The 56,231-nt window shown below is 64.1% G+C and carries 53 protein-coding genes and 1 pseudogene (1 of these 54 running past the window's edge); 29 read left to right on the top strand and 25 right to left on the bottom strand.

Going from position 1 to position 56,231, the window contains the following annotated elements:
• Together AC1ECK_RS25105 and ugpQ are read right to left on the bottom strand one after the other, a co-directional pair.
• A protein-coding gene (locus AC1ECK_RS25105) for an ABC transporter substrate-binding protein (protein WP_480323901.1) crosses the window boundary here: on the bottom strand, positions 1-1,057 show its 5' portion. 56 nt of this gene lie to the left of the window's left edge; 1,057 of the gene's 1,113 nt are visible here — the first part of the coding sequence; the start codon lies at positions 1,055-1,057; the stop codon falls past the left edge of the window.
• 93 nt (positions 1,058-1,150) lie between these two features.
• Positions 1,151-1,933 carry a glycerophosphodiester phosphodiesterase gene (gene ugpQ / locus AC1ECK_RS25100; RefSeq protein ID WP_480323899.1) on the bottom strand — a complete coding sequence of 261 codons (783 nt, stop codon included), beginning with the start codon at positions 1,931-1,933 and terminating at the stop codon, positions 1,151-1,153.
• 643 nt (positions 1,934-2,576) lie between these two features.
• On the opposite strand from ugpQ, the gene AC1ECK_RS25095 reads away from it, so the two are divergent.
• Together AC1ECK_RS25095 and AC1ECK_RS25090 are read left to right on the top strand one after the other, a co-directional pair.
• Entirely contained in the window at positions 2,577-3,350 is a 774-nt protein-coding gene (locus AC1ECK_RS25095) for a DeoR/GlpR family DNA-binding transcription regulator (RefSeq protein WP_480323897.1), read from the top strand.
• 356 nt (positions 3,351-3,706) lie between these two features.
• A complete protein-coding gene (locus AC1ECK_RS25090) occupies positions 3,707-4,390 on the top strand; it encodes a histidinol-phosphatase (protein ID WP_480323895.1) in 684 nt (227 codons plus the stop codon).
• Between the two features lie 76 nt (positions 4,391-4,466).
• Here AC1ECK_RS25090 and AC1ECK_RS25085 read toward each other — a convergent pair whose 3' ends face one another.
• The 6 genes from AC1ECK_RS25085 to AC1ECK_RS25060 form a co-directional block, all read right to left on the bottom strand.
• Positions 4,467-5,282: an ABC transporter permease subunit gene (locus tag AC1ECK_RS25085; protein WP_480324140.1), complete on the bottom strand. Its 816-nt coding sequence runs from the start codon at positions 5,280-5,282 to the stop codon at positions 4,467-4,469.
• A gap of 101 nt (positions 5,283-5,383) precedes the next feature.
• Positions 5,384-6,181: a taurine ABC transporter ATP-binding protein gene (locus AC1ECK_RS25080; protein WP_480323893.1), complete on the bottom strand. Its 798-nt coding sequence runs from the start codon at positions 6,179-6,181 to the stop codon at positions 5,384-5,386.
• Between the two features lie 36 nt (positions 6,182-6,217).
• Positions 6,218-7,243, bottom strand: a complete 1,026-nt coding sequence (tauA, locus tag AC1ECK_RS25075; RefSeq protein ID WP_480323891.1) for a taurine ABC transporter substrate-binding protein — start codon at positions 7,241-7,243, stop codon at positions 6,218-6,220.
• Between the two features lie 309 nt (positions 7,244-7,552).
• Positions 7,553-8,557, bottom strand: coding sequence for a lipoyl synthase (gene lipA / locus AC1ECK_RS25070; protein ID WP_480323889.1), 1,005 nt, complete (start codon positions 8,555-8,557; stop codon positions 7,553-7,555).
• Positions 8,558-8,570: 13 nt separating this feature from the next.
• Complete coding sequence (gene lipB, locus AC1ECK_RS25065; RefSeq protein WP_480324138.1) at positions 8,571-9,290, bottom strand: lipoyl(octanoyl) transferase LipB; 720 nt, start codon at positions 9,288-9,290, stop codon at positions 8,571-8,573.
• Positions 9,291-9,383: 93 nt separating this feature from the next.
• Entirely contained in the window at positions 9,384-9,710 is a 327-nt protein-coding gene (locus AC1ECK_RS25060) for a DUF2917 domain-containing protein (protein ID WP_480323887.1), read from the bottom strand.
• Between the two features lie 98 nt (positions 9,711-9,808).
• Here AC1ECK_RS25060 and AC1ECK_RS25055 point away from each other — a divergent pair, with 98 nt between their 5' ends.
• Positions 9,809-10,765, top strand: a complete 957-nt coding sequence (locus tag AC1ECK_RS25055) for a transcriptional regulator GcvA (RefSeq protein WP_480323885.1) — start codon at positions 9,809-9,811, stop codon at positions 10,763-10,765.
• Positions 10,766-10,823: 58 nt separating this feature from the next.
• Here AC1ECK_RS25055 and AC1ECK_RS25050 read toward each other — a convergent pair whose 3' ends face one another.
• The 8 genes from AC1ECK_RS25050 to AC1ECK_RS25015 form a co-directional block, all read right to left on the bottom strand.
• Complete coding sequence (locus tag AC1ECK_RS25050; RefSeq protein WP_480323883.1) at positions 10,824-11,093, bottom strand: DUF493 family protein; 270 nt, start codon at positions 11,091-11,093, stop codon at positions 10,824-10,826.
• A 63-nt stretch (positions 11,094-11,156) separates the two neighbouring features.
• Entirely contained in the window at positions 11,157-12,380 is a 1,224-nt protein-coding gene (locus AC1ECK_RS25045; RefSeq protein WP_480323881.1) for a D-alanyl-D-alanine carboxypeptidase family protein, read from the bottom strand.
• Between the two features lie 325 nt (positions 12,381-12,705).
• A complete protein-coding gene (locus tag AC1ECK_RS25040) occupies positions 12,706-13,350 on the bottom strand; it encodes an alpha/beta hydrolase (RefSeq protein WP_480323879.1) in 645 nt (214 codons plus the stop codon).
• A gap of 8 nt (positions 13,351-13,358) precedes the next feature.
• Positions 13,359-13,682 carry a (2Fe-2S) ferredoxin domain-containing protein gene (locus tag AC1ECK_RS25035; protein WP_090680399.1) on the bottom strand — a complete coding sequence of 108 codons (324 nt, stop codon included), beginning with the start codon at positions 13,680-13,682 and terminating at the stop codon, positions 13,359-13,361.
• A 167-nt stretch (positions 13,683-13,849) separates the two neighbouring features.
• Positions 13,850-14,473, bottom strand: coding sequence for an ABC-type transport auxiliary lipoprotein family protein (locus AC1ECK_RS25030; RefSeq protein WP_480324136.1), 624 nt, complete (start codon positions 14,471-14,473; stop codon positions 13,850-13,852).
• Between the two features lie 54 nt (positions 14,474-14,527).
• Positions 14,528-15,490 (bottom strand): MlaD family protein, encoded by a 963-nt coding sequence (locus tag AC1ECK_RS25025; protein ID WP_480323877.1) that lies wholly within the window; start codon positions 15,488-15,490, stop codon positions 14,528-14,530.
• A 16-nt stretch (positions 15,491-15,506) separates the two neighbouring features.
• Positions 15,507-16,385 (bottom strand): ABC transporter ATP-binding protein, encoded by an 879-nt coding sequence (locus tag AC1ECK_RS25020; protein ID WP_480323875.1) that lies wholly within the window; start codon positions 16,383-16,385, stop codon positions 15,507-15,509.
• A complete protein-coding gene (locus AC1ECK_RS25015) occupies positions 16,382-17,515 on the bottom strand; it encodes an MlaE family ABC transporter permease (protein ID WP_480323873.1) in 1,134 nt (377 codons plus the stop codon). The genes AC1ECK_RS25020 and AC1ECK_RS25015 overlap by 4 nt, the downstream gene beginning before the upstream one ends.
• A gap of 117 nt (positions 17,516-17,632) precedes the next feature.
• Here AC1ECK_RS25015 and AC1ECK_RS25010 point away from each other — a divergent pair, with 117 nt between their 5' ends.
• Genes AC1ECK_RS25010 through AC1ECK_RS25000 form a run of 3 tightly spaced genes read left to right on the top strand, consistent with a single transcriptional unit; the run spans position 17,633 to position 19,663 of the window.
• Complete coding sequence (locus AC1ECK_RS25010; RefSeq protein ID WP_480323871.1) at positions 17,633-18,538, top strand: biotin--[acetyl-CoA-carboxylase] ligase; 906 nt, start codon at positions 17,633-17,635, stop codon at positions 18,536-18,538.
• The gene (locus tag AC1ECK_RS25005; protein WP_480323869.1) at positions 18,535-19,377 is read left to right on the top strand and encodes a type III pantothenate kinase; all 843 of its coding nucleotides are present in this window, start codon (positions 18,535-18,537) and stop codon (positions 19,375-19,377) included. Before AC1ECK_RS25010 ends, AC1ECK_RS25005 begins: the two co-directional genes overlap by 4 nt.
• 46 nt (positions 19,378-19,423) lie before the next feature.
• Entirely contained in the window at positions 19,424-19,663 is a 240-nt protein-coding gene (locus AC1ECK_RS25000; RefSeq protein ID WP_480323867.1) for a hypothetical protein, read from the top strand.
• A gap of 56 nt (positions 19,664-19,719) precedes the next feature.
• Here the strand turns inward: AC1ECK_RS25000 and rfaE2 are convergent, their stop codons facing one another.
• The 6 genes from rfaE2 to AC1ECK_RS24970 all read right to left on the bottom strand — a co-directional run bounded on the left by rfaE2 (position 19,720) and on the right by AC1ECK_RS24970 (position 25,995).
• The gene (gene rfaE2, locus AC1ECK_RS24995; protein WP_480323865.1) at positions 19,720-20,202 is read right to left on the bottom strand and encodes a D-glycero-beta-D-manno-heptose 1-phosphate adenylyltransferase; all 483 of its coding nucleotides are present in this window, start codon (positions 20,200-20,202) and stop codon (positions 19,720-19,722) included.
• Positions 20,203-20,495: 293 nt separating this feature from the next.
• Entirely contained in the window at positions 20,496-21,368 is an 873-nt protein-coding gene (locus tag AC1ECK_RS24990; RefSeq protein WP_480323863.1) for a ferritin family protein, read from the bottom strand.
• 464 nt (positions 21,369-21,832) lie between these two features.
• Positions 21,833-23,077, bottom strand: coding sequence for a patatin-like phospholipase family protein (locus tag AC1ECK_RS24985; protein ID WP_480323861.1), 1,245 nt, complete (start codon positions 23,075-23,077; stop codon positions 21,833-21,835).
• Between the two features lie 34 nt (positions 23,078-23,111).
• Complete coding sequence (locus tag AC1ECK_RS24980; RefSeq protein ID WP_480323859.1) at positions 23,112-23,876, bottom strand: PhaM family polyhydroxyalkanoate granule multifunctional regulatory protein; 765 nt, start codon at positions 23,874-23,876, stop codon at positions 23,112-23,114.
• 118 nt (positions 23,877-23,994) lie between these two features.
• A complete protein-coding gene (locus AC1ECK_RS24975; RefSeq protein WP_480323857.1) occupies positions 23,995-24,885 on the bottom strand; it encodes an enoyl-CoA hydratase/isomerase family protein in 891 nt (296 codons plus the stop codon).
• 117 nt (positions 24,886-25,002) lie between these two features.
• The gene (locus tag AC1ECK_RS24970) at positions 25,003-25,995 is read right to left on the bottom strand and encodes a fumarylacetoacetate hydrolase family protein (RefSeq protein ID WP_480323855.1); all 993 of its coding nucleotides are present in this window, start codon (positions 25,993-25,995) and stop codon (positions 25,003-25,005) included.
• A gap of 244 nt (positions 25,996-26,239) precedes the next feature.
• Here AC1ECK_RS24970 and AC1ECK_RS24965 point away from each other — a divergent pair, with 244 nt between their 5' ends.
• The 7 genes and pseudogenes from AC1ECK_RS24965 (at position 26,240) to AC1ECK_RS24935 (ending at position 34,374) form a co-directional block, all read left to right on the top strand.
• Positions 26,240-27,148, top strand: coding sequence for an IclR family transcriptional regulator (locus AC1ECK_RS24965; RefSeq protein ID WP_480323853.1), 909 nt, complete (start codon positions 26,240-26,242; stop codon positions 27,146-27,148).
• A 197-nt stretch (positions 27,149-27,345) separates the two neighbouring features.
• Complete coding sequence (locus AC1ECK_RS24960; protein ID WP_480323851.1) at positions 27,346-28,608, top strand: DUF3108 domain-containing protein; 1,263 nt, start codon at positions 27,346-27,348, stop codon at positions 28,606-28,608.
• A 10-nt stretch (positions 28,609-28,618) separates the two neighbouring features.
• Positions 28,619-29,407: a 3-oxoadipate enol-lactonase gene (pcaD, locus tag AC1ECK_RS24955; RefSeq protein ID WP_480323849.1), complete on the top strand. Its 789-nt coding sequence runs from the start codon at positions 28,619-28,621 to the stop codon at positions 29,405-29,407.
• Between the two features lie 118 nt (positions 29,408-29,525).
• The gene (locus AC1ECK_RS24950; RefSeq protein WP_074263200.1) at positions 29,526-29,783 is read left to right on the top strand and encodes a BTH_I0359 family protein; all 258 of its coding nucleotides are present in this window, start codon (positions 29,526-29,528) and stop codon (positions 29,781-29,783) included.
• Positions 29,784-30,066: 283 nt separating this feature from the next.
• Entirely contained in the window at positions 30,067-31,131 is a 1,065-nt protein-coding gene (locus AC1ECK_RS24945; protein ID WP_480323847.1) for a homocysteine S-methyltransferase family protein, read from the top strand.
• A 46-nt stretch (positions 31,132-31,177) separates the two neighbouring features.
• Positions 31,178-33,907 (top strand): annotated as a pseudogene (gene metH / locus AC1ECK_RS24940) (methionine synthase); the annotation flags it as partial.
• 260 nt (positions 33,908-34,167) lie between these two features.
• A complete protein-coding gene (locus AC1ECK_RS24935; RefSeq protein WP_480323845.1) occupies positions 34,168-34,374 on the top strand; it encodes an acid-shock protein in 207 nt (68 codons plus the stop codon).
• A gap of 308 nt (positions 34,375-34,682) precedes the next feature.
• On the opposite strand, the gene AC1ECK_RS24930 is transcribed toward AC1ECK_RS24935, so the two are convergent.
• A complete protein-coding gene (locus tag AC1ECK_RS24930) occupies positions 34,683-35,009 on the bottom strand; it encodes a DUF1840 domain-containing protein (RefSeq protein WP_480323843.1) in 327 nt (108 codons plus the stop codon).
• 338 nt (positions 35,010-35,347) lie between these two features.
• Here AC1ECK_RS24930 and argS point away from each other — a divergent pair, with 338 nt between their 5' ends.
• The 6 genes from argS (at position 35,348) to AC1ECK_RS24900 (ending at position 42,172) form a co-directional block, all read left to right on the top strand.
• Complete coding sequence (argS, locus tag AC1ECK_RS24925; protein WP_480323841.1) at positions 35,348-37,138, top strand: arginine--tRNA ligase; 1,791 nt, start codon at positions 35,348-35,350, stop codon at positions 37,136-37,138.
• Between the two features lie 79 nt (positions 37,139-37,217).
• On the top strand, positions 37,218-37,985 hold the full coding sequence (locus tag AC1ECK_RS24920; RefSeq protein WP_480323839.1) for an SPOR domain-containing protein: 768 nt from the start codon (positions 37,218-37,220) through the stop codon (positions 37,983-37,985).
• A 151-nt stretch (positions 37,986-38,136) separates the two neighbouring features.
• Complete coding sequence (locus tag AC1ECK_RS24915) at positions 38,137-38,775, top strand: thiol:disulfide interchange protein DsbA/DsbL (protein ID WP_480323837.1); 639 nt, start codon at positions 38,137-38,139, stop codon at positions 38,773-38,775.
• 16 nt (positions 38,776-38,791) lie between these two features.
• Entirely contained in the window at positions 38,792-39,562 is a 771-nt protein-coding gene (locus AC1ECK_RS24910) for an SDR family oxidoreductase (protein WP_480323835.1), read from the top strand.
• A 3-nt stretch (positions 39,563-39,565) separates the two neighbouring features.
• Positions 39,566-40,396, top strand: a complete 831-nt coding sequence (locus AC1ECK_RS24905) for a cobalamin-binding protein (RefSeq protein ID WP_480323833.1) — start codon at positions 39,566-39,568, stop codon at positions 40,394-40,396.
• A gap of 180 nt (positions 40,397-40,576) precedes the next feature.
• Positions 40,577-42,172 (top strand): ABC transporter substrate-binding protein, encoded by a 1,596-nt coding sequence (locus AC1ECK_RS24900; RefSeq protein ID WP_480323830.1) that lies wholly within the window; start codon positions 40,577-40,579, stop codon positions 42,170-42,172.
• 6 nt (positions 42,173-42,178) lie between these two features.
• Here the strand turns inward: AC1ECK_RS24900 and AC1ECK_RS24895 are convergent, their stop codons facing one another.
• Positions 42,179-43,075, bottom strand: coding sequence for a LysR family transcriptional regulator (locus AC1ECK_RS24895; RefSeq protein WP_480323828.1), 897 nt, complete (start codon positions 43,073-43,075; stop codon positions 42,179-42,181).
• A 164-nt stretch (positions 43,076-43,239) separates the two neighbouring features.
• Between AC1ECK_RS24895 and AC1ECK_RS24890 the strand changes: the two genes are divergently transcribed.
• Positions 43,240-44,619 carry an NAD(P)H-dependent oxidoreductase gene (locus tag AC1ECK_RS24890; RefSeq protein WP_480323826.1) on the top strand — a complete coding sequence of 460 codons (1,380 nt, stop codon included), beginning with the start codon at positions 43,240-43,242 and terminating at the stop codon, positions 44,617-44,619.
• Positions 44,620-44,711: 92 nt separating this feature from the next.
• Complete coding sequence (locus AC1ECK_RS24885) at positions 44,712-46,016, top strand: MFS transporter (protein ID WP_480323824.1); 1,305 nt, start codon at positions 44,712-44,714, stop codon at positions 46,014-46,016.
• Here the strand turns inward: AC1ECK_RS24885 and AC1ECK_RS24880 are convergent.
• Positions 46,002-47,087 carry an MBL fold metallo-hydrolase gene (locus AC1ECK_RS24880; RefSeq protein ID WP_480323822.1) on the bottom strand — a complete coding sequence of 362 codons (1,086 nt, stop codon included), beginning with the start codon at positions 47,085-47,087 and terminating at the stop codon, positions 46,002-46,004. The two genes, AC1ECK_RS24885 and AC1ECK_RS24880, sit on opposite strands and share 15 nt — an antisense overlap.
• 146 nt (positions 47,088-47,233) lie before the next feature.
• Between AC1ECK_RS24880 and AC1ECK_RS24875 the strand changes: the two genes are divergently transcribed.
• From AC1ECK_RS24875 to AC1ECK_RS24840, 8 genes are all read left to right on the top strand, one after another.
• Positions 47,234-47,659, top strand: a complete 426-nt coding sequence (locus AC1ECK_RS24875) for a MerR family transcriptional regulator (protein WP_480323820.1) — start codon at positions 47,234-47,236, stop codon at positions 47,657-47,659.
• Positions 47,656-49,434 (top strand): bifunctional isocitrate dehydrogenase kinase/phosphatase, encoded by a 1,779-nt coding sequence (gene aceK / locus AC1ECK_RS24870; protein ID WP_480323818.1) that lies wholly within the window; start codon positions 47,656-47,658, stop codon positions 49,432-49,434. The genes AC1ECK_RS24875 and aceK overlap by 4 nt, the downstream gene beginning before the upstream one ends.
• Positions 49,435-49,449: 15 nt before the next feature.
• Complete coding sequence (gene can / locus AC1ECK_RS24865) at positions 49,450-50,226, top strand: carbonate dehydratase (RefSeq protein WP_480323816.1); 777 nt, start codon at positions 49,450-49,452, stop codon at positions 50,224-50,226.
• Positions 50,219-51,424 (top strand): acetyl-CoA C-acetyltransferase, encoded by a 1,206-nt coding sequence (locus AC1ECK_RS24860; RefSeq protein WP_480323814.1) that lies wholly within the window; start codon positions 50,219-50,221, stop codon positions 51,422-51,424. The genes can and AC1ECK_RS24860 overlap by 8 nt, the downstream gene beginning before the upstream one ends.
• Before the next feature lie 89 nt (positions 51,425-51,513).
• Positions 51,514-52,191, top strand: a complete 678-nt coding sequence (locus tag AC1ECK_RS24855; protein WP_480323812.1) for an SDR family oxidoreductase — start codon at positions 51,514-51,516, stop codon at positions 52,189-52,191.
• 12 nt (positions 52,192-52,203) lie between these two features.
• The gene (locus AC1ECK_RS24850) at positions 52,204-53,334 is read left to right on the top strand and encodes an acyl-CoA dehydrogenase family protein (RefSeq protein WP_480323810.1); all 1,131 of its coding nucleotides are present in this window, start codon (positions 52,204-52,206) and stop codon (positions 53,332-53,334) included.
• 7 nt (positions 53,335-53,341) lie between these two features.
• Positions 53,342-53,803 (top strand): YchJ family protein, encoded by a 462-nt coding sequence (locus tag AC1ECK_RS24845; RefSeq protein ID WP_480323808.1) that lies wholly within the window; start codon positions 53,342-53,344, stop codon positions 53,801-53,803.
• A 621-nt stretch (positions 53,804-54,424) separates the two neighbouring features.
• Positions 54,425-55,720, top strand: coding sequence for a dienelactone hydrolase family protein (locus AC1ECK_RS24840; RefSeq protein ID WP_480323806.1), 1,296 nt, complete (start codon positions 54,425-54,427; stop codon positions 55,718-55,720).
• The last annotated feature ends 511 nt before the right edge of the window (positions 55,721-56,231 follow it).

Raw genomic sequence — 56,231 nt, 5'->3', positions numbered from 1 at the left:
ACGCGTCCTGCTGCTGCAGCGTCGGGAACACCGCATTCTTGTAGGCCGATGCCGGCGGCAGCTTGTCGAGCAGCGTCTGCGGCACCTTCTTTGCGGCAACCAGTTGGCTGTAGCGCATCGGGTGGCAGTAGCCGGCCAGCCAGCCGATCTGGCCTTCGTCCGAATACAGGTATTCCATCCACAGCTTCGCAGCGTTCGGGTGCGGTGCGTAGGCGCTGATTGCCTGCACGTAGACACCGGCGACGACGCCCGTCTTCGGCACCACGACCTGGACCTTCGGGTTGCCCTTGAGCGTGTCTCGGTCAGCCAGCGCGTTGTAGTCCCAACGCACGATGATCGGCGTCGTGCCTTGCGCGAGCGAAGCGGCCTTGCCGATCACCGGCACGAAGTTGCCGTTCTTGTTCAGGTCGGCAAAGTACTTCAGGCCGGCGTCGGCCGACTTGGCGGTGTCGTTCTTGCTCGACGACAGACCGGCTGCATAGACCGCCTGGATGGCCTGGTTGGCCGAGCGCGGATCGCCTGCCAGCGACACGGCGTTCTTGTAGTCGGACTTGAGCAGATCGCTCCAGTCAGCCGGCGCCTTGTCGATCATGTCCGCGTTCACTTCGAACGACAGCACGCCGTAATAGTCGCCGTACCAGTAGCCGTCAGCATCCTTGGCCGAATCCGGAATTTCCTTCCAGGTCGACACCTTGTACGGCTGCAGCAGACCATCGGCCTTGGCGGTCGGGCCAAACGACAGACCCACGTCGATCACGTCCGGCGCTTGCGGACCCTTGTTGCCCTTGTTGGCCTTGATGGCTTCGACTTCGTCGCCCGAACCGGCGTCCGGATTCAGCTCGTTGACCTTGATGCCGTACTTCTTTTCGAAGGCCGCGATCATCGGGCCGTAGCCGCACCAGTCGTGCGGCAAGGCGATCACGGTCAGTTGTCCTTCCTGTTTGGCTGCGGCGACCAGCGCATCGAGCGGCGCCGCAGACGCGCTGCCTGCGCCTGCTGCGGCGACGCCCGCAACCGCTGACATCGAGATAACACGGCTTAGCCACGTGCGGTTCATAGTAGTTCCCATCCTTTGCCCAAAGTTGCTACGTTAGGAAAACTGCATTTGACGGTTGTGTCCGGTGCCCACTCCCGGGGCGCCTGCCATGCGTTACGCCGGATCTCGAGGCGTCGACAGCATGTCGTGCGCAAGCATATCGATGCGATCGGTACAAATCATGTCAACGCCCCATTGGGCGAGCAACGTTGCGCGTTCAGGGTCGTTCACCGTATAGACGAGCACGCGCAAACCCGCGGCGTGAATCTCGGCGACGCGTTCGGCGGTGAGATGCTTATGGCTCGCATGCAGCGAGACGCAATCGAGTTCGCGCACGATGCGCAGCCAGTCGTCCGGTACCGCTTCGAACAGCATGCCGCGCGGCAGCGAAGGCGCCGCGTCGCGAGCGGCTGCGAGCGCTTCGAATGAGAACGACGACAGCAGCGGTTGCGTCTGCCCCTGCCAGAGTTCGAGCGCGGCAGCGGCGACGAGCCGGCCGGTGATGACATCGCGGCCGGGGCAAGGCTTGATTTCGAGGTTGGCGGCAATGCCGTCCTGCGCGCAGCGGGCAGCGGCGGCGGCGAGAGTCGGCAGGCGCTCGCCGGCGAACTCGGGGCCGCGCCACGAGCCGGCATCGAGTTGCGCCAGTTTTTCCCACGTATGCTCGGCAGCGGGACCATGGCCATTGGTCGTACGATCGAGCGTGTCGTCGTGCAGCAAAAAGAGGTGATCGTCCGCCGAGAGCTTGGCGTCGAATTCGACCATGCGATAGCCATAGCGCTTGCAGGCGTCGAATCCTGCGAGCGTATTTTCCGGCGCGAGCGTTCCGCCACAGCGATGCGCAACCAGCCGCGGATACGGCCAGTCAGCGACAGTACGATCAATTCCAGTTCCCACGTCTGTGTACCTTCGAAATAGACCGGGGCAACGCCTCCAACCCACCCACCTACGCCCCCGCAAACCGCATGACTGGTCCGGCTGGCGGCGCCTCGCGCCGGCGCATATCTTCGCATCAATGCATCGGCGCGTCCGGCGCCCACGGCGTCGGCCAGTTCAAATGGAGTTGCTGTTCGGCGATGGTCCGGTCATTGTTATGGTTTTGTCCTGCAGCGCCTCTTCCAGCCATACAGCGGCGAATGGCGGTGTGCTCTTCGTTCGCCTGCCATCGTCAGGATGACGAACCGAGCGGTGTTATTTTGTCAGCCAATTGTTATGTTCCAGGCACGGCATCGAAACAGACGGCAAAATAGCCGGCCGAGCCCAGTATGGAGCCAGCGTAAGGCAGTCTACGTGCCAAATGCGACAGCCAGTTTTCGAAATTGGACATTTGAATTCCTTTCCGAACATTCCGTGTTCGGATTCGTTACCCAGCGCCCAATGTGCGAAGGCTAAATTTAAATACACAAATTTGCAAGGGACCAAAAAAATACAACACGAAACCGCTAAAGTCGCGCCAATGACATGTGCGCGACACAAATTCGTGTCAGTGGTGTAATGGGCCCAAAGCCGTTCAGACCGACTCACCTTAAAAGGAAACCGCATGTGGCAGGAAGACCGTCATCAAAGAATTCGCGCGCTGCTATCGACACTGCAACGGGTGTCGACCGAACGGATCATGGCGGATCTCGGGGTATCGCGCGAAACGGTGCGGCGCGATCTGCTCGATCTGGAGGCGCTTGGTGAATTGCGGCGGGTTCACGGCGGCGCCATCAAACCCGACGACGAAGCGCCCATCGCGGAGCGCGCCCATACCCGGGTCAAAGCCAAGACGGCGATCGCCAAGGCCGCGATGGGCGTGATCTCCAGCGGCCAGACGCTGTTTATCGATGCCGGCACCACCACTTCGGCGCTGGCCGAAGAGCTGGCGAAGCTCGCCAATCTCACCGTGGTGACCAACTCGATCGATGTCGCGCTGAAGATGCGCGGTGCGGCGGACCAGCAGATGGAGGCGCGCAACGAGGTCATTCTGCTGGGTGGCTCGATCAGCGATCGGGCCATGGCAACGGGCGGCAGCACGACGATCCTCGACATTCATCGCTACCGGGCAGACATGGCTTTGCTATCGCCGGTCGGCATCGACCAGCGGCATGGCGCCACCAATTACGACCGCGAGGAGACGGAGGTGGCGCGCGCAATGGTCGCCAATGCGCAGCGCGTAGTCATTCTTGCCGACTACAGCAAGATCGGCCAGCGCAGCCGGATCTCGTACTGCTTAGCCGATCAGGTCGACGTGCTGATCACCAACAAGAAAGCGGCCGAGTCCGCCGAGTTTGCACCGCTGAAAAAGAAAGTGGCGCGCATCATCCTCGCGTAGACCGACCAATCCTCCGGCGCCCAGCGGCCTCTCACGTGGGAGCGAGCTGCTGGGCGGTCCCTTTGCTTCGATCTCCCTGGCAATACCTTTGACGATGCCGTTTGCATGGTCAGGATGCCTGCCATACGTATTACCTGACGCGAATCGCTCATACCCGGCGAGGCCGGAAGTCATGACGACGCCACGCGATGGCCACCAACGGTCGCCGGATGGGCGCATCGATACGGCAGCCCATGTTGCATAATTTTGCCTTATTGTATTTCTGTGTATTTAAATATACGATCGGCCAACATGCGCAAAAGCGCGCCTTACCGGCAGCGAGCCGGTTTCGGAGAGTAGATGCAAGGAACCCATAGATGAGTCGTAACCTCGCGCTGTTCGATCTGGACCACACCTTGATCCCCCTCGACAGCGATCAGGCGTGGGCGCACTTCATAGCAAAGCTCGGTGTGGAAGGCGCCGAGCGCCACGCCGAAGAAATCGATGCGTACTACCGCCAATACGTGGCCGGCACGCTCGACATGACCGATTACCTGAACTACACGCTCGCGCCGCTGGCACGCCATTCGCGCGCGCAGCTCGACGCCTGGCATGCCGCGTTCATGCAGGAAGTGATCGTCCCGGCGATCCGCCCGGCCGCGCGCGAGCTGATCCAGCGGCACCTCGATGCGGGCGACCTGTGCTGCATCGTGACCGCCACGAACGTGTTCGTGACGGCGCCGATCGGCAAGGCGCTGGGGTTCGAGCATCTGCTCGGCATCGAACTGGGTACCGAAGGGGGCGATCCCCTCGCCCGCTACACCGGCACCGCAGTCGGCGTGCCGACCTTCCGCGAAGGCAAGATCGTGCGTACGGAAAGCTGGCTTGCGTCGTTGGGTTACGCGTTGCAGGACTTTCCGAAGAGCTACTTCTATAGCGATTCGATCAACGACGTACCCTTGCTCGAGCGCGTCACGAATCCGGTGGCGACCAATCCGGATGAGCGGTTGCGGGCGATTGCACGCGAGCGGAACTGGCCGGTTATTGAACTGTTTGCCTGAGTACCTGCCCTTTCCTTGAGCGGCTGGGCGCGCGTGCAGCGCATGCCGCTCAGGGCAAGGGCAGCGCCAGTCTCGTCTATACCCGCCCCTTCCACGGCACCAGGCGCCGCTCCAGCGCCCGCATCCCCAAGTCGAAGATCCACGCGATCAGGCCAATCAGTACGATCCCCATCACCACCACGTCGGTGCGCAGAAAGCTCGACGCGTTCAGCACCATCTGACCCAGGCCCGCCGTGGCCGCGACCATCTCAGCGGCGACGAGCGTGGTCCAGCCGAAACCGATTGCAATTCGCAGTCCGGTGAGAATCTCCGGCAACGCCGCGGGCAGCACGACATGACGCACGATCTGCGTGAACGAGCCGCCCAGCGAATACGCTGCGTGTATCTGCTCGACAGTCGCGCTGCGTGCCCCGGCACGCGCCGCCATCGCGATTGGCGCAAAACAGGCGAGGTAGATGACGACGATTTTCGCCGTCTCGTCGATACCGAACCAGATCACGACCAGCGGCAGATACGCGAGCGGCGGCAATGGCCGGTAGAACTCCAGCGGCGGGTCGAGCAGCCCGCGCGCCACGCGGCTCACCCCCATCAGGAGGCCGACGGGCACCGCCGTCACCGCGGCCAGCGCGAAGGCGCCGAACACGCGCAGCGCGCTCCAGGCGAGATGCTGCGATAAAGGCAAACCACCCTGGATGCGTCCGTGGCACGCGTCGATAAAGGCGGCCCAGACGGCTTCCGGAGTCGGCAGGAAAAGCGGCGGCAGCCAGTGCAGATGTGTGGCGACCCACCACAGTGCAGCCAGCACGCCCACTGAAGCCAGGCTCAGCGCGGCGGTCGGTCCTTCGCCTGGCATACGCCATGCGCGCACGGTCCTCGGCCGCTTTTTACGCAGCGCCGCCTCCGATGAGGCAAGCGGGGCCTCCGTCGAATTAGCCCCGGCCGGCGTCAACGGCGCCGGGTTAAAGGAATCACCAAGCGAATCACGCGAAACAGTCACGACAGCACCTCTTCCGGCGCACGCTGATGCAGACGCCGCACCAGCCGTTCACGCCACTCGATAAACTCCGCCGAGGACTTCACCGCCCGCGCATCGCGCGTCTCAAGAAAGCGCCGCGCGAACGGCAAATCGTAGCTCTCGGCGATACGCCCTGGTCCCGATGTCATGACGACGAGGCGGGTCGCCAGAAACAAGGCTTCTTCGACGCTGTGGGTAATGAAAAACACCGTCTTGCGGGTGCGGCCCCAGACGTCCAGCACGAGCTCCTGCATCGACTCGCGCGTCATCGCATCGAGCGCGCCCATCGGCTCGTCCATCAGCAGCACCTGCGGGTCGCTCGCCAGCGCGCGTGCGATCCCGACGCGTTGCTGCATCCCGCCGGACAACGCGTAGACCCGCGCGTACGCATGCTGCTCCAAGCCCACCAGCGCGAGCATTTGCAGCGCAATGCGCTCGCGCTCGGCTTTCGGCACGCGCTGAAAGCGCAGGCCGAGCGCGACGTTGTCGAGCACATCGAGCCATGGCATCAGCGCGTACTTCTGAAACACCACGCCACGATCGGCGCCGGGGCCGTTGACCGGCTCGCCGTTCAGACGAACCTCCCCGCCGCTCGGCTGAATGAAACCGGCAATGCAATTGAGCAAGGTCGTCTTGCCGCAACCCGATGCGCCGAGCGCCACGACGAACTCGCCCGACTCGATGCGCAGCTCGACATCGGCCAGCGCCACATGCGGGGCCGCGCCACGCGCACCTTCATACGCGACGTGCAGCCCGCGGATCTCTAAAGCGCTCATGTGAAGTCCTGCTGATTCCAGATACGATGCACCGCCTCACTCATGCGCCGCCTGCTGCACGAAGCGCGGATCGACACCCGCCGAATAGTCCGGCAGCACGGTTTGAATCGTCCCTTGGGTCTTCAGGAAGGCCGCCGTCGCAGCCAGCGATTTCGCCGCCCCGGATTGCGCGCCGCCGCCGAGCCACGTACTGGAAGCCTGCTGGGCCGCCGACGGGAACGCATACAGCGCGAGACTGGCCGGCACGTCCTCGGCATTTGCTCCGGACTCCTTGGCGACTGCCGCCACTTGCGGCGAATTCGCGCTCCATGCGGCGGTGTGATCGCGATAGTTCGCATCGCTTGCGGCCAGCACCTTGACGAAGCGTGCGACGAACTCGGGGTTTTGCTGGGCGAACTTGCGGTCGACCACGAAGCCGTCGAAGGTTGCCTTGCCCGTCTCCTGCGCGACCTGGCCCGAGGTAATCAGCACCTTGCCGTTCTTCTTCACCTTGGCGAGAACCGGGTCCCAGATGTAGGTGGCGTCGATGTCGCCGCGCTGCCAGGCGGCCGCGACTTCTTGCGGCCGCAGATTGACGATCTTCACGTCAGCCGGATTCACGCCCGCGTTTTGCAGCGCGACCAGCGTATGGAAATGCGAGGTCGAGACAAACGGCACGCCGATGGTTTTGCCCTTCAAACCGGCAAGGCTCGTCACACCGGATCCATCGCGCGCAACGAGCGCCTCGGCATTGTTGATGTTATCGAGAATCCAGAACAGCGAAATATCGACGCCCTGCGACAGCCCCGCCGCGATCGGACTCGAACCGGCTTCGCCGAGCTGCACCGAACCCGATGCCAGTGCGCGGACCACCTCCGCGCCGCTGCCGAGTTGACGGTAGACCACCTTGTAACCAGTCTCTTTCTCGACTTCGCCGGTGGCCTGCGCATAACGCCACGGCACGACCATGTCCTGATATGCGATCACGACTTCCTTGGTATCGGCATGAGCGGCGCTCGCAAAAGGAGCGGACACGGCAAGCAGCGTCACGAGCGCGGCGAGCGGGCGAAGGAATCGGTTCATCGAGAAGCCCCGTTTTAATAAGGTGTTTGGGAGGCTTTCGACTATAGGGAGTTTGGGCGTGGCCGGTTCTAACGAATTCTCGATTGCTAATCAGGCTGTTCGGGCATTGCTTTTTACGCTGGGTTGGATGCGTGTGCCGGGGTAACGGGCGCCAGGGGGTTGGTAGCGGAGGATGGGCGAGGCTGACCGCCCGGCTCTTCTTCTGGAACTAGCGAGCGCAGGAAGCAACGCACCAGCTCGCAGGCGTAAAAAAGCCCGCAACAAGTGCGGGCTCTCTGTATCGAAGCAAACTACCGGACAACAAGGGGCTCAAACCACGCCGGCTCCATGTGCCTGCAGGTCCGCGTGATAGCTCGAACGCACCATCGCGCCCACTGCCGCGTGCGTGAAGCCCATCTTGTAGGCCTCTTCCTCGTACATCTTGAACGTATCCGGGTGCACGTACGAGCGAACCGGCAGGTGATGCTCGGAAGGTTGCAGGTACTGGCCGATCGTCAGCATGTCGACGTCGTGCTCGCGCAGATCGCGCATCACCTGCAGAATTTCCTCTTCCGTCTCGCCAAGACCGACCATCAGGCCCGACTTGGTGGCGACGTCCGGATGCAGCGCCTTGAAGTCCTTCAGGAGCTTCAGCGAATGCGCATAGTCCGAGCCGGGGCGCGCTTCCTTGTACAGACGCGGCACCGTTTCGAGGTTGTGGTTCATCACATCGGGCGGAGCGGCATTCAGAATGCCGAGCGCGCGATCCAGACGGCCGCGGAAATCCGGCGTGAGGATTTCGATGCGCGTTTCCGGCGACAGCTCGCGCGTCTGACGGATGCATTCCACGAAGTGGGCGGCGCCGCCGTCACGCAGATCGTCACGGTCCACGCTGGTGATCACCACGTACTTGAGCTTGAGCGCCGCGATCGTGCGGGCCAGATTGCCCGGTTCGTCGACATCCAGCGGATCGGGACGGCCATGGCCGACGTCGCAGAACGGGCAACGGCGCGTGCATTTGTCGCCCATGATCATGAAGGTGGCGGTCCCCTTGCCGAAGCACTCGCCGATGTTCGGGCAGCTCGCTTCTTCGCAGACCGTATGCAGGTTGTGCTCGCGCAAAATCTGCTTGATCTCGTAGAAGCGCGAATTGCCGGTGGCCGCCTTCACGCGAATCCAGTCCGGCTTCTTCAGCTTTTCGATCGGGACGATCTTGATCGGAATGCGCGCAGTCTTGGCTTGCGCCTTCTGTTTCGCCGTAGCGTCATAGGCGGCGGGCGCGGCTGCGGCTTCAGGGGCGGCAGTGCCGGTGAGATTCGCGGTAACGTCAGTCATTCGTTCGATCCAGTCAGGCGGTCACGACACCGGCCTGTGGTTGGGCGACGGCCGCGGGCGTGCCGTCGATGTTTGCGGTGAGGCATGCGGCAAAGGTCCGGGCGACCTCGTCCCAGCCGGCAGCGACGCCGAGCGTCGCCATATCGATGGTTTCGAGCCCCGCGTACCCGCATGGGTTGATGGCCAGAAACGGCTGCAGATCCATCTTCACGTTCAGGCTGACACCGTGATAGCTGCAGCCATTGCGGATTTTCAGGCCCAGTGCGCCGATCTTGGCGCCGGCATGCAGCCCCACATCCGGACCGGGCGCCACGTAGATGCCGGGGGCGCCCGCCTTGCGTTCTCCGGCGAGATTATACGCCGCGAGCGTGTCGATCACGGCCTGCTCGATCCGCGTGACCAGCTCGCGCACCATCAGCTTGCGGCGGCGCAGGTCGAGCAGCAGGTAGGCGACCACCTGTCCGGGTCCGTGATAGGTGATCTGCCCGCCGCGGTCCACCTTGACGAGCGGAATGCCGCTTTCGGCAGACAGCAGATGCGCCGGATTGCCGGCCTGGCCAAGGGTGAAGACGGGAGGATGTTCGACCAGCCAGATTTCGTCTGCGGTATCGGCGTTGCGGGCGTCCGTGAAGGCGCGCATCGCCTCGAAGCTGGTTTCGTAAGATTCGAGACCGCGCCAGCGCACCGCTAGCGGGGGGGAAAGTGAAGGCGGGGAAGCCGGCGTAGCACACATAATGCCCACAGTTTACCGAAATACTGAGATGCCCGCCGGCCCCCTTGCAACGCCAGGCATCCCGTTCCGGGCGGCAGCCGCCCAGACAACGCGTCAGACGGTGCGCCAGCCGTCCCGCAGGCGCAAGCCCAAGCGGTCGCCGAGCCGCACCAGCCAGTCGAGCGCCCGGACATCCGCGCGAGCCGGAACAGCGAACGCTACCTGCGCCTGAGGACCGCCTTCGACGCTCAGCCAGAGCCTCTCGCCGCGCCGCAGCCGCAGCGTGTGGCCGGGTTCCAGCCAATAGTCCTCGGTGTCGTCGCTGCGCGTCACCCACACCGCACCGCAGCTCACCTTCAGCCGCGTGCTGCGCGCAATCTTCATCGGAACCGTTTCACCCGCCTTGATTTCAAACGTAATACTAGAGGAAATTTCTCGCATGATGACCTCTCCAAAAAGCGTTTCCTGGCTACAATCGTAGGCGTAACAAGGGTTTACGCAAAACGATCAATTTTCACCTCTATGTGAGAAAAATTGCGATGGACCTTCGACAACTCCCTGCCCTCAATGCGATCAAGGCCTTCGAAGCCGCCGCCCGTCACGAGAGCTTCTCGCGCGCGGCGGACGAACTGTTCGTGACCCACGGCGCGGTCAGCCACCAGATCCGGGGGCTCGAGGCAGAATTGGGGGCCAAGCTCTTCGCCCGCGACGGCAAGCGGGTGCGCCTGACGGAAGCCGGCCGCCGTTACGCCACGCAGGTACGCAGCGCGCTCACAGCACTCGCCGAAGCCACCCGTGAAATCCGCGCCGGCGACCGCGAGCGCCGCCTGGTGGTGTCGATGCTGTCGTCGTTCGCGGCGCGCTGGGTGACGCCGCGCATCGGCAGTTTTATCGAAGCCCATCCGCAATGGGATCTCGAGCTGCTGTCCACCAATTCGTTGACCGACTTCGCTCGCGACGACGTCGACGCGGCGATTCGCTTCGGCTTCGGCAAATATCCGGGCCTGCACGCCGAGCTGCTGCTCGAAGAGATCTTCTTCCCTGCCTGCTCGCCCAATTTCAACGGCGGCAAGCTGCCGAAAGTCCCGGCCGACCTCGCCAAAGTCCCGCTCCTTCGCTCCGACGACGAACTGTGGCGCCCGTGGTTCGACGCCGCCGGCCTCGCCGACTGGCCCGAGCCGAAACGCGGCGTGCTGTATCAGGATTCGTCGAACCTGCTGCAGGCGGCGATCGACGGCCAGGGCATCGCACTCACGCGCCGCTCGCTCGCCATGCACGAGATCGCCGCGGGGCGCCTCGTGCGGCTATTCGACGTGGATGGTCCAAGCCCGTGGCAGTACTACTTCATCTGCCCGCCGCAAAGCATGCAGGCGGAAAGAGTGCGGGCGTTCCGGGATTGGGTGTTCGAGGAGGTGGGACAGTTCAAGCAGCTCTTCGACCTGGCTTGTGCAGCCGGGCCGCAAACCGCAGCGGACGCTTTACACGTCGCGCCGTAATCCGGTCGCAGAGGCAAACTAAAAGCAGACTGGGGGGCGCAAGGCGCCCCGCCATCGTTCACAGCACGACTTTCACCATCGGATGCCCAGTGAGGGCACGATAGATATCGTCGAGATGCGCGCGGCTGGTGGCCCGCACCGTCACCGTCAGGCCCGTGTAATTGCCGCCGCTCGACGGCCGGGTTTCGACGCGCGAAGCATCGACATCCGCGTCGAACTGCTTGACCACCGTCACGATCGTCTCGGCAAAGTCGGGGTGCGACTTGCCCATCACCTTGATCGGAAAATCGCAGGGAAACTCAAACAACGAGTCATTATCGGGTTGCATCTTTCACTCCTCGGCAACGGCTCCCGCAGCATCTCTGCCGGAGCCGCCATCAGCCACCTGCGCTTACTTCTTCTTGTTGAACATCAGCATCAGCGAATCCCACACGCGGCCCACCACGCCGGCCTGCGGTACAGCCTGCAGCGCGACGATCGGGAACTGCGAGATCACCTTGCCATCGGACACCAGCTTCACCGTGCCGACCTGCTGGCCTTCGGCAATCGGCGCAATCAGCGGATCGATATGCTCGACCTGCGGCTTGGCCTTGTCGGCGACACCCTTCGGCACCGTGACGTACTGATCGGCCTTCACGCCGATCTTGACCGAGTCTGCCGCACCCTTGTAGACACGCGGCGTCTCGATCACCTGGCCGGCCTTGTACAGACGCACCGTGTCGTACGCGCTGTAACCGTAGTTCAGCATCTTCATGCTGTCTTCGACACGGTCGTGCTCTTTGACTTCACCCATCATCACCGAGACGAGGCGGCGCGAGACGTCCGACGAACCCGGCAGCGGGCGCTTCGTGCTCGCAATCAGGCAATAGCCGGCTGCTTGCGTGTGGCCGGTCTTCAGGCCGTCGACCGTCGGGTCGATCCACAGCAGGCGGTTGCGGTTCGGCTGCTTGATCTTGTTGTAGGTGAATTCCTTGACCGAAAAGATGTTGTAGTAGTCAGGGTAGTCGCGAATCAGGCGCGCCGACAGGATCGCCAGGTCGCCCGCGCTCGTGTAGTGCTGCGGGTCGGGCATGCCGTTCACGTCGGCGAAATGCGTGTGAGTCATGCCGAGACGCTGCGCCTCGGTATTCATCATGTTGACGAACTGCGCCTCGCTGCCGCCGACCAGTTCAGCCAGCGCGATTGCGGCGTCGTTGCCCGACTGGATGATCATGCCGTAGACGAGATCGTGCACGGACACCGGCTTGTTCGCCTCGATGAACATGCGCGATTCGTCCGTCTTGACGCGGCGCACCGCTTCGCTCGGGTTGACGATCTGCTCCATCGTAATCTTCTTCGTCTGCAGCGCTTCGAAGACCAGATAGGCGGTCATCAGCTTGGTGAGCGAGGCCGGCTCGACGCGCTCATCGGCATTGCCGGAAGCGAGCACCTGATTGCTGGTCGCGTCGACCAGCACCCACGAGCGTGCGTTCACCGCCGGCGGCGGGACCTGCGCGAAAGCAGCGGTGCTCGCCAGCAGCGAGGCCGGCAGCAACACGCCGAGCGTCACCGCGCGGCTGATGCTATGGGGAACGAAGGACGGGAGTGACGAAAAACCGGAGGTGGAAAAACGCATAGGATCGATTCGGGCAGAAATATGCATCGCGCCCTAAAGGGGCGCAGTTTGGAAGAGCCGGTCGGCGAGCGCTGGCCGCGTAAAAGCAGCGCGGCGCCCGTTGGACTTCCGGCCACACGATCGGTTCGCGCAGCGCGCCCGCCATCCGGCGCTGCGATCATGCAGCGGCGCTCAACCAGGCGCCAGTCAGCCGGATGGGCCGCGCTGCGCCCAAAAAAGAGCGCTCATTATACGCGCGCTGCGGAGGCAACTTTGCGGTTAGCGTGCCGATAAATTTTCATTTGACGCGTACCTGTACCCCGGAAAACGCGCGCCGAGCCGCCGCTTACCGCCAGGCGTCGACGATGATGCGCTTGAGGACGTGCAGTTTGCGATGCAGAAAATGCTCGGCGCCGGGGATCACCACGACCGGCAATTCCTGCGGCCGGGCCCAGTCGTAAACCGACTGAATGGGCACCGTATCATCGGTTTCGCCGTGAACAACGAGCGTGTTTTCCGGCACCGGCGCCACTTCCCAGCGGCTCGCCGCGGTGCCGACGAACACCATTCGCTCGATCGCCTGCCCTTCTTCGAGCAGCCGCGCGGCCACGTGCGAGAGCACGAACGTGCCGAACGAGAAGCCCGCGAGTACCAGGGGCAGATCGGCCTGGCCCGGCTGCGTCCGCATGTAATCGAGCACGGCGCGCAAGTCGTCGCGCTCGCCGATGCCTGCGTCGTGTTCACCCTCGGTCTTCCCCACGCCGCGGAAATTCGAACGATAGGTAACGTAATTCAACTGCACGAGTGTGCGGACCAAGGTCACCGCGACCTTGTTGTCCATCGTGCCGCCGAACAGCGGATGCGGATGCGCCACCAGCGCAATGCCACGCGGCGCGGCGCCGTTTTCGCGCGTCTCGTCGGGCAGATCGAGGGCGACCTCGATCTTGCCGACTGGTCCGTCGATCAGGAACTGTTTTGTATGAACATTCATGGCGGCGCTTACTGATCGATTTTCAGACGCTCGACCACTTTGCCGTTCGCAAGATGCGATTCGACGATCTCGTCGATGTCGCTCTCGTCGACATACGTGTACCACGTGCCTTCCGGATAAATGACGATGGCCGGACCTTCCTCGCAGCGGTCGAGACAACCGGCCTTGTTGATGCGCACCTGGCCCGGACCCGCGAGGCCCAGTTGCTTGACGCGCTTTTTCGCATGTTCCTGCATGGCCTGCGCGTTGCAGTTCGCGCAGCACGGGCGCTCCGCACCCGGCTCGCGCTGGTTGAGACAGAAGAAGACGTGGTACTTGTAGAAAGAATCCATGGTGTCCGCAGCAAGACTGAAAGGGGGAGCGGGATGGACGCCAGCGGGTTCAAGCACCGCGGCGCGCCTGTAGTGCGACGATTATAGCGATGGGGGCATACGGGCGCTCAGACATGCCGGACCAGCCGCGCCGGTTGCCCGCCGCCGCACCCGCCTCACTGCGCCGCTCACTGCGCGGCGACGAGCGCCTGCACGCCGAGCCACGCGGAAATCTGCGCGACCAGATCGTCGCTTGCAGCAGCAAGCGCTTGCGCCCCGCCCGCCGCGTCGGACGAACTGGCCGGCGCGCGGGCAATGAAGGTGCGTTGCGCGAGCACCTTGCCCCCTTGCGTCAGCGTGGCGCGCGCGGTGACCGCGCCGTGACTTTGCGTCTGGCTGTCGAAAACCTGCTCGAACTCGCTCAGATCCACCTTCAGTACGGGCGCGCTCACGCCGTCGGCGCCGGTCAGCACCGTGCCGCGCTGCGACAGCGCGTTGCGCAGGCGCTGGGTCAACAACGCGGCCGGCGCCATGGTCCAGTGGCTGTTCGCATAGGAGGCGGTCTGCTGCGCGTCGGCGTAGCTGAGCCGGTAGATCAGCTTGTCGGAGGCGAGCGTCTCGGGAGCGGTCACGTCCAGCAACTTGACGGCCGGCATCGGTCCGGAGGTAGCCGTCTGCGGCGCAGGGCCGAGGTCGTAGCGGATGTCGGCGAGCGCCGCCGGCGTGCCCGCACAGCCGGCCAGCACGCCGAAGGCAAGCGCGACAGCCAATGCGGCGCCGGTGGATCGCAAACTGCGAAGCTGGGCGTGCATCGGATTTTGAAGCGGGCGATGAAGCAAGCGAGTCATGACAATCGTCCTTTCAGATCATTTTGCCGCGTGGGCTGCGGGCCACGTAAAACCAGGCTCGCCCGGACCGGGCGAAGCCGGCGGGGCGCCGAACAGCACACTGCGCGGACTGGTGCTGAACACGTCAGCCGCGCGGTCCACCGAACGCATGGTGGAACGTACGTCGTCGGCCAGTGAATTGACACGCGGCAACGTGTCGTAGCCCACTCGCGCCGACAAATCCTGCAGCGAGGCGTTCATCGAGGTCAGCGCGTCGCCTGCCTGCTGCGCGGCTGTGCCGACCTTGTTCAGGTTGCTCTCAAACGGACCATCCGGCCGGTTCAGGCCGGTGATCAACTGGTTGGTCGACGCCAGCGTGCGATCGAGCTGGTCCAGCGTCTGCGGCAGCTTGCCGGCCGCCGGCGCCATCTGCTTCGTCAACGTCGTGACGCCGTCGGCGGCATGCTGCAGACTCGCCGCGGTGTCCAGCAACTGGTCGCGCATTTGCGGCGAGAGCGTGTCGTTCACGTCGTCCGCGATCCGCTCCAGCTTGCGCAGCAGGACATCGCCGCGTTGTTGCAACTGATCGAGCAGGCCCGGATGCATCGGCAGTTGCGCCACCTCTTTCTGCGACGACGGCAGCGGCGTCATATCGCGCCCCGTATCGTCGAGCTGGATGAAGGCAATGCCCGTTACGCCCTGAAAGCCGAGGCTGCCGAACGTGGAATGCGTAATCGGCGCGTGAGTGTCGACCAGAATGCGGATCAGGATCTGCCCGGGGTGTTCGCGATCGAACTTGATCGACTGCACCTTGCCCACGTCGAGACCGCGATAACGCACCGCAGCGTCGGTATAGAGCCCAGTGACATTGGTGCGGGCAATCAGATCGTACGGCACACGCACCGAACGGTCGACATTGAACAAAAAGGCCGCCGCGGCAATTGCCACCAGCAGCACCACCGTGAAGAGCCCAGCCCAGAAGGCATGCGATTTGTTTTCCATTGTCAGGTTCCCTGGTTCACAGCGGCAGTTCAGACGACGCCGGTTCGAGCGCCGCGGCCGGCAGCCTGGCGCGGCGCTCCGGCGGCAGCGCCTGCAGCGCGCGGCGGCCGCGCAGGCCGAGGAAATACTCGCGAATAAACGGATGGTCGACGCCGGCGGCCTCCTCCACCGGCGCGGCCACCAGCACCTTGCGGTCGGCCAGCACGGCGACGCGGGTGGACAACGCGACCATGGTGTCGAGATCGTGCGTCACCATCACGACGGTCAAACCGAGCGCGCGATGCAACGTGCCGACCAGTTCGACGAATTCGTCCGAGGCTTGCGGATCGAGCCCCGCGGTCGGTTCGTCCAGAAACAGCAGCTCCGGTTCGAGGGCGATCGCGCGGGCGATGCCGACCCGCTTGATCATCCCCCCGGAGAGCGCCGACGGCATCTTCGACGCATGCTTGCACGGCAGGCCGACCATCTCGAGCTTCAGCATGACGATGTCGCGCAGCAGGTCCTCGGGAATCTTGCCGAGCTCACGCAACGGCTGCGCGACGTTGTCGAACACCGACAGCGAAGAGAACAGCGCACCGCGCTGGAACAGCATGCCGGAGCGGCTGCGCATCAGCAGCGCGGTGTCCGGCGAGATGGTCGAGAGATTCTCACCGAACAGCTTGATGGTGCCCGACGAGGGTTTTTCGAGGCCGAGAATCTGCCGCACCAGCGTGGTCTTGCCCGAGCCGGAGCCACCGACAATCGAGACGATTTCGCCGCGCAGCACTTCGAAGTTCAGGTGCTGATGGACGATATTGCGGCCGTAGCGCTTGGTCAGATCGCGCACCTCGATCACCGGCTCGGCGATCGAAGGCAAGGGCTGGCCGCGGACGGATTGAGTGAGCGGCGCAGTCATCCGAGCCCCACGTTCTGGAACAGGATGGCGAACACCGCGTCGGCGAGAATCACGATCGTGATCGACGACACCACCGAGGTGGTCGTGCCTTCACCGAGGCTTTGCGAATTCGCCTTTATGCGAAAGCCGAAGTGGCAGCCGACAATGGCGATCAGCATGCCGAAAGCGACGCCCTTGCCAAGACCGATCCACAGGTTGGCGACCGGCACCACGCCCGGCAGCGCCCGGAAGAAATAGCTCATGTCGATGCCAAGCACGACTTTGGCGGCGAGCGCGCCGCCGCTGAGCGCGACGATATTGGTCCACATGACGAGCAGCGGCATGGCCACGCCAAGCGCGACGACACGCGGCAGGATCAGCCGCAAGCCGTGCGGAATGCCCATCACGCGCATCGCATCGAGTTCTTCGGTGACGCGCATCACGCCGATCTGCGCGGTGATCGCCGAGCCGGAGCGACCGGCCACGAGAATCGCCGAGAGCACCGGTCCCAGCTCGCGGATCACCGCCAGGCCGAGGATGTTGACGATGTACTGATTCGCGCCGAACAGGCGCAACTGCTGCGCCGACAGATAGCTCAGCACAATGCCGATCAGGAACGCCACCAGCGCGGTGATCGGCAGCGCCTTGGTGCCGGCGTTATAGACGTTCGCAGAGATTTCGGTCCACGGCGTGATCTTCGGATTGCGTACGATAGCCAGCAGGTCGAGCACGACGCGCCCGAACATCGCGATGCCGCCATAAAGATGCTCGAAGAACGAGAACAGCCCTAGGCCGAGACGGGTGAACGGGTCGAGGCGCACCACCGCCTCGGGCGCTTCGCGCGCGGAATCGAGCAAGGCGATGCGATCGAAGATATCGCGCTGGGTGGAGTTCAGTTCGATCAGTTGCGACGGCAGCTTGTGGCCCCAGACGCGCCACAGCGCCTGGCCGCCCACATGGTCCAGCCGCTCGATGCGCGACAGATCCCATTGCAGGCCCTCGGCGCCGATCAGCGAACGCAGACGGGGCACCACCTTGCCGGTGGCGCGGTCGCGCGCGAGCGCAAGCGCCGTCCATTGCCCGGAGAGCCGGACGATCTTGCCTTGGCTGCCTGCCGCGACTTCTAGGCCGGGCGGAGTGTCGTAGTTCAAGGATCGCTGGATTCTGGTTATCGGATCAAGGGCCATTGTAACGAACGCGGCACGATGCAAGCGTGCTCCTTCACGCCGGATAGGTCAGGCGCGCGCCCTGTCGCTACAATAGGCGGCATGAACGCCTCCAAGACCCCACCCCACGCCGGTCCGGCGAGCGACTGGCGCATCGACCGCGAACGCGCCGTCGCGCTGTTCGGTGCTCACGCGCACGATTGGCCGATCGAAATCGTCGAGGAAACCGGCTCCACCAACGCCGACCTGATGGCACGCGTCAAGGCGCTGCCGCGCCGCTCGAATGCGCTGCCGAGGCCGATCGTGCGCGTGGCGTATCTGCAAACCGCCGGCCGCGGGCGGCGCGGTCGCACGTGGTACGCCGAGCCGGGCAACGCGCTGCTGTTTTCGGTGGCCTGCGTGCTGCCGCGACCGCTCGAAGAACTCGCCGGCCTGAGCCTCGCGGTGGGCGTGGCGCTGGTGGACGGCCTGCGCTCGCTGCCGGTCGCAGGACCTGGCCAGATCGCCTTGAAATGGCCCAACGATGTGCTGCTGGAAGGCGACAAGCTGGCCGGCATCCTGATCGAAACGGCCTGGAGCACGGACTATGCGAGCGCGGTAGTGATCGGCATCGGCACCAACGTGAAGGGCGCCGACGATCTCGCCGCCAAGGTCGGCGCGCTCAACGCCGACGCGCCGCCGCAGGCGCGCGGCACCGTACCGACCGCACTGTCGCGGGTACTCCCCAATGCCAATCTGACCGATACGCTCGCCGCCGAGCTGAACGCGCTCGAAGCGGCGCTCAAACGTTTCGGCGAGGACGGCTTCGAGCCGTTCCAGCCGCGCTGGAACGCCTGTCACGCCTACGCGGGCCGTGAAGTGGTGCTGCTCGAACAGGGTGTCGAAGTCGCGCGCGGCGTGGCGGCAGGCGTGGACGAAACCGGGCAATTGCTGCTCGATACGCCCTCGGGACGCCAGGCGATCGCCACCGGCGACGTCTCGCTGCGTCTGGCCGACAGCCCGGCATGAGCGGCGCGCCTTTCCTGCTGATCGACGCCGGTAACAGCCGCATCAAGTGGGCGCTGGTGCAGGCCGAGGGCACGCAGAGTCATGCGGGCACGTTTGGGCATGGGGATGTGGACGAACCGGACTGGTCCACCTTGCCGCGCCCCGCCGGCGCATGGATTTCCAATGTGGCGGGCGCGAAGGTCGAGCAACGCCTCGCGGGCCTGCTCGACGCACAGTGGCCCGGCCTGCCGCGCACAACCATCCGCGCCTGCGAGCGGCAATGCGGCGTAACCAACGGCTATACGACGCCTGACGCGCTGGGCAGCGACCGCTGGGCCGGCCTGATCGGCGCGCACGCCACATTTCCGGGCGAGCCGCTGCTGATCGCGACGTTCGGCACCGCCACCACGCTGGAGGCGCTGCGGGCCGACGGGACGTTTATCGGCGGACTGATCGCGCCAGGCTGGTCGCTGATGATGCGCTCGCTCGGCGAGCATACGGCGCAACTGCCCACGCTCGACACCAATGCGGCGCGCGGCCTGCTCGCCCCCGGCGACGCGACAGGCTCGGCCGGCAGCGGCCAGGCGTCGAGCGACGCCAAACCCCGCGGCCCGTTCTTCGCCACCGACACGCCGCGCTCGCTCTCCGCAGGTTGCGCACTGGCGCAGGCCGGCTTGATCGAGCGGATGTGGCACGACCTGCAGGAAGCATGGGGCGTGCCGGTGCGGCTCGTCGTAGGCGGCGGCGCCGCGAACGAAGTGACAGCCGCACTCAAAGTACCGCATACTCGCCACGATTCGCTCGTGCTGTCGGGTCTCGCGCTGATTGCCGCCGCCGGCGCGCCAGCCGGGCACCGCTGAGCATCGCTATAGACGCACGCGCACCCTTTAGACGGAGACTCCAACGATGTTGCGCTGGCTGATCGCTATTCTGTTTCTTGCCAACATGCTCGCGTTCGTGACGGTGCGCGGCGTCTTCGGACCGACACCCATCGCGGGCGCGCGCGAGCCGAATCATCTGAATCGCCAGATTCATCCGGAAATACTGAAGGTACAGCCGGTTTCGGCGGCCGAGGCGGCCGACCTCGCGGTGGTCGGCGGACCGGCTCCGGCGCCGGCAATTTCGGCGTCGGAACTGACGCAGTAACTTTCCGGCCGCGCATCGAGGCGCTGATGTTTCGAGGCGCCGAGGTATTTAGACCCTCACCCCTGAGCACGGACCTTCTTCAGGAGCGCGGTCGTCGAGCGGTCGTGCTCGAACGGAATCGCTAGCGCACGGCCGCCCCAGCCGCGCACCAACGCCGACTCGGGCAGCTTGTCCATATCGTAGTCGCCGCCTTTGACCAGCACGTCGGGGTGCAGCGCTTCAATCAGCGAAACCGGCGTCTGCTCCTCGAAGCACACCACCCAGTCGACGCTTTCCAGCGCCGCAAGCAGCGCCATGCGGTCGGCTTCGCTATTGATGGGCCGGTCGTCGCCCTTGCCGAGCCGGCGCACCGACGCATCGCTGTTCACCCCGACAATCAGGCACGCGCCCAAGGCCTTCGCATCGGCCAGATACGTGACGTGACCGCGGTGCAGGATGTCGAACACCCCGTTCGTGAACACCACCGGCCCGGTAAGCGAGGGGCGCAGTTGAGCAAGGGCGTCGCGGGTCGTGAGCTTGCGTTCGAAAATGGCTGACATGGGGAAAATCGAAGAAAAGAGGAAAAATAGGACGGACGCTGCCGCCACGATACACGTTCATCGGGCGCCGTGCGAAAGCTCGACGGTGAGAGACAGCGGCCGGTACTGGAAGACGAAAGGTGAAAGCGGAAAGCACAGTGCGAATCATCAGCACGCGTGCGGCTGCCGCCTCATGCAAACGGCCCGCCAGGCTTGCACCTGTCGGGCCGTTTTTCACATGCTATATCACGCCTTTTCCGCCATCCGGCGCCGCCTGCGCTCTACCTGAAGCTCCGCGCCGGCGCGCGAAACCGTCAGGCCGGCTGTTCAGCCGACTTCTGGTCGGCCTGCAAACGCGCCACGACTTCCTTGCGATAGCGATTCAGTTCCTGAGCCGTATTGAAAGTGCGCTCGAACAGGATGGACAGGTTGTGCAGGATACGTTCGACCACCTTCTTTTCCCAACCGTCGTCGAAACGGATCTGCTCGTCGAGCCAGCGTTCGAGCCATTCCGGATCCGGCAGGCGCGACTGGATCGTGTCGCGCGGGAACAGCGCCTGATTCACGTGCAGGTTGGTCGGGTGCAGCGGCTTTTCCGTGCGGCGCGCCGACGCCATCAGCACGCCGATCTTGGCGAATGCAGCACGCGCCACGTCGCCGCAATTGTTCATGGCCTTTTTCATGTAGCGCAGATAGGCGCCGCCATGACGCGCTTCGTCACGCGAGATGGTTTCGTAGATGGCCTTGATGACCGGTTCCGTGTGCCATTCGGCAGCGCGGCGATACCAGTGGTTCAGACGGATTTCGCCGCAGAAGTGCAGCATCAGCGTTTCGAGCGGCGGCGCCGGATCGAATTCGAAGCGCACCGCGTGCAGTTCTTCTTCGGTCGGGCACATTTCCGGCTTGAAGCGGCGCAGATACTCCATCAGCACCAGCGAGTGCTTTTGTTCTTCGAAGAACCACACGCTCATGAAGGCCGAAAAATCGCTGTCGTGATGATTGTCGCGCAGGAACATTTCCGTTGCGGGCAACGCGGACCATTCGGTGATCGCGTTCATCTTGATCGTCTTGGCCTGTTCATCGGTCAGGAGCGATGCATCGAACTTGTCCCAGGGAATGTCTTTCTCCATGTCCCATCGAACGGATTCGAGCGATTTATAAAGTTCCGGATAAAGCATGGTGTTCATAGTCCCACCCCTGTTCTGCGCATTGCGACGTCTGTGTCTGTTTGTGTCTATTGCTACTGTTGCTACCGGCGAACGAAACACACGCGTTCGCGGGCCAAGCATTCAATTTTACGCGGGAATCGGCCGCTCAGATGCACTTTACGGCAAAGAAGTCCTTCGGCATTCGTGGGTTCGCGACAACAGAACCTTCGCACCGAGCCGCTCTAACCGGCGGCGCTGCCGACAGCAAAGGCGGCGGCAAACGCCCGCCCACCGGGCAACAACGGGCGGCGGACTGGTTGTTTTCGGGCACGCCCAAGAGCCAAACAAAGCTTTCACCATCATAGCATGCTGCCCTCGCGCCCTTACCTTACATAGGGTCACAAGAACCCGGCGCCTTGACCGATCTCAATGACTAACTCAATAAGATAGCGGTCCTTCATGATTTGCTTGTGACGAATCGTTAATCGCAAGGCGCGTGCCTTCTAGCGTGCGTGCTGCGCAGGCCCGGCGCCGTTGCCGTTGTTGATGCCGCTACCGCCGCCGTTGTTGCCGCCCTTGCCGTTACCGCCGTCGTCGCTCCCCGCCCGGCCGATCCATGCAGCGATCTCGTCGCGCTGCGCAAACACGTCACGGCGTCCCAAGTCGATCAACTCACGGGTGAACTCGCTTTCGAACAGCAAATAGCTGGCAAACGATGCCCCGGACGCCCGGTTGCCGCCCACCGCGCCCAGCAGGCCGCGCACCGTCAGCGGCAGGCGCTGCAGATGGCGCGCCGCAATCAGTTCGATGCGCTCGCTCGGCGCGATGGTCAGCACGTCGATATGGCGCCAGCCGCTCTCCGGCTCCACCACGTGCGGCAGGTGCAACACCATCCGGTTGACGTGCTCGATGCGCTCGATATCGGCGCCGAGCGCATCGAGGAACACGCTCGCCAGCACCTGCTGGCCGATCTGCGCAAGCGACGGATAAGCGTTGTCGCGCCCGGTCGCCGGCACCTCAGGGCGAGGCGCCCCGGCGCCGATCACGACGATGCGGTCCGCGCCGAAATGAATCGCCGGGCTAAGCGGCGCGATCTGGCGGATCGAGCCGTCGCCGAAATACTCGTGGCGGCCATCCAGTTCCAGCGGCACAGCGGGAAACACGTAGGGAATCGCCGAGGACGCGAGCAGATGCGCCGGTGTCAGTTCGACCATCCGCGCCGTGCGTTGCGCACGCCGCCACGCCTGAATCGGCTCGCTCGCCTGATAAAAGGTCAGATGCTGTCCTGACGAATAGCTGAGCGCAGTAATGGACAGCGCGTGCAGCGCCCGCTTGTCGAGCATCTGATCGATGCGATGGAAACTGAGCGCCTCGCGCAGCAGCCGCGCGAGCGGGGCGTTGTCGAGCAGCGCGCGCGGCGAGCGGCGCGCAGCCCAGCCGAAGCTCATCGCGGCCAGCCAGCGCGCACCGGCTCCGATTATCCCGGGCCAATCGGTGCGGTACACGTGATGCGCGTGCATTGCCGACCAGACCTTCACGAGCCGCTCGGCGCCGCGCGAGAAATCGTCGGCATGACTCGCAATGGAAGTGGCGTTGATCGCGCCCGCGGAGGTGCCGCAAATCACGCTGAAGGGCGACGCGCGGGAGGCCGGCGCGACCTCGCGGGCAATGTCGGCGAGCGCCTGCAGCGCGCCCGCCTGATAGGCGGCGCGGGCGCCGCCGCCCATTAAGACCAGCGCGAGCCGCATGCCGAAAATACGCGTTGCATCACGCCGCGCCGCTTCACTCGGGTTGCGAAGGCGCCTTCCTGGCAGCGCGCGGCCGGCTCGCCGCAGCACCCGGCGACCTGGCCGCAGGCGCGCGCCTGGCCGCCGGCTCCCTGGCCGAATGCTTGTCAGCGGCAGGCTTGCCGGCGGCGGCCGGTTCCGGTGCAGCGGCATCGGCCGGCGCGTCGGCGCCCGCCGCCGTGGCTGCTGCCGCCGCGGGTTGCGCCATGGCGAACTGCGCGATCTGGTTGAACTGCGATTGCAGCAGGTTCCACCAGCCCGAGGCATCGAAGCCGGGTACATCGGCGCTACCGCTCGCCTCCGGCTCAGCAGGGTCTGCCGCCTCGGAACGCGGCGCAGCCGCTGGTTCCGGACGCGGTGGTTCGGCTGCGGCTGCTGCGGCGGCGGCCGCAGCCGGTTGCGCCATCGACTGCTGCGCGAACGCACCAAACGCCCGCAGCGTCGCCAGAGTGGCACGCTGCACTTCGAGCGCCTGAATGGCCGACTGCAGCATGTTCAGATTCAGCTTGAGCCATTGCTCGACCGCGCGCATGTCGGTGATGCGCTTGTCGAGTTCTTCGACGTTGGTGAGCGGCGCCATCATGTCGGACATCATCGACAGCGACGGCCCGAGGCCATGAGCCGCTCCCGCCTGTGCCGCAGGAAAGGCCGACCCGAACGGCGTGAGACGCATCATGTCCCACATGCGGTCCATCATCTCGCCAGGCGGAAAACCCGGGAAACCAGGAAAGGGCAGCGTGGAGCCAGGTGTATCGGTCATATCGTTCTCCTCGCAGCAGACAGGAATGGAATAGGCGCAGTGCCCCGCGCGCTTCATCCGATCATACCGCGCGAAAAGAGGTTGTCACGCAAGGTTGGCGGATGAAGCCAAGGTACCTTCAGGCGGAATGTCCGCCCGGCCCGCCACGGCCCGGTGGATTGTTCTTCGCGGCTTCGGCGCCGCGGAAATCCGGCGCGCGCCGCTCGCGCAGCGAGGTCACGCCTTCGCGCACATCCGGGCCCGCGAAACCCATGAACTCGAGCGCCAGCGAGGTATCGAAGGCCGGCCCCGCCGAGCGCAGCCAGTTGTTCAACGCGTACTTGGTCCAGCGAATCGCCGTTTGCGATCCGTGCGCGAGCTTATCGGCCACTTCGAATGCTTTGGGCAACAGATCATGTTCGTCGACGGCCAGCGACACCAGGCCGATCCGCTCCGCTTCTTCGCCGCTCACGGGTTCGCACAGCAGCAGGTAGTACTTCGCCTTCGCCATGCCGCACAACAGCGGCCAGACGATCGCCGCGTGGTCGCCCGCGGCAACGCCGAGCCGCGTATGACCGTCGATGATGCGCGCACTCTTCGTGGCAATCGAGATGTCGGCGAGCAGCCCCGCCACCAGCCCCGCGCCGACCGCCGGTCCATGCATGGCGGAGACGATCGGCTTGCTGCAGTTGATCACGTTGTAGACGAGGTCGCGCGCCTCGCGCCAGACGCGTGTGCGGACCTCGAAGTCGGTCGCCATCTGCTCGACCAGTTGCAGATCGCCACCCGCCGAAAAACCCTTGCCCTCGCCGCGAATCACCGCGACCCGCGTGTCCGGGTCGCGGTCGATATCGCGCCAGATTTCGGCCAGCTCGTAATGCATCCGCTCGTCCGCCGTCGCGAGTCCGCTCCGGTTCGCGCCCTCCCCGCTCATGATGACTTCGAGGATGCCGTGCGGATGCCGCCGCATGCGCAGCGAGCGGTAATGCGAGTAGAACGCGGGGTCGTTGATCGGTGATTCGTGAGACATGTTGGTCAGTCCGGTAGAGGCGGCGCGTCAGCCGGTGACCGCTGCGCGTCAGCCAGTGTAGCGGCGCCCGGGCGCGCCGGTATCGGGCGAAACCCTCTCGACTCCGCTGAAGGCGCTTTAGCGCGCGCCGTCCGGCGGCGCAATGCCCTGCTCGATAGAACCGAAGATCGACTTGCCCGCTTCGTCGAACATCTCGATCTTCACCGTATCGCCGTATTTCATGAACTCGGTCTGCGGCGCGCCATGCTCGATGGTTTCGAGGCAGCGCTTCTCGGCGATGCAGCAGTAGCCGCGTTTGGAATCCTTGTTAGACACCGTGCCCGAGCCGACGATCGATCCCGCGCGCAGGTTGCGCGTCTTCGCCGCATGGGCGATCAACTGGCCGAAGTGGAACACCATGTCGGTGCCGGCGTCCGGCTGGCCGACTTTCTTGCCGTTCCAGTGGACGATCATCGGTCGGTGCACGCGGCCCTCGCGCCAATGCTCGCCGAGTTCGTCCGGCGTCACGGCGACCGGCGCGAACGCGGTGGCGGGCTTGCTCTGGAAGAAGCCGAAGCCCTTGGCCAGCTCGGCCGGAATCAGGTTGCGCAGGGAAACGTCGTTGACCAGCGTGATCAGCCGCACGCCCTTGAGCGCCTGCTCGGGCGTCGCGCCCATCGGCACGTCGGTGGTGATCACCGCGACTTCGGCTTCGAAGTCGATGCCGAACGCTTCCGAGGCGCACACCACGTCGTCTTTCGGGCCGATGAAGTCGTCGCTGCCGCCTTGATACATCAACGGATCGGTCCAGAACTCAGGCGGCATTTCCGCCCCGCGCGCGCGGCGCACCAGTTCGACGTGGTTCACATACGACGAGCCGTCGGCCCACTGGAACGCGCGCGGCAGCGGCGCCATGCATTCCCTGGCCTCGAAGGCAAAGCTGTTGCGCGCCCGGCCCTGATTGAGCGAGTCATACAGATCCTGCAGTTGCGGCGCGTAGAAGGTCCAATCGTCCAGCACGCGCTGCAGCGTCGGCGCGATCGCGTCGGCGATGGCGGCGGTTTGCAGGTCGCGGGACACGACGATCAGTTGGCCGTCGCGCGTGCCGTCCTTCAGCGTAGCAAGTTTCATAAGGGGAATGAGCCGTGTTAGTGACGATAGAGGGAATCTATTCTACGATGGTGAATCGCCGCAGCCCAGATGGGCCGGTCCAAACGGGCCGGCCCAAACCGGCTGTCAATGAGTTGGCCCATTTGGGCTGGCCCAAATGGGCCGCCACCGAGCCGGTTCCGGCGGCGTACCGGCGGCGGGATTCGCCGCGCCGGCGCCAGCCCCTCTCCAACCGATTACTGTCCGCGCCACGTGCGCCTTGCTTATGCCTTCAGCAGCCCGCTCCGGCACGATTCCCGCCGACGCCGAAACCACCGCAGCGACCACGGCCGCCGACCCAACAGAGCCGCTCGATACGTCCGAGGACGACACCGCCGAGCCCGGCGAGGAAAAGCTGCGCTCGGGCATCCAGTCGATCGAGGTCGGTTTTCGTCTGCTCGACGTGCTGACCCACGAGCCGCGCGCCATGATGCTGCGCGATCTCGCGCAACGGGCCGGCATGAGCCCTGCCAAAGCACACCGCTACCTGGTGAGTTTCCTGCGCCTCGGCGTCGTCGCGCAGGATCCGTTGTCGGGGCGCTACGAACTGGGCGGCTTCGCGCTGCAACTGGGACTCGCGCGCCTTGCGCGCGTGGACGGCGTGAAACTTGCGCGCATCGCGCTCGCCGAACTGCGCGACCGCCTCGACCTGACCGTGGGCATCGCCGTGTGGGGCAATCAGGGGCCGACCGTCGTGCACTGGATGGAATCGAGCCATCCGGCCAAGGCATCGCTCAAGCTCGGCGACGTGATGCCGCTGCTCGGCTCGGCCACCGGGCTGCTGTTCGCGGCCTATCTGCCGGCGAGCAAGACCGCCGCGATGATCGAGCGCGAACTGGCCGATTCGCGCCGCTCGCCGCACACCGGCGGTCCGCGTACGCCCGCGGAGGTCGAACGGATGCTCGCGGACGTGCGCAAGCACGAAGCCGCACGCGTCGAAGGCATGTTGCTGCCGACCATCCACGCGTTCTGTATGCCGGTTTTCGATTCGACCGGCGATCTCGCGCTCGGGCTGATTGCTCTCGGCCACGAGGGCGCGTTCGATATCCGCTGGGACGGCGAGATCGATACGGCGCTGCGCGAGTGCGCGCACAAATTGTCGTACGAACTGGGCTATAGTCCGACGCCGCGTTAGGATGCCGGGGCGGACCTGCCGGGTAGCCGTTTAGCCGCCCCTCTGTATTGCGTAAGACAATTGCCCGGTTACTGTGGCACCGTTGCGGAACATCGGCTGCAGCCAAGCGGTCGAACCCGTTCGCTGCGTCCCGCGCCGGGCTCCTGCTGATGCGACGCGCCACTTCACCTTTTAATCCCCCAGAACCGCTCCGTTCGATGTCATATCCCTCCGCCGTCAGCCAATCCGGGCGCATGTTGCCACACGCCGCGCCGCGCCGTCCGCGCGCATGGCGGTGGGTCATCGTGCTTGCGGTCGTGCTGACCCTGCATTGGATCGCGGCGCAGTGGGTCGAACGCAACCGCGAGATCTTCACGTCCGGGAATACGGCTCACGTCCCCGTGCAGATTGCCCTGCTGACCCCGGAGCGAATCGAACGCCAGCCGGCCACCGCCGCACCGCGGCCCGCTGCGGCGCCCGTCCACAAGGCCGCCGCCAGCAAGCCGCGTGAACATGTGCTGACCGCCACGCACGCCGGGCCCTCGCCGGTTACCGCGGCCTCAGCCCCGGCAGCCGAGGCGGCCTCAGAAGCGACGCTCGCGGCTGCGGCCGAAGCCGCGGCATCGGCTGCTCACGCCGCGAGCGCTGCGGTTGCGGCAAGCGGCACGGGCAGCGCGCAGGCTGCGGCGCCCGAAGCGGCTTCCGGCGTGAAGTTCTCGGTGCCGCCGTCCGGCGATCTGCAATACGACACGTTCTATAACGGCGTGCGCAATCAGCCCGGCACGATTCACTGGTCGAGCGACGGTAAGACCTACGACATGGTCGTCTCGATGCCGGTCCCGTTCATCGGCACGTTCAGTTATTCGAGCCACGGCCATATCGACGCGTTCGGCCTCGCCCCCGACCAGTACATCGAGAAGCGCGGCCACAGGGCGGAAGATGTTTCGATCTTCAACCGCACGACCAGGCAAATCGTCTTCACCCGCACACCCGCGTCGTTGCCGCTCACGGACGCGGCTCAAGACCGTTTCAGCATGGTGATGCAACTCGCGAGTCTGGTACGCGGCGATCCGGATGCGTACAAGCCGGGCGTGACGCGCGAGTTCTTCGTGGTCGACAACGACAGCGGCGAAACCTGGCCTATCGAAACAATCGGCGATGAAACGATCCGCACGCAGCACGGCTTCGTCAGCACGCGGCATTTCATGCGCCTGCCGCGCCATCCGGGCGATAAGCGGCGCATCGACGTATGGCTCGCCCCCTCGCTCGGCTGGCTGCCCGCGCGGCTCCTGCAAACGGAGCCGAATGGTACGGAGGTCGAACTGGTGTGGGGCGGACCGCTCGTCGAGCCTGGCAGTGCGTCTGCCGGCGCAGCGGGCAACGACGGCGCGCAAGCTTCGCCGGATAACGGTAACGGCGCTGCGGCTACCGCCACGCCTTCCGCACTCGACACCGCACCGCCCGCGCCCGACAAGCCCTGAAGGAGCCCACATGCAAGTGAACCTCAACGGTATCGACACGCGCTATGTCCTCGACAACGAGGGCGGCGGCCCCTGGCTCACGTTTATCCATCAACTGGGCGGTGATCTCTCCATATGGGACCCGTTGGCCGGCTATTTCCGCGACGACTTCACGGTGCTGCGTTACGACGTGCGCGGTCATGGTGCAAGCGCCGTGCCGCGCAGCCCGTTCAGCATCAGGAGCCTGGCCGACGATCTGGCCGCGCTGCTCGATGCGCTCGGCGCCCCGCGCACGCATCTGGTGGGCATGTCGATGGGAGGCATGATTGCGCAGCAGTTCGCGCTCGACCATCCAGGCCGCGTCGCTACGCTGACGCTCGCGGACACGGTCGCCGCCACGGCGCCCGAGAGCCGCGCCGTCTGGGACCAGCGGGCCGCTGCCGTGCGTAGCGGCGGCATGGCCGCACTGGCGCCTGCGACCTTGAGCCGTTGGCTGACGCCCGCTTTCCAGGCCGTGCACCCGGAAGCCGTCGAGCAGATCCGCGAGGTGCTGGAGCATACGGCGCCCGAGGGCTACGCGCTCGCCTGCGAGGCCTTGCGCGAGTTCGACATGCATGAGCGGCTAGGCGAGATTCGTCTACCTACGCTGACGGCGGCGGGCAGACACGATACCGGCACGCCGCCTTCGGCAACTCAGGCCATCGCAAACTCGATTCAGGGTGCACAATACGAACTGCTGGAGGCTGCACATCTGGCGCCTGTCGAACAGTCCCACCGTTTTGCTGCGTTGCTTGAAACGTTTCTCGAAACACAGGTCTAACCTGAAGGTCCGGGAGTTTTACCAGCGTCATTCCGGACCCACCCCTTGAATTCCACACCATACGCTCCATCTATGGCGCAAGAACGGCCAGGAGCCAACGGAAATAAGGAGTGTCGCCATGCAAATGATCTACAACAGCCCCAACTATTGTGTCGTCGAGTTCCCGCCTCAGGACGGTCCCCTCGCCATGAAGTCAGGTGGTTATGAGATCGTCGACAAAAACATGCAACGCGAGATTTACATTGACGGCGCAATGGCGGCGCGCTTTCGCGAGCACGTCACAAAGCTGATCGAAGAAGAACCGTCGCTCGACGAAGTAGACGAATTCCTCGGCCAGTTCGACAGCCTGATGCACCAACCGGTGATCCTCCACTAATACGCACGCCTCGGCGACACGTACTAAAAAAACCCCGTCCGGCTCGCCGGGCGGGGTTTTTTGTTGTTCGCGCGGCACACACACGGCATTTAACATTTTGCTGCGAGCCCGGCGGTGCGCTACGGGCGCCGCGCGGCATCTTTTACCGGCTTGCCGCGACAAGTGCCTGCTGGCCTGTGCTCTAGGCTTTATCCTTCTGTCACCGCGCACGGGCGGCAAGGCCCGTGCACTGCGGATACAATGACAGGTTTCCTGAAAAAACTGGCGCAAGCCCACTTCAGCCATGAACCAGCCTGCCCCCACCGTCAGTCCAGTCCACGCCGCCTACACGCGCGGCGCGGCGTTGCCCGCGCTGCTGCAGTCGCGCATCCTGATTCTGGACGGTGCGATGGGCACGATGATCCAGCGCTACAAGCTCGACGAGGCCCGCTATCGCGGCGAGCGCTTCAAGGACTACGGCCGCGACATCAAAGGCAACAACGAACTGTTGTCGATAACGCAGCCGCAGATCATCCGCGAGATCCATGAACAGTACCTCGCGGCTGGCGCCGATATCATCGAAACCAACACGTTCGGCGCAACCACGGTTGCGCAGGCCGACTACGGCATGGAGAGCCTCGCGATCGAGATGAATCTCGAATCGGCGAAGCTGGCCCGCGAGGCCTGCAACAAGTATTCGACGCCCGACAAGCCGCGCTTCGTTGCCGGCGCCATCGGACCGACGCCGAAGACGGCCAGCATTTCGCCTGACGTGAACGATCCGGGCGCCCGCAACGTGACCTTCGACGAACTGCGCGCGGCCTACTACGAGCAGGCCAAGGCGCTGCTCGACGGCGGCTGCGACCTGTTCCTCGTCGAAACCATTTTCGATACGCTCAATGCGAAGGCTGCGCTGTTTGCCCTCGACGAGTTGTTCGAAGACACCGGCGAGCGCTTGCCGATCATGATTTCGGGCACCGTCACCGATGCATCGGGCCGCATTCTGTCGGGGCAGACGGTCGAGGCGTTCTGGAATTCGCTGCGTCACGCCAGGCCGCTCACCTTTGGCTTGAACTGCGCGCTCGGCGCGGCGTTGATGCGCCCGTATATCGCAGAGCTGGCGAAGCTGTGCGATACCTACGTGTCGTGCTATCCGAACGCGGGCTTGCCGAATCCGATGAGCGACACCGGCTTCGATGAATTGCCGGCGGATACGTCGGGACTCTTGAAGGAGTTTGCCGAGGCGGGGCTCGTGAATATCGCGGGCGGCTGCTGCGGCACGACGCCGGAGCACATTGCGGCGATTGCCAAGGCGCTCGCCGAAGTCAAGCCGCGCAAGTGGCCGAACCAGTACCGCGACGCGGCGTGAGCCTGACCGCTTCGCCCGCTAAAGTAATCGACGCACGCAACCGAACCGCACACACGCCATGACCGATCACACCATGCGCCTTTCCGGCCTCGAGCCGTTCAACGTCACGTCCGGGACGCTCTTCATCAACGTCGGTGAACGCACCAACGTGACCGGCTCGAAGGCGTTCGCGCGAATGATCCTGAACGACCAGTTCGACGACGCGATCGCGGTTGCGCGGCAGCAGGTCGAAAACGGCGCCCAGATCATCGACATCAACATGGACGAGGCGATGCTCGATTCGAAAGCGGCGATGATCCGCTTCATGAATCTGATCGCCTCGGAACCGGACATCGCGCGCGTGCCGATCATGATCGACTCGTCGAAATGGGAAGTGATCGAAGCGGGCCTGAAGTGCGTGCAAGGCAAGGCGATCGTCAATTCGATCTCGCTGAAGGAAGGCGAAGCAGCGTTCCGCCATCACGCGAACCTGATCCGCCGCTACGGCGCGGCAGCCGTCGTGATGGCCTTCGACGAGCAGGGCCAGGCCGACACATTCAAGCGCAAGACCGAAATCTGCAAGCGCTCGTACGACTTCCTCGTCAATGAAGTGGGCTTTCCCCCCGAAGACATCATCTTCGATCCGAACATCTTCGCGATTGCGACCGGCATCGAAGAACACAACAACTACGCCGTCGACTTCATCAACGCGACGCGCTGGATCAAGGAAAACCTGCCCTACGCCAAGGTGAGCGGCGGCGTGTCGAACGTGTCGTTCTCGTTCCGCGGCAACGAGCCGGTGCGCGAAGCGATTCACACCGTGTTCCTCTATCACGCCATCCAGGCGGGGATGGACATGGGCATCGTCAACGCGGGCCAACTCGGCGTCTACGCGGATCTCGATCCCGAACTGCGCGAGCGCGTCGAAGACGTGGTGCTCAATCGCCGCGAAGACGGCACCGATCGGCTCCTCGAAATCGCCGACAAGTTCAAGAGCGGCGCGGCCAAGAAGGAAGAGAACCTCGAATGGCGCAACCAGCCGGTCGAGAAACGCCTCTCGCATGCGCTCGTGCACGGCATCACGAACTTCATCGTCGAAGACACCGAGGAAGTGCGCGCGAAGATCGCCGCTGCCGGCGGCCGTCCGATCAACGTGATCGAAGGCCCGCTGATGGACGGCATGAACATCGTCGGCGACCTGTTCGGCCAGGGCAAGATGTTCCTGCCGCAGGTGGTGAAGTCCGCGCGCGTGATGAAGCAGGCGGTCGCGCATCTGATCCCCTATATCGAAGAAGAAAAGAAGCAGCTCGCGGCAGCCGGCGGCGACGTACGCGCCAAGGGCAAGATCGTCATTGCTACGGTGAAGGGCGACGTCCACGACATCGGCAAGAACATCGTCTCGGTGGTGCTTCAGTGCAATAACTTCGAAGTGGTCAACATGGGCGTGATGGTCCCGTGCAACGACATCCTCGCCAAAGCGAAGGTCGAAGGCGCGGACATCATCGGCCTGTCCGGCCTGATCACGCCGAGCCTCGAGGAAATGGCCTACGTCGCCGCAGAAATGCAGCGCGACGACTACTTCCGCATCAAGAAGATTCCGCTCCTGATCGGCGGCGCGACCACCTCGCGCGTGCATACGGCCGTGAAGATCGCGCCGCACTACGAAGGACCGGTGGTGTATGTGCCGGATGCGTCGCGCTCGGTCTCGGTGGCCTCGAGCCTGCTGTCCGACGAAGGCGCCGCGAAGTATCTGGATGAACTGAAATCCGACTACGATCGCATTCGCGACCAGCACGCCAATCGCAAAGTCCAGCCGATGGTCACGCTGGCCGAAGCGCGCGCGAACAAGACGAAGATCGCCTGGGCGGGCTATCAGCCGGTCAAGCCGAAGTTCATCGGCCGCCGTGTGTTCAAGAACTTCGACCTCGGCGAACTGGCCAACTACATCGACTGGGGCCCGTTCTTCCAGACGTGGGACCTGGCCGGCCCCTACCCGGCGATTCTCAACGACGAAATCGTCGGCGAGTCGGCGCGGCGGGTCTTTTCCGACGGCAAGTCGATGCTCGCGCGCCTGATCCAGGGCCGCTGGCTGCAGGCCAATGGCGTGATCGCGCTGTTGCCGGCCAACACGGTGAACGACGACGATATTGAAATCTACACGGACGAGTCGCGCTCGGAAGTCGCGCTGACGTGGCGCAACCTGCGCCAGCAAAGCGTGCGGCCGGTGGTGGACGGCGTGATGCGGCCGAACCGCTCGCTTGCCGACTTCATCGCGCCGAAGGATTCGGGCGTGGCCGACTACATCGGCATGTTCGCGGTCACCGCGGGTCTGGGCGTGGACGTGAAGGAAAAACAGTTCGAAAAAGACCACGACGACTACAGCGCGATCATGCTGAAGGCGCTCGCCGACCGCTTCGCGGAAGCCTTCGCCGAAGCCATGCACGCCCGCGTGCGGCGCGACCTGTGGGGTTACGCCAGCGGCGAGACGCTCTCCAACGACGAGCTGATCGGCGAAAAATACCGCGGCATCCGTCCCGCGCCGGGCTACCCGGCTTGCCCGGACCACCTCGTGAAGCGCGATATGTTTGAGGTGCTCCATGCGGAGGAAATCGGCATGAGCGTGACCGAGTCGCTCGCCATGCTGCCGGCGGCCAGCGTTTCGGGCTTCTACCTCGCGCATCCGGACAGCACCTATTTCTCGGTGGGCAAGATCGGCCAGGACCAACTGGAAGACTACGCGCAGCGGATGGCGCTCTCGAAGCAGGACGCCGAACGGGCATTGGCGCCGCTGTTGTAAGCGGCGGCGGCGTCCGGGCGCGGCTGGCTGGGACCGGCTTTGGCGGTGCTCTCCCTGGCGCGCCGTTCCGACTGACCTTCGACCACCGCGCGGGGTCAAGCTGGACGACCGTTCGGGACGCCCCACTATATCGGGAACGTAAGGCTGAATATTTCAGGCAAGCGGGTTTTCGTCTTTGTAGACTGCAAGCGCCTTACCTGCCAGACGCGGCCAGAAAACGCGTCGGCTCAACTACTTGCAACCGTCACGGAGAAACTCGTATGAAGAAGCTGACGTTCGTTTTGGCCGGTCTTTCGCTGGCGCTCGGCACCTCGGTAGCCTTCGCCCAGACAGCCGCGCCGGCCGCGGGTAGCGCGGTCAGCTCGTACTCGCCGCCAACCCAGAAGCACGTCAAGAAGCCCAAGAAGCAGAAGATGAAAAAGGGCGCCTCGTCCGCGATGGCCGCGCCGGCTGCCGCCAGCCAGTAAGCCTCTGCGGCTTGGCTCGTCGGCTCAAGGGTTCGGGCGGGTCGCCGGCCGCGGCCGGCGTTTCGCGGCCGTTACTTCGCTGCTAGCGGAACCGGGACCAGTTGAGACGGTGCTCCAAACCGCGTCCGGGCCAAAACCCGGCTCATGCAGTTCCATAAAAGCCAAGAGCCCGCTGCTAGCGGGCTCTTGGCTTTTATGGTTTGCGACGCTCGACGGATTGAAAACCCCCGACACACTTGTGGCCTGCGTCGCGCTCACGCGCCGCGAAGCCGCTGCGCCCGGTCAAGCGCTGCGGCACAAGCGCCCGCTCAGACGCCCCAAACGATATCCGCGTTTTCCTTCTGGGCGGCGCGCAGCATGTCGAGGAATGGGAACGCGCGTTGCGCGAGGCCGATTGGAATCTCGTGGTGTTCGTGACCGTCTTCGCCTTCATGGAAGTGCCCTTCGTGCTCGGCACGTTCCTGCTTGTCGGAGCTGATCGCCGACTCCAGTTTGGTGATCGCTTCGCCCAGTTCGTCGTGCATGATGACCCCCCGTTCACCGAGGCGCTTGCCGACGATACCGACCAGATACTGAGCCAGATTCTCCAGCATCATCACATCCGGCGCGGCACGGCATTTGAAAGTAATCAGCATGACTGTTCCCTTTTTGATTTTGTAGGACTTACGCGCCGATGACCGTACGACGACCGTCTGCGCGGGTTTCGCCGGCGCGTCGGCAAGCAGTGGCGGCCTCGGCCCTGGGTGGGCATCTCATTGGACATATTAGCACCTGCTAAAATCCGTCTGAACGGAAAAGCGCGCCGTGCGGCGCCGGACAACGGCTCGCCGGGCCAGGCAGCCTTGATTTGCCCCTCGCCTCGCGCACCGGCCGCACAGCACGACGCGCTTTCCAGGCCTTTGACGGAGCCGCTTCGCGCCTCGCTCGAGCTGCTCCCGTTTCACCGCACTGCCTCACTGGACTCGCAACAAGCATGCTGCCCGCACATAAACAGACTCTCGAATCACTGCTCGCCGACACCGTGAAGCAGGTCGCCCAGGCGACCCAAGGCGCGGCCGAAGCCGCCTTTGTCGCCCCCGCCATTACGCTGGAACGCCCGAAAGTCGCCGCGCATGGCGACGTTGCCTGCAACGTCGCCATGCAGCTCGCCAAACCGCTGCGCGCCAATCCGCGCCAGCTTGCGCAGCAGATCGTCGATGCCTTGCTCGCCCACCCGCAGGCTCGCGGCCTCGTGGAAGCCGCCGAAGTGGCCGGCCCCGGCTTCATCAACCTGCGCCTCGCGCCGGCCGCCAAGCAGGCGGTGATCGGCACGGTGTTCGTCGAGAAGGAAGCCTTCGGCCGCTCGCAGCGCGACGCCGGCAAGCACGTGCTGGTCGAATTCGTCTCGGCCAACCCGACCGGCCCGCTGCACGTCGGCCACGGCCGCCAGGCGGCGCTCGGCGATGCGCTGTCGAACGTGCTCGCTTCGCAGGGTTACGACGTGCATCGCGAGTTCTACTACAACGACGCGGGCGTGCAGATCCACACGCTCGCCGTCTCGACCCAGGCGCGCGCACGCGGCCTGAAGCCGGGCGACGCCGAGTGGCCTGAATCGGCCTACAACGGCGACTACATCGCCGACATTGCGCACGACTATTTGAACGGCGCAACGGTCGCCGCAAAAGACGTCGAGCCGGTCAAGGGCGAAGGCGACGTCGACAATCTCGACGCAATTCGCCGCTTTGCCGTCGCCTACCTGCGTCACGAGCAGGACATGGACTTGCAGGCCTTCGGCGTGAAGTTCGACCAGTACTACCTCGAATCGTCGCTTTATGCGCAAGGCCGCGTCGAGAAGACCGTGAACGCGCTGATCGCCGCCGGCAAGACCTACGAGCAGGAAGGCGCGCTGTGGCTGCGCACCACCGACGACGGCGACGACAAGGACCGCGTGATGCGCAAGAGCGACGGCACCTACACGTACTTCGTGCCGGACGTCGCCTACCACGTCGCCAAGTGGGAACGCGGTTTCACCAAGGTCATCAACGTGCAGGGCTCGGACCACCACGGCACGATCGCGCGGGTGCGCGCCGGCCTGCAGGGTCTCGGCATCGGCATTCCGAAGGGCTATCCCGACTACATCCTGCACAAGATGGTCACGGTGATGCGCGACGGCCAGGAAGTGAAGATTTCGAAGCGCGCGGGCAGCTACGTGACCGTGCGCGACCTGATCGAATGGTCGGGCGGCGCGACGCCGGGCGAGGAAACCTCACCGGATCTGCTCGACGAAGCGACGATTCGCCGCGGCCGCGACGCCGTGCGGTTTTTCCTGATTTCGCGCAAGGCCGATACGGAATTCGTCTTCGATATCGATCTCGCGCTCAAGCAAAACGACGAAAATCCGGTCCACTACGTGCAGTACGCGCACGCCCGGATCTGCTCGGTCATCAACGAATGGAAGACGCGCTACAACGCCGACGAAGCGATCCTGCCGGCGGTGGACGTCACGCCGCTCACCAGCGAACGCGCGATGGCGCTGCTGCAAAAGCTCGCGGAATTCCCCGATATGCTCCAGCACGCCGCCGACGAACTCGCACCGCACGCGGTCGCCTTCTATCTGCGCGACCTCGCGGGCGAATTCCACTCGTTCTACAATGACAAGGCTGAACGCGTCCTCGTCGACGACGAAGCCGCGCGTAACGCGCGCGTCGCATTGCTCGCCGCCACACGTCAGGTGCTGGCCAACGGCCTTGCGACAATCGGCGTCTCTGCTCCCGAAAAGATGTAAGTCCTCCGGCACGACACGCATGCGGCCGTCGCTATAATCGACGGCCGTTCCAGGATTCTTTTTGCAGGTGATTCATACGATGGCAAAACCACGCCGCACAACGAAGCAGTCGAAGCAAACCGGGGGTACTTTTCTCGGTATCGTACTGGGCCTGATTGTCGGCCTGGCAATCGCGGTAGTGGTGGCCCTGTATATCACCCGCGCGCCCACGCCGTTCGTCGCCAAGGTAGCGCCGCCCGCCGCGTCCGAAACCAGCGCGAGCGAAGCGCAATACGATCCGAACCGTCCGCTGCAAGGCAAGACGCCGGGCCAGCCGGTGCCGCAGGCCGCCCAGCCGGCCCCGCAAAACACCGCGCCAGGCCAGGCCAACGGTCAGGGCCAGCCGGGCGGCATGCTGCAGGAACCGGAGATCGTCGAAGTGCCGCCGGCCAGCTCGGCCAACGCCAACGGCGTCGCGGTCGCACCGAAGCCCGCTCAGGATAACGGCACCACCGCTGCGGCGAAGAAGCCGCAGCAGGCCACCAGCGCGCCGACCAGCACAGCGGCTACGCCTGCGCCCAATTCGGCCAAGCCCGGCTCGAGCGTGGCGCCCTCCGCGGCCGACGCGAACAGCGGCTACTTCCTGCAAGTCGGTGCGTACAAGACGTCGGCGGATGCCGAGCAGCAGCGCGCCCGCCTCGCCTTCCAGGGCTTCGAATCGAAGGTCACGCAGCGCGACGCCGGTGGGGTCACCTACTTCCGCGTGCGCATCGGGCCGTTCTCGAAGTTCGACGACATGAATTCGGCCCGCCAGCGTCTGTCCGACGCCGGAGTCGATACCGCCGTGATCCGCTTTACCAAGCAGTAACGCGCCGTCATGCGCCGCCGCTGAACCTCGGCGCGCGGCGCGAGTCTGACGCTCGGCAGAGGTCTGCCGCCACACACTCTCGTAACGGTGACAGCCACGCGTTTTGCCGCGCCGCCCCACCGTTATTCCGCCTAATCTGGGTCAACAAGACATGAAAAAACTGCTGAGCATTCTCTTCCTTTCACTCGGCCTCGTCAGCGCGGCCGTAGAGGCATCGCCGGCCGCGCCGGTCGCCGGCAAGGACTACACGGTCCTCGGCTCCCCGCAACCGGTCGACGTGCCGGCCGGCAAGATCGAAGTCACCGAATTCTTCTGGTACGGCTGCCCGCACTGCAACGAATTCAACCCGTACCTCGAAGCATGGGTGAAGAAGCAGGGCCCGGACGTCGTGTTCAAGCGTGTGCCGGTGGCTTTCCGCGACGATTTCATCCCGCATTCGAAGATGTACCACGCGCTCGACGCGCTCGGTCTCGCGCAACAGCTCACGCCCACGGTCTTCAACGAAATCCACGTCAACAAGAACTACCTGCTGACGCCGGAAGAGCAGGCCAAGTTCCTCGCCAAGAACGGCGTGGACCCGAAGAAGTACATGGACGCGTACAACTCGTTCTCGACGCAAAGCGAAATCCAGCGCGACAAGAAGATGCTGGATGACTACAAGATCGACGGCGTGCCGACGCTGGCCGTGCAGGGCAAGTACGAAACCGGCCCGGCTGCGACCAACAGCCTGCCGGGCACGCTCCAGGTGCTCGATTACCTCGTAGCCCAGATTCGCGCCAAGAAGATGTAATGCACGGGGCGCCGGTATGAGCACAGCCTTGAAGGTTTTCATCACCGGCGCATCCAGTGGCATCGGACTCGCGATCGCCGCCGAGTATGCACAGCGCGGCGCAATTCTCGGCCTCGTGGCCCGCCGCGCCGAAGCGCTCGCGAGCTTCCAGCAGGCCCATCCGCAAAATTCCATCGCCATCTACCCCGCCGACGTGCGCGACGCCGATGCGCTCGCCGCTGCGGCCCAGCAGTTCATCGCACAATACGGCTGCCCCGACGTCGTCATCGCCAATGCCGGCATCAGCCAGGGCGCCGTCACCGGTCACGGCGACCTGCGTGCGTTCCGCGAAGTCATGGACGTCAACTACTTCGGCATGGTCGCCACCTTCGAGCCGTTCGCAACCGCCATGATGGCGGCACGCAAGGGCACCATGGTCGGCGTAGCCAGCGTGGCCGGCGTGCGCGGCTTACCGGGCTCGGGCGCTTACAGCGCCTCCAAGGCCGCCGCGCTCAGGTATCTCGAAGCACTGCGCGTCGAAATGCGGCCCAAGGGCGTCAACGTCGTCACGATCGCCCCCGGCTATATCCGCACGCCGATGACCGCGCGCAACCCGTACCCGATGCCGTTCCTCATGGACGCCGAGCGCTTCGCCACCAAGGTCGCCGATGCGATTGCGCGCAACACGCGCTTTGCGATCTTTCCGTGGCAGATGCGCGTCGTCGCCATGCTGCTGCACGTGCTGCCGCGCTGGCTCTACGACCGCGCCTTCGAAAAGGCCCCGCGCAAGCCGCGCGCCGCCGACTAGGCCATGAATGCGAGTGCGCTCGATGCTGCCGGTGTCGCGCACGAAACCGCCGGCGCGCAGGCGCGCATCGTCTCGCTCGTGCCGAGCATCACCGAACTTCTGTTTGCGCTAGGACTGGATCGGCAGATCGTCGGCCGCACCGGTTTTTGCGTGCATCCGCGCGAACGCGTGCGCCATGTGGCGAAGGTCGGCGGCACCAAGACCGTCAACCTCGAGGCGATTCGCGCGCTGCGGCCCACCCATGTGATCGTGAATATCGACGAAAACGAGCGCGATACCGTCGATCGGCTGCGTCTATTCGTTCCGCATATCGTCGTCACCCATCCGCAGACGCCGCGCGACAATCTCGCCCTCTACGCCCTGCTCGGCTCGATCTTCGAGCGTGGCGAAGCGGCCCAGCGCCTGTCCGCTGCACTCGAAGCGAGCCTCAGCAAGGCCGAAACCGCCGCCCAAGCGTGGCCCGCGGCAAATGTGCTCTACCTGATCTGGCGCAAACCGTGGATGACGGTCGCCCGCGACACCTATATCTCCGCCATGCTGCGCCTCGTGAACTGGCACACGCTGCCCGCCGTGCACGGCGGCCCGGCAGGCGCGGCGCGCTACCCCACGTTCGACTTCGACGCACCCTGGCTGGCCGAGGTCGAGCACGTGCTGCTGTCGAGCGAGCCTTATCGCTTCACCGAGGCCCATCGCAGCGCGCTTGCCGGCGATCCGCGCCTCGCCGGCAAGCGCATTGCGCTGATCGATGGCGAACAGGTATCGTGGTACGGATCGCGCGCGATCGAAGGCGTGGCTTATTTGGCGCGGTATGCTTCCACTGCCTCCACGCGTTGAGGCCGCTCGGGTGCGTCCATATGGATATGCCGATTCGTTCGTTGTCGGCACAACCACCCTTCGATAAGCTTTCGCCGAGGCGGGATCGCGCAGCCACGCACTGCGCCAGCGCCGGAAACGTATCACAATAAAGTCGGTGGGCCGCTTGCCTGACCGCGCCTGTTAGGAGATCCAATGCGTATGCGCTTCAAACTGCCCGTCACCGTAATTGCCGCCCTGCTCGTCGGAGCGCCTGCGCTTGCGCTCGCCAAACCGCTGACCGTGTGTACGGAGGCGAGCCCCGATGGTTTCGATGTCGTCCAGTTCAATTCGCTTGTCACGACCAACGCGTCGGCCGATGTGATTTTCAACTCGCTGGTCTCGTACGACGAGGCCGCGAAGAAGGTGGTACCGGCTCTCGCGCAAAGCTGGGACGTGAGCGCCGACGGCCTCACCTATACGTTCCATCTGCGTCCTAACGTGCAGTTCCAGACCACCGACTACTTCAAGCCCACCCGGCCGCTGACCGCCGACGACGTCGTGTTCACGTTCAGCCGGATGCTCGACGACAGCAACCCGTGGCACAAGGTGACGGGGGCGAGCGGTTTCCCGCATGCGCAATCGATGGGACTGCCGAAGCTGATCAAGTCGGTCTCGAAGGTCGACGACAACACGGTGAAATTCGAGCTGAACCAGCCGGACGCGACCTTCGTCTCGATCCTGAGCATGGGCTTCGCCTCGATCTACTCGTCCGAATACGCCGACCAGTTGCTCAAGGCGGGCAAGCAGTTGGACCTGAACGCCAGGCCGATCGGCACCGGGCCGTTCGTGCTGAAGAGCTACACCAAGGACGCGGTGATTCGTTATGACGTGAACCCGTCGTACTGGGGGCCCAAGCCGAAGATCGACCGCCTGATCTACGCGATCACGCCGGACTCTACGGTGCGGGCGCAGAAGGTCAAGGCGGGCGAATGTCAGATCGCGCTGTCGCCGAAGCCCCAGGATGTGGCCGACGCCAAGACCGACAAGTCGCTCGCCGTGGTGCAGACGCCCGCCTTCATGACCGCGTTCGTCGCGCTGAACACGGAGAAAAAGCCGTTCGACAACCAGAAGGTGCGCGCCGCGCTGAACATGGCGTTCGACCGCGGCACCTATCTGAAGACCGTGTTCGACAACACGGCGACCCCGGCTGTGAATCCATTCCCGCCGAACACGTGGAGCTATGACAAGTCGGTCAAGGCATGGCCGTACGATCCTGTGAAGGCGAAGAACCTGCTCACCGAGGCGGGCTTTCCGAACGGTTTCTCGACCACCATCTGGGTGCGGCCGACCGGCAGCGTGCTCAACCCGAATCCGAAGGCCGGCGCCGAACTGCTGCAGGCCGACTTTGCGAAGATCGGCGTGAAGGCCGACGTCAAGGTGATCGAATGGGGCGAGCTGATCAAGGAAGCCAAGCAGGGTCAGCACGACTCGCTGTTCATGGGCTGGGCCGGCGACAACGGCGACCCGGACAACTTCCTGTCGCCGCTGTTTAGCTGCAATGCGGTGAAGTCGGGCATCAACTTCGCGCGCTTTTGCGACGCCGATCTCGACAAGCTGATCGCCGAGGGCAAAGCCACGCCGGATCAGGCCAAGCGCGCCAAAGCGTATGAAGCGGCGCAGCAGATCATCCACGACCAGGCGCTGTGGATTCCACTTGGGTATCCGACCGCAACGGCGATCACGCGCGCCGATGTCAGCGGGTATCACGTGAGTCCGTTCGGACGACAGAACTTTGCGACGGTGGCGGTGCAGTAGACGCTGCTAAGCCATCCAGAAGGAAGCAGAACTGTCCGATTCAGCGCGGATAAAATCAGCCAGCAGTTTGACCCGCGCCACGTCTCTCGTATCGGCGTGCGAAACAAGCCAGTAGGAGCGCGTTAGCGCGATCTCGTCAGGGAGCACACGCACCAGTGTGCTCTCTGTCCGGGCCATGAAACAGGGCAGCACGCCGAGCCCTGCCCCGCCTGCCACAGCGGCCATCTGACTGATCACATTGGAAATGCGCACGCGGGGCACCAGCGCCGAGGCAATCTGCGGCAGATAATCAAGCTCCGCCGTCCACATCAGATCCTCCACGTAACCGATCCAATGATGCCGCCCCAGGTCGCTCTTCTGGCGAATCGGTGGCCGGGCATCCAGGTAAGCGCGCGTGGCATAGATGCCAAGCGAATAGTCCGTCAATTTGTTCGCGTAGACGCGCCCCTGAGTAGGCCGCGCCATGCTGACAGCCAGATCGGCCTCGCGTTTGGACAGGCTGAACATGCGCGGATTGGCAACCAGCTCGATTTCCAGCTCCGGATGCGCCGCCGACACCTTCGCAATACGCGGCGCGAGAAAGTAAGTTCCGAAACCTTCGGGCGTCCCCACCCGGACTGTTCCAGTCAAGCCGGCCGACGCATCGTCGAGCTGCGAGCGCATGCGTAACGCGAGGCTCTCCATGGCTTCCGCATCTGCGACCAGCCGCTCGCCTTCCGGCGTAAGGATGAAGCCCACCGAGCGCCGCTCGAACAGGCGTGTGCCCAGGCTCGCTTCAAGCGCGCCAATCCGCCTGCTCAGGGTGGAATGATCCACGCCCATTTGCTGCGCGGCCACGGTCAGCCGGCCCGCCCTCGCGATGGCAAGAAAAGCTTGCACGTCGTCCCAGTCGAATCCTCGCATGTGGATTTTTGCACAGGTCAGTTGTCTATTTACCCATTCTATTGCAAAAAGCAAGCTGCTATCTTTGATCGCAAGCCCTCTCGCGATCGTCCGCGAGCCGCTCCGATAGCGCAGGCGGGAGCGCCGCGCCACACCTATCCCATCAGTAAAAGTAAGGAGACAGCATGTCGCTCATTGCGAAACTCAAGGCCCGCGCCGAGGCCGGCAAGCCCGTCAGGGTCGGCTTGATCGGGGCCGGCAAGTTCGGCTCGATGTACCTGTCGCAGGCGCCACGCACGCCGGGCATCCATCTGGTGGGCGTCGCGGACCTCTCGCCGGAGCGGGCCCGGGCGGCGTTGCAACGGGTGGGATGGGAAGCCGAACGCTATGCGGCGGGTTCGTGGAGCGAAGCGCTGCGCAACGGCTCGACCTTCGTCACCGACGACGCAGATGCCATGATCGCAAGCGACAACGTCGACATCGTGATCGACGCCACGGGCAGTCCAGCCGCCGGCATCCATCACGCGCTCTTGTGCTGCAAGCACCGCAAGCACATCGTGATGGTCAACGTGGAAGCGGATGTGTTGGCCGGACCGCTGCTGGCCCGTCGCGCAGCCGAAGCGGGCATCATCTATTCGATGGCCTCGGGCGACCAGCCGGCGCTCATCGCCGAACTCGTCGACTGGGCCCGTACCACGGGCTTCGAAGTGATCTGTGCCGGCAAGGGCACCAAGTATCTGCCCGTCTATCATCAGTCGACACCCGATACGGTTTGGGGCTACTACGGTTTCAGCGAGGAGCAGGTCGGCTCCGGCGACTTCAACGCGCAAATGTTCAACTCGTTCCTCGACGGCACGAAGTCCGCGCTGGAAATGGCAGCGGTGTCCAACGCCTGCGACCTGCGCCCGCCAGCCGACGGACTCGCGTTTCCGCCCTGTGGCGTGGACGATCTGCCGAACATCCTGCGCCCCGCTGGCGATGGCGGCATCCTGCCTCATCGCGGCAGCGTCGAAGTCGTGTCGTCGCTCGAGCGGGATGGCCGTCCCGTGTTCCGCGACTTGCGCTGGGGTGTCTACGCGGTATTCGAAGCACCAACCGACTATGTGCGCGACTGCTTTTCGCAGTACGGACTGAAGACCGACAGTAGCGGCCGCTTCGCCGCGATGTACAAGCCGTACCATCTGATCGGCCTGGAACTGGGTCTCTCGATCGCCAGCATCGCGGTGCGCGGTGAGGCGACCGGCGCCACCTCGGGCTTTCGCGGCGACGTAGCGGCAACGGCCAAGCGCGACCTGCGCGCCGGCGAGCGTCTGGACGGCGAGGGCGGTCATACGGTGTACGGCAAGCTGATGCCCGCGGCCGACTCCCTGCTTTACGGCGCGCTGCCTATCGGCCTCGCTCATAACATGGTCCTGCAACGGCCGGTGGCGGCAGGTCAGCCAGTGCGATGGAGCGATGTCGCATTCGACGCGAACAAGGAATCCGTGCGCGTGCGCAGAGACATGGAAGCCCTCTTCCGCGAAGAATTCGGCATCGAAGTGTTGGGGCAGAAGCTCGCGTCCTGAGCTGCCGGCGCGAACCGAACTGACTCGCCGCACCGTCGGATGTGGCGAGCGAACCATCTCTAGAACGCCCAGCAAAGGGCGACGGAGGAGACATGAGTCAATTCAGCGAAACCCTGCTGGTCGCGCCGTCCGCGCGCACCGATGTATACCGGAAGATCACCTGGCGCATCATGCCGTTCATCGTGGTGTGCTACCTCTGCGCTTATCTCGACCGCGTGAACGTCGGCTTTGCGAAACTGCAGATGCTCTCGGACCTGCATTTTAGCGATGCGGTCTATGGCTTCGGCGCCGGGATTTTCTTCATCGGCTATTTCATCTTCGAAGTGCCGAGCAATCTGATCTTGCATCGGGTCGGCGCGCGCCGCTGGATTGCGCGCATCATGATCAGCTGGGCGGTGGTATCGGCGCTGACGCTGTTCGTCAGGACGCCGATGCAGTTCTATATCGTGCGGTTCTTCCTCGGCGTGGCCGAAGCGGGTTTCTCGCCGGGCATCATGCTGTATCTGACCTACTGGTTTCCAGCGAAAAAACGCGGCTTCGCGCTGGGCGTGTACTACATTGCGATCCCGCTGGCGGGCGTGGTCGGCGGTCCGCTGTCCGGCTGGGTGATGAGCGCCTTCGCTCATTCCGCGACGATGGCGGCATGGCAGTGGCTCTTTTTGATCGAAGCGGTGCCGGCGTTGCTGGCTGGACTGGCCGTCCTCGTCCTGATGGTGGACCGGCCCGCGCAAGCAAAATGGCTCACCGATGCAGAGAAAAAGGCCGTCACCCACGCGATCGAGCAGGAAGACGCCGCCAAAACCACGCATCCCAACGCGCGCGCGTTTCTCTCCGACCGCAATATCTGGAAGCTTTGCGCGGTGTACTTTTGCCAGATCATCGGTCTCTATGGCATCAGCTTCTGGTTGCCTTCGATCATCAAGGATGCCGGGCTCAGCGACATCAGCACGATCGGCTGGCTCTCGGCGGTGCCTTACCTCGTCGCGATTCCGGTGATCATCTTCACCGGCATCAGCGCGGACCGTTTCCGTTCCCGGCGCATGCACTTTTCCGTAGCGCTCGTCCTCGGCGCCGTCGGACTGGCCGCGAGCGGGTACGTGGGACATCAGCCGGCGCTCGCCGTCATTGCGCTGTGCGTGGCGGCCGCGGGCATCCTGTCGGCCCTCTCGCTATTCTGGGGCATTCCCTCCGCCTTCCTCGCGGGAACGTCGGCTGCCGTGGGTATTGCAGGCATCAACTGCGTCGGCAACCTCGCCGGCTTCGTATCGCCCTATATGGTGGGGTGGCTGAATGTGACCACCCACGACAATCGTATCGGACTGTACGCAGTCGCCGGATTCATGATTCTCGGCGCAGTGATGGTTCGCACGGTGGCGGGAAAGCTAGCGGATCGATAGATGATCTGCAAAGCGGATCACCCCATCCGCATCCTGCGTGCGCTTCAACTCGCCCGCAAGCCATAGCAGATGCAAGTGCGCGAGCGCCTCGCCCATCGCAAACGTCATCTGGTGGATATCGAGTGGCCGCCTGAACATCATCGGCACGATATCCGCCGCGCTGCGCGGCTTCTCGGCGCAGGCTTCGCGCACTTCGGCGAGCCGCGCATCGTGGTGCTCACGTAGTTGCCCGATACGGGTTCGCACGCCGCGAAACGGCTTGCCGTGTGACGGCAGCAACAGCGTCTCCTGCGCCATCGTTTCATAGCGGCCAAGCGATTCCAGATACAGCGCGAGCGGGTTGCCTTCCGGCTCCATGTCGAACACCGAGACATTGGTGGAGATCCGCGGCAACACCATGTCGCCTGAAATCAGCACCCCGTCCGCTTCGTTGTGCAGCGCGCAGTGCTCCGGCGAGTGACCGAAGCCGGTCACGACGCGCCACGTCTTGCCGCCGATCGCGATGCCCTGGCCTTCACGCATGCGCCGATACTGGCCCGGCACCGCCGGCACCAGACTCGAGTAATAGCTGGTGCGATTGCGCAGTTTATCGAGCGACGCTTCATCGGTCAGGCCGTGGCGCGCGAAGTGACGCGCGGCGCCCGCGCCTCCCGCATTCGAGCCGTCGCCCGCCGCCATCACCCTCGCCTGCAGATATTCGCCAAGCGTCATCCACAAGCGCACGTTCCAGCGTTGCTTCTCGCCACCCGCGCAGATCCAGTGCGCAAGCCCCACGTGATCGGGATGACAATGCGTGACGATCACGCGCAGCACCGGCAGGCCGTCGAGCACCGTATCGAACACCTGCTCCCAGTTCGCCTTGATGGTGTCCGAGGTGATGCCGCAATCGACCACGGTCCAGCCCTTCTCGCCGTCGATCTCGTCGCGCAGCAGCCACAGGTTGATATGGTCCAGCGCAAACGGCAGCGGCATGCGCAGCCAGAACACGCCAGGCGTCACCTCGAACGCATGGCCGGGTTCCGGCAAGGTGTCCTTGAAGGGGTAGTCGAGTTGGTGTTCGAGAGCATTCATTGTGGGTGTCTTCCTCCAGCGGCCAGGCGGCAACCATCGCGACTTCGCCGCCGCGTGCCCGGGTTGCGCTTTACTCAAGTTGACGATAACGTAAACGTTGATTCTATCGTCCAATCTGCTTTTCTGCCCGGCCACGGGACGTCCCAATGAACACGCAATACACCATCACCGAGCTCGCGCGTGAATTCGACGTCACGCCGCGAGCAATTCGCTTCTACGAAGACCAGGGTTTACTCTCGCCGAGTCGCGAAGGGTCGAGCGGACTGCGGCGCGTCTATTCGGGCCGCGACCGCACGCGCCTGAAGCTGACGCTGCGCGGCAAGCGGCTGGGCTTCACGCTGTCGGAAATCCGCGGCCTGCTCGATCTGTACGAATCGCCGACCGATACGGTGCCGCAGTTGCATGCCTTCCTGGATACCGTGACACGGCATCGCGAAGTGCTGGAGCGTCAGCTTGAAGACCTGAACGCGACGCTCGAAGACCTCGCGCAATACGAAGCCCAGGCACGCGCGCTGCTCGAAAGCGGCGCACGCGAGCCGCATGGGCTGGTGTCGGATATGCGCTCGAGATGAATCACTTTCCCAAACTGCTGTCGTCGCAAATCGGTTTCGACCTCGCGCAGACGATGCTCGAAGGCTTCGACCGGCACTACCGGATTTTCCGCGACGCCGCGATCCGCGCGAAAGCCCTGTTCGAAGCCGCCGACTGGCATGGCCTGCAACGGCTCGCGCGGGAGCGCATTACTTCGTATGACGAACGGGTCGAGGAATGCGTCGAACTGCTCGAAGACGAATACGATGCGGAGAATATCGACGACGAGGTCTGGCAGCAGATCAAGCTGCACTACATTGGCCTCCTGACCACGCACCGGCAGCCCGAGTGCGCGGAGACGTTCTTCAATTCCGTGTGTTGCAAGATCCTGCACCGCTCGTACTTCAACAACGACTTCATCTTCGTGCGCCCCGCCATCTCGACCGAATACATCGAGAACGACGAGCCCGCTGCCAAGCCGACCTACCGCGCGTACTATCCGGGCAAGGACGGCCTCGCCGCAACGCTCGAGCGGATCGTCACGAACTTCCAGCTCGAGCCGCCGTTCGAGGATCTGCAGCGCGATGTCGGCTGCGTGATGCAGGCCATTCACGACGCGTTCGGCACCTTCGACGAGGCCGTCAATTTCCAGATTCATGTGCTGTCGTCGCTGTTTTACCGCAACAAGTCGGCCTATATCGTCGGACGGATCATCAACGGCGATGCGCTGCTGCCGTTCGCGGTGCCGCTGCGCCACGTGAAGCCCGGCCTGCTCGCGCTCGATACCGTGCTGCTCAAGCGCGACCAGTTGCTGATCATCTTCAGCTTCTCGCACTCGTACTTTCTGGTGGACATGGAAGTGCCGTCCGCCTACGTCGAATTTCTCGGCACCATCATGCAGGGCAAGCCGAAGGCGGAAATCTATACCTCGGTCGGCTTGCAGAAGCAGGGCAAGAACCTGTTCTATCGCGATCTGCTGCACCACCTGTCGCATTCGAGCGATCAGTTCATCGTCGCGCCCGGCATCAAGGGGCTGGTGATGCTGGTGTTCACGCTGCCGTCGTTCCCGTACGTGTTCAAGCTGATCAAGGACAACTTCCCGCCGCCGAAGGAAACCACCCGCGAGCTGATCCAGGGCAAGTATCAGCTCGTCAAGCGGCACGACCGGCTCGGGCGCATGGCCGACACGCTCGAATATTCGAGCGTGGCGCTGCCCTTGTCGCGCCTCGATGAAGCGTTGCTGCGCGAGCTCGAAAAGGAAGTGCCTTCGATGATCGAATACGAGGGCGACAACCTCGTGATCCGTCATCTGTATATCGAACGCCGCATGGTGCCGTTGAATCTCTACCTGCAAAACGGCAGCGACGAGGACGTCGAGCACGGCATCCGCGAATACGGCGATGCGGTGAAGGAACTGATGCAGGCGAACATCTTCCCCGGCGACATGCTGTACAAGAACTTCGGCGTGACGCGTCACGGCCGCGTCGTGTTCTACGACTACGATGAAATCGAATATCTGACCGATTGCAACGTGCGCGCCGTGCCGCCGCCGCGCAACGAGGAAGACGAGTTGTCGGGCGAGCCGTGGTATTCGGTTGGCCCGCATGACATCTTTCCGGAAACCTACGGCACCTTTCTGCTCGGCGACCCGCGCGTGCGCCGCGCCTTCATGGCGCACCACGCAGACTTCTTCGATCCCGCGCTGTGGCAACGGCATAAGGATCACTTACTGAAAGGCGAACTGCCCGACTTCTTTCCCTATGACAGCGGTGCGCGCTTCTGCATCCGCTACCCGGAGCGTTTCGCTCTCCAGTAACCGACCCGACTCATCATGAACGCAAACGCTTCTGCTCCGACCAACCCGCTCGCCCATCTGTTCGACAACAACGACAAGTGGGTGGCCCGCAAACTGTCCGAGGACCCCGAGTATTTCTCGCGCCTCGCCGATCAGCAGACGCCCGAGTACCTGTGGATCGGCTGCTCGGATTCGCGCGTACCGGCCAACCAGATCATCGGCCTGCCGCCGGGCGAAGTCTTCGTGCACAGAAACATCGCCAACGTCGTCGTGCACACCGATCTGAACTGCCTGTCGGTGATCCAGTTCGCCGTCGACCTGCTGAAGGTCAAGCACATCATGGTGGTCGGCCACTACGGCTGTTCGGGCGTGGCCGCCGCGCTGCACGGCCGGCGCGTGGGTCTCGCGGACAACTGGCTGCATCACGTGCAGGACGTGCGCACCAAGCACGCGGCGCTGCTCGAAGAGTGGCCGCTCGGCGAAGCGCGCCACCGGCGTCTCGTAGAGCTGAACACGATCGAACAGGTCGTCAACGTATGCCGCACCACCATCGTCAACGACGCCTGGGCGCGCGGCCAGGAACTGACCGTGCATGGCTGGGCGTATGGCGTGCACGACGGCAAGATGCGCAACCTGGGCATGATGATCGGCGCGCCGGGCGAGCTGAATGAAACATATTTGAAGTGTGTCGCCGCCGTGTCGGCGGGCGGCGCGCATCAGGCAGACAACGACGTGGTCGCGGCGGACGCGGCCAGGCTCGGCGATGTGCCGGCCATCGTCGAAGGTGTCATCAAGGAGCTAAAACATGAGTGAGACGAAGCGTGACAACCAGGCCGATCCGATTGTGATCGTTTCCGTCGCCCGTACGCCGATGGCTGCGTTCCAGGGCGACTTCGCGACGCTGAGCGCGCCGCAACTCGGCGCGATTGCGATCGAGGCGGCCGTCAAGCGCGCGGGCCTCGAACCCGGGCAGATCGACGAAGTGGTGATGGGCTGCGTGCTGCCCGCCGGCCTCGGCCAGGCCCCGGCCCGCCAGGCGGCGCTCGGCGCGGGCCTGCCGCTGTCTACCGGCAGCACGACGGTGAACAAGATGTGCGGCTCCGGCATGCGCGCGGCTATGTTCGCGCACGACATGCTGGCAGCAGGCTCGGTGGATGTGATCGTCGCCGGCGGCATGGAAAGCATGACCAACGCGCCGTACCTGCTGCCCAAAGCACGTGGCGGCATGCGCATGGGCCACGGCCAGGTGATCGACCATATGTTCTACGACGGCCTCGAAGACGCCTATGACAAGGGCCGCCTGATGGGCAGCTTCGCCGAGGAATGCGCCGCGTCGTTCGACTTCACGCGTGAAGCACAGGATGCCTTCGCGGTGGAATCGCTCAAGCGCGCCAAACGTGCCAACGAGGACGGTTCGTTCGCGTGGGAAATCGCACCGGTCAAGGTGGAAAGCCGCAAGGGTGACGTGACCATCGAGCGCGACGAGCAGCCGTTCAAGGCCAATCTCGAGAAGATCGCGACGCTCAAGCCGGCCTTCAGCAAGACCGGCACGGTGACCGCAGCGAACTCGTCGTCGATCTCCGACGGCGCGGCGGCCCTCGTGATGATGCGCGAATCGACCGCCAGGCGGTTACGCGTCGAACCGCTCGCCCGCGTGGTCGGTCATTCGACGTTCGCCCAGGAGCCGGCGAAATTCACCACCGCCCCGGTCGGCGCGATCCGCAAGCTGTTCGAGAAGAACGGCTGGAGTGCGAACGAAGTCGATCTGTACGAGGTTAACGAAGCATTCGCCGTGGTCACGATGGCCGCGATGAAAGAGCACCATCTGCCGCACGAGAAGGTCAACGTGAACGGCGGCGCCTGCGCACTCGGCCATCCGATCGGCGCCTCGGGCGCGCGCATTCTGGTCACGCTGATCGGCGCGCTGAAGCACCGCGGCCTGAAGCGCGGCGTGGCCACGCTGTGCATCGGCGGCGGCGAAGCGACGGCGATGGGGATTGAACTGCTGTAACGCGTCGCGCGTGCGCCCTGCCTGCTTCGTGTTGCGCGAGCGGGCACGGCACAAGCGGCACATGCGGCATTGAACCTTAAGGGGAACGTATGAAAACAGCGTTGATCGTCGGTGCGTCGCGCGGCATCGGCCGTGAGTTCGCGCGCCAATACAAAAAGGCCGGCTGGCGCGTGCTGGCCACCGCGCGCGACGACGCCTCGCTGGAGGCACTCGAAGAACTCGGCACGGAAACCTTTTCGCTCGACATCACCGTGCCCACTGAGATTGCCGCACTAGGCTGGAAGCTCGACGGCGAGCGGCTCGATGCAGCCTTGCTGGTATCGGGCGTCTACGGCCCGCGCACCGAGAGCGTCGAAACGGTCACCGCCGAGGACTTCGACGAAGTCATGGTGACCAATGTGCGCGGTCCGATGCAACTGATACCGATCCTGCTGCCGCTCGTCGAAGACGCCAACGGCGTGCTGGCGGTGCTGTCGAGCAAGATGGGCAGCATCGCCGAGGCGACCGGCACCACCGGGTGGCTGTATCGCGTCAGCAAGGCGGCGCTCAACGACGCGCTGAAGATCGCCTCGTTGCAGACGCGGCGCGCGGCCTGCGTCGCACTGCACCCTGGCTGGGTACGCACCGACATGGGCGGCGCGCAGGCGGCCATCGACCCCGAGCACAGCGTGACCGGCATGCGCCAGGTGCTGGCCCAGGCTGCGGCGTCACACGAATCGTTTAACGGCCGCTTTTTCCAGTACGACGGTACGCCGCTCGACTGGTAAGGAGACGCAAGGATGTTGCTTGACCAGGATCACCTGATGGTACGCGACGCGGTGCGCACGTTCGTGCGTGAAGCGGTCGCCCCGCATGCCGCGCAGTGGGACCGCGAGCGCATCTTTCCGAAGGACGTGCACCGCCAGCTCGCCGAACTCGGCGCCTATGGCGTGCTGGTGCCGGAGGCTTACGGCGGCGCCGGGCTCGATGCCCTTGCGCTCGCACTGATCCTCGAAGAGATCGCCGCGGGAGACGGCGGCACCTCGACCGCGATCTCGGTCAACAACTGCCCGGTGTGCAGCATCCTGCTCAGCTACGGCAACGAGGCGCAGAAACGCGACTGGCTCACGCCGCTCGCGCGCGGCGAGATGCTCGGCGCCTTTTGCCTGACCGAACCCCAGGCGGGCTCCGATGCCTCGGCGCTACGCACCACGGCCACCCGCGACGGCGACGCCTATGTGCTGAACGGCGTCAAACAGTTCATCACGAGCGGCAAGAACGGCGACGTCGCGATCGTGATGGCGGTCACCGACAAGGCCGCCGGCAAGCGCGGCATCAGCGCATTCATCGTGCCCACCGACACACCCGGCTATATCGTCGCGCGCACCGAAGACAAGCTCGGCCAGCATTCGTCGGACACCGCGCAGATCGTCTTCGAAGACTGCCGCGTGCCGGCGGCGAACCTGATCGGAGCAGAAGGCGAAGGCTACCGGATCGCGCTGTCGGGGCTCGAAGGCGGGCGCATCGGCATTGCGGCGCAGAGCGTCGGCATGGCGCGCGCGGCATTCGAAGCGGCGCTGGCTTATGCAAAAGAACGCGAGAGCTTCGGCCAGCCTCTGTTCTCGCACCAGGCGGTGCAGTTTCGCCTCGCGGAGATGGCGACCCAACTGGAAGCCGCACGGCAACTGATCTGGCATGCCGCCTCGCTGAAGGATGCCGGCCAGCCCTGCCTCACCGAAGCCGCGATGGCGAAGCTGTTCGCCTCCGAGGCGGCGGAACGGATCTGCTCGGAAGCGCTGCAGATTCACGGCGGCTACGGTTACCTGAGCGACTTTCCGGTCGAGCGGATCTACCGCGACGTGCGCGTGTGCCAGATTTACGAAGGCACGAGCGACATCCAGAAAATCCTGATCGCACGCGGTCTGAACTGAAGAATCAATGAACGCCCGATCCTTGACTGCACAACGACCCATCGAATGCCCGTGCGGCGGCGCCGCGCCCGACCAACGCAGCGGCGCGAAGGCGCCGCGCTTCGCGCTTTGCTGCGGGCGTTATATCGACGGCGGCGAGGCCGCGCCCAGCGCGCTGGAACTAATGCGCTCGCGCTATAGCGCTTATGTGCTCGGCGCGAGCGACTATTTGCGCGCCACGTGGGCACCGCAAACCTGCCCCGCCGATCTCGACGCCAACCCCGGTGCGCCCGATGCGCCCGACGCACCGCGCTGGCTCGGCCTGCAGATCAAGCGCTTTGCCGCGCAAGACGAACGAAACGCCGAAGTCGAATTCATCGCACGTTACAAGGTTGGCGGACGGGCTCACCGTTTGCACGAGCTAAGCCGCTTCGTGCGCGGCGACGATGGCCGCTGGCGTTATGTCGACGGCGACGTCAGCGATACCTGAAAGCCACGACGTCCGACGCCGCGCGGTAACGATCTGTAATCGTTCTACGCGGAGCTTGCCCGTTGCTCATGCGCGGCAACCAGGCAATTAACCGCGCCTTCACATATGCCCCTCAAAATGGCGCTGCCCTGTGTGTTGGCTGGCTACCACATCGGTCATTTCTCCCGCTCTTTCCCTTAGGCCGCGTGCATGCGGCGCCTCCACGGCCTATGCGACGTGTCGAGCACTGCGAATTTTTTTGTCGCGGGTTCTCCTTAATTGCACAACGATAAATTGTCGTGCCAGGATCGGCCTGTAGGTTTTGTAGCGACACGTTGCGAGGGAGCGCTCGAAAGCTTCCCGCAAAGATGCGGCAGAAGCTGTGTTGGGCCTTGACGATTCGCGCTCTGACGACAGTTTCATGTGACATCGTGTGTGGCTCATCATCGGCGCGTGGGGTCGCGTCGGCCAAGCTGGTGGGTTATCCCGTGCGATCTCGAACCGCGTGCGTGCGCCAGGCGCGCCACGTACGTGAGTGTCTTTTTGTTGCCGCGGATCTTGCCGAAAGGCAACTGTTAGCAGATAGCAAAAGACAGCAGGTGATGCAGGTTTTAAGGACGTACTTCAAGGTAGGTGTTGCGAATGGGTTGCAGAAAGTTTCTGACGGTCGGTGCGATGGTGTGTACATGGGCAGGATGTGCCGTGTCGTTCGCGCACGCCGATCCGTTGGCCGAGACGCAACCCGGGCCGCTGACGCGCGCCGAAGTCCCGCGAATCGCACTGGACGACGACACCTACCTGCCGCCCGCGAGTCTCAACGAACAGATCATTCGCGTGCCGGTGGATGCCGCCGGCACGATCACGCTTGAAACGACGATCTACAAGCCGGACGGTCCCGGCCCTTTCCCGATGATCGTCTTCAACCACGGCAAGATGCCCGGCGACCCGCGGCAGCAATCGCGCAGCGACCCGCTGCCGCTTGCGCGCGAATTCGTGCGCCGCGGCTACGTGGTGGTGGCGCCGAACCGGCAGGGCTTCGCGCAATCGGGCGGCACGTACGAGCAGGACGGCTGCGACGTCGAGCGTAACGGCCTGGGCCAGGCGGGCGATGTCGCCGCGACTGTCGAATTCATGTCGAAGCAGCCGTATGTGGACGCACAGCACATCGTGGTGGCGGGCACCTCGCACGGCGGCCTGGCGACGATCGCTTACGGCGTCGGGGCTGCACCGGGCGTCCGGGCGCTGATCAATTTTTCGGGCGGCCTGCGGCAGGATGCGTGCACCGGCTGGCAGGGCAATCTGACGAAAGCGTTTGGCGCTTACGGGGAAAAGACGCACGTCCCTTCGCTATGGCTATACGGCGATAACGATTCGATCTGGTCGGCGCCGCTGGTGGCGAGCATGTACGCCGAGTATTCGGCGCATGGCGCGAATGCGAAGATGGTGGATTTTGGCGCGTACAAGAATGACGCGCACCGGCTGGTTGGCGACCGCGATGGCGTGCGGGTCTGGTGGCCGGCTGTGGAGGCGTTCCTCGCGCGGGTTGGGATGCCGACTGGCGTGCAATATCGGGTAGCGGATCCGGAGCCGCCCAAGGCTAGCGGCTATGCGGCTGTTGACGCGGTGAGCGCGGTGCCGTTTCTGGATGAAACTGGGCGCAATGGGTATCGGAATTTTTTGCATCAGTATCCTAGCCGGGCTTTTGCTGTATCCGATTCGGGCGCCTGGTCGTGGGCTGAGGGTGGCGATGATCCGATGTCGGTGGCTATCGCCAATTGCCAGAAGCAGAGTTCCGGTCCGTGTCGGTTGTATGCCGTTAATGATGCTGTTGTTTGGAGTGATTCTGCTTCGCAGACGGCTAGCTCTTCTCCTTCTTCTCCTAATGGCTCCGCCGGGGACAAGGGGGAGGGGCGGAGGGCTTTGGCTAGTAGGGAGTAAGGTTTTCTTTTGCCTGCGCGACGCTTTGGTGGTTGTTCTTATGGCGTTGGCCTTTCCTTGCTTTCTTATCGGTCTATTCGCGTTGCCCCTGTGCGGGGCGGCACCTACTTTTCTTTGCCGCCGCAAAGAAAAGTAGGCAAAAGAAAGCGGGCTGACAACCGCTAGCTCGTAGGTGTCCCCCACTCAGACCAACACGAAGTGGTCCGCACGAGGAACTTCCCTCGCACCATCCTACCTGGTGACAAGGCTGTCATCCGTTCCAGCGTTGCGCTTCGCGCCCCGCCGTCGGGCACAACACCTTCTGCATACCCCATAGGTATTCTAACTATTTTTAGTTAGCGTTTGCCTTAAAGATCAGGCCACTCACATTCCCCTCCTGGTAGTTCACCGTCATTCCCTCTGTTTTAACTGGTAACGCTATAAATTTCGGGTAGTTCCAATCTTTATTGCGCAACGCCCAGTTTCGTTAGCAGTGGCAATCTTGTGGCCGCTGGTTTCCCTGGCAGACCCG

The sequence above is a fragment of the Paraburkholderia sp. SSBN10T genome (assembly GCF_056619545.1).
This window is presented reverse-complemented; position numbering and strand designations above follow the sequence as displayed.

Bases quoted from the DNA above. Each gene is read 5' to 3' on its own strand.
- AC1ECK_RS25095 (WP_480323897.1), top strand. From the start codon at position 2,577: ATGTGGCAGGAAGACCGTCATCAAAGAATTCGCGCGCTGCTATCGACA.
- AC1ECK_RS25090 (WP_480323895.1), top strand. From the start codon at position 3,707: ATGAGTCGTAACCTCGCGCTGTTCGATCTGGACCACACCTTGATCCCC.
- AC1ECK_RS25080 (WP_480323893.1), bottom strand. From the start codon at position 6,181: ATGAGCGCTTTAGAGATCCGCGGGCTGCACGTCGCGTATGAAGGTGCG.
- tauA (WP_480323891.1), bottom strand. From the start codon at position 7,243: ATGAACCGATTCCTTCGCCCGCTCGCCGCGCTCGTGACGCTGCTTGCC.
- lipA (WP_480323889.1), bottom strand. From the start codon at position 8,557: ATGACTGACGTTACCGCGAATCTCACCGGCACTGCCGCCCCTGAAGCC.
- lipB (WP_480324138.1), bottom strand. From the start codon at position 9,290: ATGTGTGCTACGCCGGCTTCCCCGCCTTCACTTTCCCCCCCGCTAGCG.
- AC1ECK_RS25060 (WP_480323887.1), bottom strand. From the start codon at position 9,710: ATGCGAGAAATTTCCTCTAGTATTACGTTTGAAATCAAGGCGGGTGAA.
- AC1ECK_RS25055 (WP_480323885.1), top strand. From the start codon at position 9,809: ATGGACCTTCGACAACTCCCTGCCCTCAATGCGATCAAGGCCTTCGAA.
- AC1ECK_RS25050 (WP_480323883.1), bottom strand. From the start codon at position 11,093: ATGCAACCCGATAATGACTCGTTGTTTGAGTTTCCCTGCGATTTTCCG.
- AC1ECK_RS25045 (WP_480323881.1), bottom strand. From the start codon at position 12,380: ATGCGTTTTTCCACCTCCGGTTTTTCGTCACTCCCGTCCTTCGTTCCC.
- AC1ECK_RS25040 (WP_480323879.1), bottom strand. From the start codon at position 13,350: ATGAATGTTCATACAAAACAGTTCCTGATCGACGGACCAGTCGGCAAG.
- AC1ECK_RS25035 (WP_090680399.1), bottom strand. From the start codon at position 13,682: ATGGATTCTTTCTACAAGTACCACGTCTTCTTCTGTCTCAACCAGCGC.
- AC1ECK_RS25030 (WP_480324136.1), bottom strand. From the start codon at position 14,473: ATGCACGCCCAGCTTCGCAGTTTGCGATCCACCGGCGCCGCATTGGCT.
- AC1ECK_RS25025 (WP_480323877.1), bottom strand. From the start codon at position 15,490: ATGGAAAACAAATCGCATGCCTTCTGGGCTGGGCTCTTCACGGTGGTG.
- AC1ECK_RS25020 (WP_480323875.1), bottom strand. From the start codon at position 16,385: ATGACTGCGCCGCTCACTCAATCCGTCCGCGGCCAGCCCTTGCCTTCG.
- AC1ECK_RS25010 (WP_480323871.1), top strand. From the start codon at position 17,633: ATGAACGCCTCCAAGACCCCACCCCACGCCGGTCCGGCGAGCGACTGG.
- AC1ECK_RS25005 (WP_480323869.1), top strand. From the start codon at position 18,535: ATGAGCGGCGCGCCTTTCCTGCTGATCGACGCCGGTAACAGCCGCATC.
- AC1ECK_RS25000 (WP_480323867.1), top strand. From the start codon at position 19,424: ATGTTGCGCTGGCTGATCGCTATTCTGTTTCTTGCCAACATGCTCGCG.
- rfaE2 (WP_480323865.1), bottom strand. From the start codon at position 20,202: ATGTCAGCCATTTTCGAACGCAAGCTCACGACCCGCGACGCCCTTGCT.
- AC1ECK_RS24990 (WP_480323863.1), bottom strand. From the start codon at position 21,368: ATGAACACCATGCTTTATCCGGAACTTTATAAATCGCTCGAATCCGTT.
- AC1ECK_RS24985 (WP_480323861.1), bottom strand. From the start codon at position 23,077: ATGCGGCTCGCGCTGGTCTTAATGGGCGGCGGCGCCCGCGCCGCCTAT.
- AC1ECK_RS24980 (WP_480323859.1), bottom strand. From the start codon at position 23,876: ATGACCGATACACCTGGCTCCACGCTGCCCTTTCCTGGTTTCCCGGGT.
- AC1ECK_RS24975 (WP_480323857.1), bottom strand. From the start codon at position 24,885: ATGTCTCACGAATCACCGATCAACGACCCCGCGTTCTACTCGCATTAC.
- AC1ECK_RS24970 (WP_480323855.1), bottom strand. From the start codon at position 25,995: ATGAAACTTGCTACGCTGAAGGACGGCACGCGCGACGGCCAACTGATC.
- AC1ECK_RS24965 (WP_480323853.1), top strand. From the start codon at position 26,240: ATGCCTTCAGCAGCCCGCTCCGGCACGATTCCCGCCGACGCCGAAACC.
- AC1ECK_RS24960 (WP_480323851.1), top strand. From the start codon at position 27,346: ATGTCATATCCCTCCGCCGTCAGCCAATCCGGGCGCATGTTGCCACAC.
- pcaD (WP_480323849.1), top strand. From the start codon at position 28,619: ATGCAAGTGAACCTCAACGGTATCGACACGCGCTATGTCCTCGACAAC.
- AC1ECK_RS24950 (WP_074263200.1), top strand. From the start codon at position 29,526: ATGCAAATGATCTACAACAGCCCCAACTATTGTGTCGTCGAGTTCCCG.
- AC1ECK_RS24945 (WP_480323847.1), top strand. From the start codon at position 30,067: ATGAACCAGCCTGCCCCCACCGTCAGTCCAGTCCACGCCGCCTACACG.
- AC1ECK_RS24935 (WP_480323845.1), top strand. From the start codon at position 34,168: ATGAAGAAGCTGACGTTCGTTTTGGCCGGTCTTTCGCTGGCGCTCGGC.
- AC1ECK_RS24930 (WP_480323843.1), bottom strand. From the start codon at position 35,009: ATGCTGATTACTTTCAAATGCCGTGCCGCGCCGGATGTGATGATGCTG.
- argS (WP_480323841.1), top strand. From the start codon at position 35,348: ATGCTGCCCGCACATAAACAGACTCTCGAATCACTGCTCGCCGACACC.
- AC1ECK_RS24920 (WP_480323839.1), top strand. From the start codon at position 37,218: ATGGCAAAACCACGCCGCACAACGAAGCAGTCGAAGCAAACCGGGGGT.
- AC1ECK_RS24915 (WP_480323837.1), top strand. From the start codon at position 38,137: ATGAAAAAACTGCTGAGCATTCTCTTCCTTTCACTCGGCCTCGTCAGC.
- AC1ECK_RS24910 (WP_480323835.1), top strand. From the start codon at position 38,792: ATGAGCACAGCCTTGAAGGTTTTCATCACCGGCGCATCCAGTGGCATC.
- AC1ECK_RS24905 (WP_480323833.1), top strand. From the start codon at position 39,566: ATGAATGCGAGTGCGCTCGATGCTGCCGGTGTCGCGCACGAAACCGCC.
- AC1ECK_RS24900 (WP_480323830.1), top strand. From the start codon at position 40,577: ATGCGCTTCAAACTGCCCGTCACCGTAATTGCCGCCCTGCTCGTCGGA.
- AC1ECK_RS24895 (WP_480323828.1), bottom strand. From the start codon at position 43,075: ATGCGAGGATTCGACTGGGACGACGTGCAAGCTTTTCTTGCCATCGCG.
- AC1ECK_RS24890 (WP_480323826.1), top strand. From the start codon at position 43,240: ATGTCGCTCATTGCGAAACTCAAGGCCCGCGCCGAGGCCGGCAAGCCC.
- AC1ECK_RS24885 (WP_480323824.1), top strand. From the start codon at position 44,712: ATGAGTCAATTCAGCGAAACCCTGCTGGTCGCGCCGTCCGCGCGCACC.
- AC1ECK_RS24880 (WP_480323822.1), bottom strand. From the start codon at position 47,087: ATGAATGCTCTCGAACACCAACTCGACTACCCCTTCAAGGACACCTTG.
- AC1ECK_RS24875 (WP_480323820.1), top strand. From the start codon at position 47,234: ATGAACACGCAATACACCATCACCGAGCTCGCGCGTGAATTCGACGTC.
- aceK (WP_480323818.1), top strand. From the start codon at position 47,656: ATGAATCACTTTCCCAAACTGCTGTCGTCGCAAATCGGTTTCGACCTC.
- can (WP_480323816.1), top strand. From the start codon at position 49,450: ATGAACGCAAACGCTTCTGCTCCGACCAACCCGCTCGCCCATCTGTTC.
- AC1ECK_RS24860 (WP_480323814.1), top strand. From the start codon at position 50,219: ATGAGTGAGACGAAGCGTGACAACCAGGCCGATCCGATTGTGATCGTT.
- AC1ECK_RS24855 (WP_480323812.1), top strand. From the start codon at position 51,514: ATGAAAACAGCGTTGATCGTCGGTGCGTCGCGCGGCATCGGCCGTGAG.
- AC1ECK_RS24850 (WP_480323810.1), top strand. From the start codon at position 52,204: ATGTTGCTTGACCAGGATCACCTGATGGTACGCGACGCGGTGCGCACG.
- AC1ECK_RS24845 (WP_480323808.1), top strand. From the start codon at position 53,342: ATGAACGCCCGATCCTTGACTGCACAACGACCCATCGAATGCCCGTGC.
- AC1ECK_RS24840 (WP_480323806.1), top strand. From the start codon at position 54,425: ATGGGTTGCAGAAAGTTTCTGACGGTCGGTGCGATGGTGTGTACATGG.